Below are 57,671 nucleotides of genomic sequence, written 5' to 3' on the forward strand. Positions count from 1 at the left end.
TAAACAAGGGAAGAAAGGAACATGATTGTCGCGGTGTAATTGATGTAATGTGTCAAAAAAATCAGGACCAAGTGCCATCTTGAGGTCGCCAGATAAAGACAACCACAGAGCTTTGTAGTCTTCAGGGCTCAAAGGCTTAAACTCTATTTTGTAACCGAGTCGACGCAAGAAGGCTGGATCGGCCAACTGGCTCGGTGCAAAGTTAGAAGAGAAGGCTAATGTCAGCATGAAAGGAACAGTGACTTGTTGACCATTGGGAAGTGCTAGGTGGTCGAATAAATATTCCATCGGAACAATCCAACGGTTTAACAACGCGTCAACTGGCATCGCTTGGCGACCTAAATCATCAATGACGAGAATTCCGTTGTTAGCCATCATCTGCAGAGGGGCATTCCAGACCCGATAATGCTCACTATGGTTAACTTCCAGCATGTCCATGGTGAGCTCGCCACCAACTTGAATATTTGGTCGCTCACATAAAACCCAACGCTTGTCGTAATGGGTTTCAAGCTTTACAAACACTTTGGAATGAGAGTTATCCAGTCGGCGATGGTGTTGCTCAGAGAAGACTTTAATGATGTTGCCGTCTGCATAAACTGCATAAGGGATGAACACGGATGTACTCATTGCATTGAGAACTCTCGCAGCGACAAAACTTTTGCCCGTACCAGCATGCCCATATAACAACATTGCTCGACCTGAATTGATGGCAGGACCTAGAATGGGGATTAGACGCTCAGAGCCAAAAACATCTGAAAGTGCGCGCTCAACATCGACACGAGTAATGGGATGCTTGCGAAGATCTTGCCCTTCTACCACCTCCCAATATTCTTCCAAGGAAACGGGTATCGGACCAACATAGGCATCTTTTCTAAACGCAATATCGGCTTCCGCCAGACCAAGCTCTGTCAGGCTGTATCGAACGTTTGTGTAGGTGTTGCTGAGCTTGTCACTGGTCGGTTGATAGACCTCAACCCAACTGCGCTTTCTCAGTTGTGCTAGCGCTAAATCTACAATCGTGGAGACCACTCCCAACCGTTGAGTCAACTCGACTAAATCGATTTTAGGATATGCAGACAAGTGTTTTAACACTAAATTTTCGACAACCGAAACTGGTATGCCAAGCCCTTCAATATTTGATGGGACTTTCGGCGGCGTTATTTGCGGCACAAGTTTTTCCCAATACACAGACCCCATTACAATTCCCCTCTGTACGTTGCCTAGTCAACTGAATATCTAACGCCAGTCTTTGTAATTTTTGTTGTTTTAATGTGTGTAGGAGAAATACGCTAATCCAATAACGATTACAGGTGCGAAAGGAATAACCAGCGGTTGTGCCGATTTCAATCCGGGAGTCACTTTGTATAAGCAATATCCCTTCACTTGATCTGAAAACTTCACGTAGGAGGATGAAACATGGAGAGCTAAGTAAAATAAGCTCACCACTCCTCCAGCAAGAATGATTCCGATAGATGCGTCCCCTAAATTACTCAACCCTATCCAAGCCCCTAATACGGCGAGTAACTTAACATCTCCTCCAGCCATTACTTTAAACAGATAAAGAACAAAGCAGACTGCAAACGCAACCAACCCGCCATAGAAATGATCTAGACCATTAGTACTAGGACTGAGTAATGCGCTTGCAGCAACAACGATTAACAGCAATAAAACGGCTTTGTTTGGTATCCGATGCTTTTGCGCATCAGACACGCCTATCGCAAAAAGTAATGACCAAATGACAATCTCTAGCGTCATTACGAATTGTTGATTTGAGATGCCACTGATGTGAACTTACCAGACAGCGTAGTCCAGAAGCCTGATGTCAAAAATGCAGTCACAATAAGTGCAGCACCTAGGATGTACTCAAGTAGAGTTAGACCTTCTTCATCTTCCATGAAGTCCTTGATTAGGTTGCGAAAGTTTTCCATAAGATATCCCCTTTTTAATGATTCTCGCTCGTTGATGACTCGGCTTACATGTGCGCCTAAATCATGTCTAAACCTTAGTCATCGAAAATTTGGGGAGTTAGGACTTTCTTGCCAAGCACTAGCACTTTCTTGCTAGAGAGGGCAACAAAATGCATCTGTAGCAAATGTGAGACACTCACCACATCAATATGTGACACCTTTCACACTTGCAGGATATCTATATAAGCCTAAGCTTAATAAACGAAAGGTTTAGTTTTTAGCCTCACGGATCGAGGTTAGTTAAAGCCTTTTACGATCGACCTTCGGCAAAGTTCAAAATAAATGGAAGCAACATGACAGAACTTATAAAGGCCTACTGGATTGGAGACGCTCCTCAATCCCTGCCCAACACCTTTCGCTCAGTATTAGAGAGTACCTTCACCCTGATTAAGAGTGGTGATGACGTCTCGGTATTGAGTGACAGAGCATTCACTTATTTCTTTTACTGCCAATCATCAGAACACCATAGACCTCAGAAAAGCCTCCTTACTCTTTGCAAGAACCTTGATAAAAAGCTTATCGTGATCCATCAAGGTCAGCAGGAAAGCAATTTGCCACCAGAGCATATTGTGGCTGAATATCATCACGTAGAAATGGACTCGACGTACGAGTGGATATCTCAAATCAAACTCAAATACTTTTCTCCTGAAAATTTCGATGAACAATTTCTTTCGTCGGTGAGCGCTTTAACTAAAAACGGTAAGTCTAATTTTGTCGATGTTGTCCACTATATCGCGAACAATGTACACAAAGATCTAAGAGAGGAAGAAGCCGCAGCACTTTGCCATTATTCCCCGAATTACTTTTCTAAACTCTTTCACCGAAAAGTTGGAATGTGTTTTCGCGATTACATCACGGAAAAGCGCATCTCTCTTGCCAAGAAAATGCTTACAGAAGAAGACTCAATGAAAATTGCCTATATTGCGTATCAATGCGGCTACCGTGACGTCTCGTATTTTTCTCGCATCTTCAAAAAGAAAACCGGACTTTCACCCGCAAGCTATCGACAACAGTTTTAAAGAATGACGACTTGGGCAACTTTGCCTTCTCTAACGTAACCTTTCCCACAGATTTCATCAAAATGCATTCCCGTATAATGATTTAACATGCTAAAGTTAACAATGTTTTAACAACTATAAATACAAACGAGAGAAGACATGGAGTCATCTACAATGAATCAGCCTAACCTAGAACAGACCGCTGGTTGCGCTCTCCCGCCGCCAAATGAAATGATCCTTAAATGGGCAGAGGAACGCCCAAATGAGGTTTACTTAAAACAAATCATTAATCGACAGTTTGTTGAATTTACTTATGCCGAGGTCGCCGATAAGGCGCTTAAACTGGTTACCGCTCTGCGCAACTTGGGTGTTCAACCCGGTGAAAAAGTCGCATTGGTTTCGAAGAACTGTGCCGAATGGTTTATCTGCGATTTAGCCATGATGCTTGGCGACTACGTGAGTGTGCCAATTTTCCCGACAGCTGGCGCTGACACCATTGAGTACTGTGTTACCCACAGCGAAAGTAAAGCACTGATTGGCGGTAAGTTAGATGATCCAGCGGCAACGCAACAAGTGATCGATTCAATGCCAGATTTAATTAGCATTGCACTTCCTTACGATACTGCGCCGAAATGCCAATATCAGTTTACTGAGATTATTGCCGACGTAGAGCCAAGCGCAGAGCGTCCACAACACCATGATGACAAGCTTATGTCTCTCGTGTACACCTCAGGTACGTCAGGGCTGCCGAAAGGTGCAATGCTGACATACGGCGCGTTCAGTTGGTCCGTTCAACAACTGATCAATCACATTGGCATCCAAGAAAACGATCGATTGTTCTCTTATTTACCACTCGCTCATATCACAGAACGAGTTTACATCTTCGGTTCATCGATTATGGGTGGCGTAACGACGGCTTTCCCTGAGTCACTCGATACTTTCATTGAAGATGTCAAAATGCATCGCCCGACACTCTTCATCTCTGTACCGCGATTGTGGACACTGTTCCAGCAACGTATTCAAGACAAACTTCCTCAGAAAAAGCTCAATATTCTGCTGAAGATCCCATTCGTTAATTCACTGATTAAGAAGAAATTGGCGGATGGTCTCGGCTTAGATCAAGCCCGCGTCCTTGGTTGTGGTTCTGCCCCAGTGTCACCAGCACTACTTGAGTGGTACCGCAGTGTTGGTCTAAACATCACTGAAGCTTGGGGGATGACAGAGTCTTTCGCCTACAGCACACTAAACTACCCATTCCGCGCCGATAAGATTGGCTCTGTGGGCAATGCCGGACCAGGTATTGAACTTAAGATCGCTGACGATGATGAGATCATGGTTCGCGGCAAAGGGCTGTTCTCTGGCTACTACAAAAATGACATCGCGACACAAGAGTCGTTTGACTCAGAAGGATGGCTTCATACTGGTGACATCGGTTCAATAGATGCGGATGGTTACCTCACCATTCAAGGTCGTAAAAAAGACACCTTCAAAACTGCCAAAGGTAAGTTTGTTGCTCCGGTTCCTATCGAGAAGAAACTGTTTGAGTATAGCCGCGTCGAAATGATGTGTTTGATCGGCTTAGGCTTGCCAGCACCCATTTTATTAGTTGTGCCACATGACTTCCCGAACTTTGATAAAGAACGTTACGCCCGCACCACACGCAAGGTTGTCGCTCGCATGAACCAAGAACTTGAATCGCACGAGCAAATCAAAGGGGTATTGATGATCCAAGACCCGTGGAGTATTGAAAACGGCATTCTAACACCGACCTTGAAGATCAAACGCCACGTTCTTGAGCAAAAATATCATGAAATCGGACACAACTGGCCAAAAGGCGAACTGGTTGTATGGGAAGAAGATTTATAATCTCTTACTCACACTCCGAGAACCAACAATTCAAACGCTCCCATAAAGGGAGCGTTTTTCATTTTGGACGATGATCAATCACGCCAAAATGGTTTCTGAATTTCCTTTTGGACTTCAGTTTCGTTGTAGCCGATATCATCCAAAAGGTGGGGAGGTAACTCAGACAAATGACGGCGTGTACGGTAGTTTTTTCTCCATACGGCTAATTTAGAAAAGATATACTGAACTAAACCCTTGCGTGGCTTCGATGCTAAGTGACCACAGGTTTGCGTTGCATTGTTCATATACCCTCCTTGATTCATTCACATTGACCACTTAATAATCAGTGACTACCCTGTTATTCTCAAACGATAGAATCTGACATTGAGTTAAGGAAAACTAATGTGAAAGAACGCATGCCTCCGCTACAAGGGCTGTATTATTTCTACATCGCGGCAAAGGAAGGCAGTTTTAAAGCGGCTGCCAAATACTTATTTGTCACACCAGCAGCGATTAGCCAACAGATACGTCAATTGGAAGAGTTTCTGGGTACCGACTTGTTTGTGCGCCAACATCGAAAGATACTGCTCACCGCAGAAGGCGACTTGCTGTTTGCCCAAGCCGAACGAGGTTTCAATCACCTCCAACAGGGTGTGCGATTAATTAACCAAGATCCCAACCCGAATCATCTCTCCATCTCAACACTGCCTTCTTTTGCTCATCATTGGTTAGTACCAAGGATTGCTGCATTTCGACAACGACATCCAGATATCTCGCTACTCATGGAGCCAACGAATGAACTGGTTTCATTTCAAGATAGCCAGATAGATCTCTGTGTTCGTTATGGTCATGGAGACTACCCGAATCTCGAATCACAATGGCTGATGGATGAAGTCTTCTACCCTGCCTGCCATCCCATCTACCAAAAAGAGCATGGTATCTACAGCGTCCAAGATTTAAATAAAGCAGAGTTGATCGAAGATTTATGGCCGGACTTAGACTGGAACATGTGGCTCAACACATTAGGTCATAAAGCGGCAAAACCAACGCTCAAGTACAGTGGCTCGCATTTGGTTTTAGAAGGTGCTCTTTCGTTGCAAGGCGTAGCGTTGGTCAAGCACAGCTTGGCTTATCGATACATCCAAGAAGGAAAACTGGTAAGAATCGGTGACATAGGCATTCAGCCTAAGTATGCCTATTACCTTTGTGCGCCGACAGGGTATTTAAAGCGTCAAAAAACACAGTTATTTAGTCAATGGATAAAAGAAGAGATTGCTGAATTTGAACGCAGTACCGTTCGAGACTTTGAAACGATTCAATTAAAAGAAGAATGAAGTAAGCAATAAATTTTGGACAACACCAGCTCCGTTCAGATAGACAAGTAAACAGATGTTAGATAGTAAAAAGCCCCGCACTAGGCGGGGCTTTGATGTCTTACAGAGTTAACTTAAGAATTACTTCTTAGCGTTACGCTCTTTAACGTCAGCAATTACTTGCTCAGCAACGTTGTTTGGACATGGCGAGTAGTGTGAGAACTCCATAGAGAACTGACCACGGCCAGAAGTCATAGTACGTAGAGTACCGATGTAACCGAACATTTCTGATAGAGGTACATCACCCTTGATACGTACGCCAGTAGTACCAGCTTGTTGGTCTTTGATCATACCACGACGACGGTTAAGGTCACCGATTACGTCACCAACGTGATCTTCTGGAGTGAACACGTCAACTTTCATGATTGGCTCAAGAAGTTGCGCGCCAGCTTTAGGCATAGACTGACGGAATGCGCCTTTAGCAGCGATTTCGTAAGCGATAGCTGAAGAGTCAACTGCGTGGAAGCCACCGTCGAATAGTTCAACTTCTACGTCTAGAGTTGGGAAGCCAGCTAGAACACCGTGTTCCATCATGCTAGCGAAGCCTTTCTCTACTGCAGGCCAGAATTCTTTAGGTACGTTACCACCAACAACTGTTGATTTGAACGTGAAGCCTGAACCAGTTTCGCCTGGTTTGATACGGTAGTCGATCTTACCGAACTGACCAGAACCACCAGACTGCTTCTTGTGCGTGTAGCTGTCTTCGATTGCTTGAGTGATTGTTTCACGGTAAGCAACTTGAGGAGCACCTACTTCTAGCTCAACGCCGTAAGTACGTTTTAGGATATCTACTTTGATATCTAGGTGAAGTTCACCCATACCACGTAGGATAGTTTCGCCAGATTCTTCATCAGTCTCTACTTGGAATGATGGGTCTTCTGCAACCATCTTACCGATCGCGATACCCATCTTCTCGCTGCCGCCTTTATCTTTAGGCTTAACTGCGATAGAGATTACTGGATCTGGGAAGATCATTGGTTCTAGAGTACATTCGTGCTTAGGATCACATAGAGTGTGACCAGTTTGAACGTTCTTCATACCAACTACAGCGATGATGTCACCAGCTTGAGCTGAATCGATTTCGTTACGCTCGTCTGCGTGCATCTCAACCATACGGCCGATACGCTCAGTTTTACCAGTTGCAGAGTTAAGGATTGTGTCACCCTTCTTCATGCGGCCTGAGTAAACGCGGATAAACGTTAGAGCACCGAAGCGGTCGTCCATGATCTTGAACGCAAGCGCTTTTAGTGGCTCGTCTGCAGATACTTTTGCTACTTCGCCAGTTGGCTCACCAGTTTCTGAATCTGTTAGAGGCTGTGGATCAACTTCTGTTGGTGATGGTAGGTAATCTACTACCGCGTCAAGAATAAGTTGGATACCTTTGTTCTTGTACGCTGAACCACAGTAAGTTGGGAAGAATGCTAGGTCACGTGTACCTTTACGGATACAACGTTTGATGTCTTCTAGAGATGGCTCTTCGCCTTCTTCTAGGTAAGCCATCATTAGATCTTCGTCTTGCTCTAGAGCAGTTTCGATTAGCATTTCACGGTATTCAGCCGCTTTCTCAACTAGATCAGCAGGGATGTCTTGAACTTCGTAGTTCTCTGGCTGGCCAGACTCGTCCCATACGTAAGCTTGTTGGCTTAGTACGTCAACAACACCTACGAAATCTTCTTCGATACCGATAGGTAGAGTCATTACTAGTGGAGTAGCACCTAGAACGTTTTGTACTTGGTCAACAACTTTGTAGAAGTCTGCGCCCATACGGTCTAGTTTGTTAACGAAGATCAGACGAGATACGTGTGATTCGTCAGCGTAACGCCAGTTAGTTTCTGACTGAGGCTCAACACCACCAGAACCACAGAATACACCGATACCACCGTCAAGTACTTTTAGAGAACGGTAAACTTCGATAGTGAAGTCAACGTGTCCAGGAGTATCGATGATGTTTAGACGGTGATCGTTCCAGAAACAAGTTGTTGCTGCAGACTGGATTGTGATACCACGCTCAGCTTCCTGCTCCATGAAGTCAGTAGTAGTTGAACCGTCGTGAGTGTCACCGATCTTATGGATCTTACCAGTTAGCTTTAGGATACGCTCTGTAGAGGTAGTTTTACCCGCGTCTACGTGAGCAAAAATACCAATGTTTCTGTATTTTGATAAATCAGTCATTGTCTTACTCTGTTAATAAGGTATAAAGTGCGCGCAGAGTATATCACATTCTGTCAATACTGATACCCTTGCGTGCGGATGGAAGAAAAAAAATTTTAACGTCGATTTTCCGTCCTCAAATAATAGTCAAACTTCGCAATATGTGTGCTTAATTCGACAATAATGAGGACAGATTCAACATTATTGTTACCCCTAGAATTGGGGCACAAGATAGCGTTTACAACTCATCAAATGCTTCGATAGCTTCCGATAGTTTTTTCACGCCGTGGATTTGCATGCCAGGAATACCGCCCTTGGGCATATTCGCTGCAGGAACGATTGCTTTCTTAAAGCCGTGCTTAAACGCTTCATTCAAACGCTCTTGCCCACTTGGTACAGGTCGAATCTCACCCGCCAAGCCCACTTCCCCAAACACCACCACATCTTTTGGTAGTGGACGGTCGCGGAAACTCGATAAAAGCGCCATAACTAACGCAAGGTCAGCACTGGTCTCTGTGACTTTGACGCCACCAACGACATTCACAAATACATCTTGGTCTGCCATTTGTAGACCACCATGCTTATGCAGTACCGCTAGTAATAAAGAGAGACGGTTTTGTTCTAAGCCAACCGCGACACGACGTGGGTTTGCCAGTTGTGAATAGTCTACTAGCGCTTGAATCTCTACTAATAGAGGGCGCGTACCTTCCCAAACAACCATCACGGAGGAACCCGACGTCTCCTCTTCACCACGAGAAAGGAAGATCGCTGATGGGTTGTTCACTTCTTTTAACCCTTGCCCTGTCATGGCAAAAACACCGAGCTCGTTCACTGCACCAAAACGGTTTTTGTGACTACGAAGCGTACGGAAACGGCTATCAGTCCCACCATCTAGCAAGACGGAGCAGTCAATAATGTGCTCAAGTACTTTAGGTCCCGCAAGGGTACCATCTTTTGTTACGTGACCAACAATAAAGACAGCAACATTGTTTTGCTTTGCGTAACGCGTCAAGGCGGTTGCCGATTCACGTACTTGAGCGACACTCCCCGGTGAGGATTGAACATCAGAAACGTGCATAACCTGTATCGAGTCGATAACCATAATGCGTGGTTGCTCTTTCTCTGCAATTTGGCAGATCTTATCGACATTCGTTTCTGACAGCATCTTTAAATGCTCTTTTGGCAAACCAAGACGGGAAGCACGCATCGCAACTTGCTGAAGTGATTCCTCACCCGTTACATACAGCGTAGGCATTTGCGCCGACAACAAACACATGGTTTGTAGAAGTAACGTTGACTTACCTGCCCCTGGGTTACCACCAATCAAAATCGCCGCACCAGGAACCACACCACCGCCAAGCACACGATCGAGTTCTTTAAACCCACTGGTGAAACGCGGCACTTCTTGCAGATCAATCTCGGAAAGCGTCTGAACTTTTGATTCCGTCGCTGAGCCTGCATAACCAGATAAGCGTTCATTGCGCGCTACCGTTGGCGATGCAGCAATACGAACTTCAGTAATCGTGTTCCATGCACCACACGCATTACACTGCCCCTGCCAACGTGGGAAATCTGCGCCACAATCATTACAAACATACGCTCGTTTTGCTTTCGCCATGATGCCTCGATTTTTTCAACACTCGGTTTTTTCAACAAATGTGACCAAGCACTGCCATGTCTGACCTTATTGGACATGAACTCTTGATATACTCAAGTTTTGCTTTGCTTAGCCGATATAATTCGAATAACGACATACTTTAACAGAAATAATGCAGCAATCTGAAATTCTCTCGCTCGCAGAACGACTCATCCCAGTTTATGGCTCTGATGACTTTGACTTCGTCCTTGGTCAATTGACCGAGGGGGAACCGCCATCGGCCAAAATTCTTGTAAAGATGGAACTCAACCGTGTCATGGCACCTTGCAAGAAAAGCATTGATTTGCGAGGTCGAGTGAAAGGTGAATGTCGTGAATACTTATTAGATGGCATCCCTCATTGGTTGGATGACGTCGCTTTCAACGCTTACCACAAAAACTTAAAAAAATTCGGTGCTTACACTGAAGGCATGTGGGAAGCCTTGGTCAATACACGTAACAACTTTCGTGTAATGAGTAAAAACAACGGTAAGAATGAAGAACAATCGCTGACCGACCCTAAAAGTCCATTCCTTGCCGAACCGGTTCATCTTGGTTACGACTTAAAGCGCCAAGAAAAGCGCTTAAAAGTACAGTCTCAGGTAGAAATCATTCGCTCAAAAAGCCAAGTGATCCACGGTCTGAGTATTGACCTTTCTAGCTCTGGAGCAAAATTCAAAGTCCCAAGTGCATTCAAATACAGCTTGGGCGAAGTCATTCAAGTTACCTTTACCGAGTTTGCCAGCAAATCTCAGGTTGCCGGCGTTGAAAAGCCAATCACTTATCGTGTGCTCGCAGTGGATGATTGCTACGAGAACGATGCTGTTCGTTATCTAAGAACCATTCGCTTGACCGAGACCAATATCGTTGCTCGCTTGATTGATGAAGCTCTCAACAGCGCTGCAAAACGTGCTCGTCATGATAACCAAGATAAAATCATTCGCGCTCGCACGCGTGGTTACGAACATATAGCCCTGAAGCACACCAGCAACCTCCCTCTGTTTTTTGAAGGCAGCGAACTCAAGCTCGCAATGCTGACACCAAATAACCAAAAGATGTGGCAATACTGGCATGATGAGCGTAACCAGCAAGTATTTGGTTCGTTGTTCAATCCGAAAAGGATGGCTTCGTTAATTGCGCCAGGGGTCAAAGGGGCTACCAACGTGCTCTATTCCTTTACTCATGAGCATGACAACAAAACGTACTTCTATTCAATGCTGCGCCCAGAAGCGACCAGAGAGCAGCGTCAATTGTTCTGGCACCTGGGAGCCAAACGCGCCAGTTGGCGTGCTTTCCGCATTTCGATTTTTGAACTGTCTCAACAAGAAAAAGAAGACCTTGCTGCGTTTTCTTCTGAGTTAGCCGAAAGTTCGCAAAAACTGACCCACGTAGGCATTTTGCAAGAAATTGCCGATGAGAAGTCTGGACAGGATTATTTGCTTACTGAAAAACCTCGCGTGCCTGCGAATACACTTAATGCTTTTCGCCATCCACGTAAGATCATCGGCAATCCAAAAGGTATTTACTTTGACGCCCAATCTCGTCGAAAAGAGCCCCGTTATCGCTTCAAAACCCCTTTAGTGCTTAATACCGGAAGTGCGAAAGCTGCAGGCTTTACCATGGATATCTCTAAGCGAGGCTTGGGCTTACGCTTGGATGAGCCGACGGAATTACGTTCAGGGCAAGAAGTACGCATCAACTTCCGAGAGCTACAGTTATACGATAAGAAATTGCCTCTTTCAGAAGTCCCTTATCGGATTATTCGGGTGAGTCCCGATGGTCGTAGCGTGCAACTGGTCATAGATGAAGACAGCAAAACCATGCGTGTTATTGCTTTCTTCAATAGCATTATCGAGCACAACCAAGACAAACTCATCCCACAAAAAGAGATGCTGCCAAGTAACGCATTGTTGGAAAGGCTGCACAGTGTCCTACTCTCACGTATTTTGAGTACGCCAATCTTTATTAGTAAAAGCGCAGCCTCTTCGGTGAAAACTCCCGTTATTGGTGTCAACTTCCCATTAGCGAAGCACATCGAGTTATATGCACGCCTTGGTCACAATCAGCAGTTCTCTCTCGAACCATTATTTAAGGGACGATCTAGCACTCTGATCGCCGAACCAATTAAACGTATTGATGGCGCTCAGGCGAGACATCAAGATGTTTACATCAGCGTGGCGAAAGTTGGTAGCAAAATCACTGGGCTAGAGTCGAAGCTGCAACAAGATTTTACCAGTGTCAAAGAACGTATTCAGTTCATAAAGAAAGCCCGCATGATGGGTGAGTTTTACGCAACCCGTATTTCTACCGCGCCAATCTTTGATCCGATGACTTCTTTGCTGCGCCAAGATTTGAGTGATTTAACCCAATTTGGGGTTCATCAAGCCAGTAAACTAGAAAAAGAGCTGACCGCACTAGTTGGCTACAGCGAATTTGAAGACATTACTGAAGAAGTGATCGTGCGATTAGAACTGACTGAATAACAAAACACCGCCAAACTGGCGGTGTTTTTCTATCGTGTTTCGTCGTGAAAACCCAGATTATGGTTTCGCTTTCCAACTGATTTTCTGCTGCTTAACTAAAGCGCCAGAAAGAATACACAGCACACCACCTAGACCTGCGAATCGAACGGCAGTTTGCGCTTGCTCTTCAACTTTAGGTTTAGCGTGATAAGCCACACCCAGCCCTGCAGCAGACATCATCACCAGATCATTTGCACCGTCACCGACTGCGACGGTATTGTGTTGCTCAATCTCGTACTCTTCTGCAAGCTCTACCAAAATGTCAGCTTTGGTTTGGGCAGATACAACATCGCCAAGCACTTCACCCGTCAATTTGCCATCAACAATTTCTAGTTGGTTGGATTGCGCAAAATCCAATCCCACTTTGTCTTTAATAAAGTCGGAGAAGTAAGTGAATCCACCAGAGGCAATCGCAGTCTTCCACCCCAATGCATTGAAGGTTGTAATCAACGCTTCGAAGTCTGGCATGAATGGCAGTTGGCTTCGTACCTGCTCAAGAATGGCTTCATCAGCCCCTTTCAGCTTACCAACGCGCTGACGTAAACTTTGTTCAAAGTCCAGCTCACCTTGCATGGCTCGTTCGGTGACTTCGGCGACTTCTTCGCCTACACCGGCAAGTTTAGCAATCTCGTCGATACACTCGATTTGAATCGCAGTTGAATCCATATCAAACACAACCAAACCCGGCGCAGAAAGATCCGGTACTTCGTTTAAAGAAGCGTAATCCAGATTTAAGCTTTTCAGAATGGTTTCATGCTCTGGCGTAAGGTTGCCCGCCATCAATGCCACTTCATACTGACCTACCTTCCAAGTATCTAAAATTGGGTTGTAGAAGCCGGTAAAAAAATCGATGTCTTCAAAATTGCGAGGCTCAAGGTGCTCACCAAATACAATCCAGTTAGCCTTGGCTTTATCGAGCTGAGTAGCAAAGCGAGTTTCGGGTAGTCGTTTTAAAAGAGTCGTATGCCTTCTGATAGGCAAGCTTTTTGACGCGTCCATGTATATAATCCCTTGTGACTTTGTTAAAACGTTACCTCAACAAGCTAAAAAGGCAAGTCTTTGTTTTGTTTTGAATGGACGAGTAAAGAGCATGAGTGAATCCTTATTCTCAGTAAGGAATGCCCTACGAATTCTGGCGCTGATACTGCTGTGTGTGATGCTATTTGTCACCATCAAAAACAGTGTCGTGATCAGTAAGGGCAATGAGAAGATACAAGCGCAGCAGCTTGAAACCCTGACCAAAGTTTTGATTTCACAGGCGTCGTTATCTGCCAGTGAAATGATCATAAATAAAGACCAAGAACGTCTGCTTAAACTGACGAATCAGTTAGCACAAGACCGTCTGGTATTCGATGCGACCATCTATGACGCGCAAGGTGTGCGTCTTGCATCCAGCAAAGAAGCGCTGTCTGTACGAGAGGTACTTGGATTAGATACGCCACTTGCGACAGCGTCGATTGGACGTCAGCAGCTCGTTGAACCGGTACTGGCAGATGGCGCAGTGATTGGCTTTGTACGAGTGACCTTTGAAACCGGCCGTGTAACGGCAATCTCTGATCATCACTACCGTAAAAGTGATCGTTACATGTACATGATGGTACTGATGAGCTTTGCATGTGGCATGCTGTTCATCATGATTTTACGCAGACAGCCGATCCGCCGTAAAAAAGGTGAAAACCTATTGCTAACCAAGTAATTCAAAAACCAATTTATCAAAATAAAACAGCCCGCATGATGCGGGCTGTTTTTTATGCTGATAAGCAAAAGAATAGAAGGCTGTTCGCCCTTACTCTTCATCACCTAGCAATACTGAATCAAGTGCGATTAGCATCATGTCGTTGAACGTAGTTTGACGTTCGTCAGATGTGGTTTGCTCGCCAGTTTTGATGTGGTCAGAAACAGTACAGATAGTCAGAGCTTTCGCGCCGTACTCAGCAGCAACGCCGTAGATACCAGCCGCTTCCATTTCAACACCTACGATACCGTACTTGTCCATTACGTCGAACATTTCTGGATCTGGCGTGTAGAACAGTTCTGCTGAGAACAGGTTACCTACTTTTACGTCTACACCACGAGCTTTCGCTGCTTCTTCTGCTGCGCGAACCATTTTGTAGTCAGCAATAGCGGCAAAGTCATGACCTTTAAAGCGGATGCGGTTAACTTTAGAATCAGTACAAGCGCCCATGCCAATAACAACATCACGTACTTTGATATCTTCGTTCACTGCGCCACAGCTACCTACACGAATCACTTTCTTCACACCGAAGTCTTTGATTAGCTCAGTCACGTAGATTGAACATGATGGAATACCCATACCGTGACCCATTACTGAGATCTTACGACCTTTGTAAGTGCCGGTGTAACCGAACATATTACGAACGTCACATACTTGAACTACATCTTCAAGGAAAGTATCTGCAATGTATTTAGCACGTAGCGGGTCACCCGGCATTAGAACGACGTCTGCGAATGCACCCATTTCTGCGTTGATATGTGGAGTTGCCATGTTTCTTTTCCTTAACCTGTCTCTAGCGATCCGCACTGCTACTGGCGGTTTTGGCTAGAATATTCTCATTTCCGACAAGCAACATTTTCATGCTGCCAACATAAAACTAGGAGCAATCAAGCTCCTAGTTTTCAAAACCTACATAATTATAGGAAGTTCTTACCGTAGTCCATTGGTGATGTACCGAAGTAACTTGCCAATGTTTGACCGATATCTGCAAAGCTATCACGACGACCTAGTGAGCCCGCTGGTACTTTCTTACCATAAACAATCACTGGGATGTGCTCACGAGTATGGTCAGTACCAGGCCATGTTGGATCACAACCGTGGTCTGCCGTTAGGATAAGAACATCGTCTTCTTCCATTAGCTCTAGCACTTCGTTGATACGACCATCGAAATACTCAAGTGCCGCAGCATAACCCGCTACGTCACGACGGTGACCGTACGCTGAGTCGAAGTCTACAAAGTTAGTGAATACGATAGTGTTGTCACCCGCTTCTTTGATTTGCTCTAGTGTTGCTTCGAACAATGCAGGGATACCTGTCGCTTTCACTTTCTTAGTGATGCCGCAGTTCGCGTAAATATCAGCGATCTTACCGATAGAAACCACATCACCTTGCTTCTCATCAACTAGCTTCTGAAGAACAGTTGCTGATGGTGGCTCAACAGAAAGGTCACGACGGTTACCTGTACGTTCAAATTGACCTTTACCAGGACCAATGAAAGGACGCGCAATAACACGACCGATGTTGTAATCTTCTAGCTCTTCACGTGCGATTTGGCAAAGCTCTAGTAGACGGTCTAGACCGAAAGTCTCTTCGTGACATGCGATTTGGAATACAGAGTCAGCAGACGTGTAGAAGATTGGTTTGCCAGTCTTCATGTGCTCTTCACCAAGGTCATCCAATACTTGAGTACCAGATGCGTGGCAGTTACCTAGGAAACCGTCTAAACCCGCACGCTCAAGAATGCGGTCAGTCAGTTCTTTCGGGAAGCTGTTTGCTTTGTCAGTGAAGTAACCCCAATCAAACAGAACAGGCACACCAGCGATTTCCCAGTGACCAGATGGAGTATCTTTACCTGAAGAAAGCTCTGCTGCGTGACCGTACGCACCAATGATTTCTGCATCTGCGTCTAGGCCAGGTGCGAAGCGACCTGTTGACTCTTTGTGTGCCATTGCCAAACCTAACTTAGATAGGTTTGGAAGACGAAGTGCGCCTTTACGTTGATCGTTATCTGCTAAGCCTTGCTCACACTGGTCTGCAATATGACCTAATGTGTCTGAACCTACATCACCAAATTGTTCTGCATCTGCAGCTGCGCCGATGCCGAATGAGTCTAGTACTAAAATAAATGCTCTTTTCATTGCTCGTTCCTTAGGCCCACTCGGCTTCTTATTATGGTTGAGTAGGCCTTGTGTAATTACTTATTCGATTAAAGATCTTCTGCACGGATTTGACGGTAAACCTCTGGAGTTGGTGTGTACTCACCACCTACAGTGATTGCACTGCGAAGTGCTTTAGCGGCTTCTTCCCATTGCTCTTCAGTACGAGCATGAATAACCGCAAGAGGTTTATCGCTATCTGCTACTTCACCTAGACGGATGAAGTTATCGAAACCAACTGCGTAGTCGATTTCATCTGTCGCAACGCGACGACCGCCGCCCATTGAAACAACAGCCATGCCGATAGCACGAGTGTCCATCGCAGATACAACGCCAGTTTCTGTTGCGTATACAGGTTTAATAATTTCTGCTTTTTCTAGGTAGTTATCGTAGTTTTCTACGAAGTCCGCAGGACCACCTAGACCAGCAACCATCTTACCGAAGCACTCAGCAGCTTTGCCGTTGTCTAGCGCTTCCATCAGTTTTGCACGTGCGTCTTCTGTGTTCTCAGCAAGTTTGCCAAGTACCAGCATTTCTGCACATGACGCCATTGTTACTTCAAGTAGACGTGGGTTACGGTATTCACCTGTTAGGAAGCGAACCGCTTCACGTACTTCCACTGCGTTACCCGCAGAAGACGCCAAGACTTGGTTCATGTCCGTTAGGATAGCGGTTGTCTTAGTGCCTGCACCGTTTGCTACCGCAACGATTGATTTTGCTAGCTCTTCAGACGCTTCATAAGTTGGCATGAATGCACCAGAGCCAACTTTTACGTCCATCACTAGAGATTCAAGACCAGCAGCAAGCTTCTTCGATAAAATCGACGCCGTGATTAGTGAAATGTTGTCTACAGTAGCCGTGATATCGCGAGTCGCGTAAACACGCTTATCCGCAGGAGCAAGATCACCCGTTTGACCGATGATAGCCACACCAGCATCTTTGGTCACTTGGCCGAATACATCGTTTGTTGGCGTGATGTTGTAGCCAGGGATAGACTCAAGCTTATCCAACGTACCGCCAGTATGGCCAAGACCACGACCAGAGATCATTGGTACGAAACCACCACATGCAGCCACCATTGGACCAAGCATTAGAGAAGTTACGTCACCCACACCACCGGTAGAGTGCTTATCGACAATTGGACCACCAAAGTTCATGTGGCTCCAATCGATAACCATACCTGAATCACGCATTGCACACGTTAGTGCGATACGTTCTGGCATCGTCATTTCATTGAAGAAGATTGTCATAGCAAATGCAGCGATCTGACCTTCAGATACACTGTTGTTCGCTACGCCTTGAATGAAGAAGTTGATTTCGTCGGCTGTTAGAACTTCGCCGTCACGTTTTTTACGGATAATTTCTTGTGGTAAATACATTAGTGCCTCCCAAGCTCATTTTGAGCCATGGTATAAGTAGGATAGAAGAGGTTTGGTAGCACCAAAGTTGGTGCTACCGTTCAGACGTATTGTTGGAATTAGTACGCTGTTGGATCAGCGACTTCGTCCGATACTTCTAATGTATTTAGTAGGTTTGTAAGCAGGCTAGACGCACCGAAACGGTAATGACGAGCATCAACCCAGTTATCACCTAGGATTTCGTCAGCCATTGCTAGGTATGCCGCTGCATCTTCAGCAGTACGCACACCACCTGCTGGTTTGAAACCAACAGTTTCTGCAACACCCATGTCACGAATAACTTCAAGCATCATGCGAGCGTATTCAGGCGTTGCGTTTACTGGCACTTTACCAGTTGAAGTTTTAATGAAGTCAGCACCTGCTTCAATACAGATTTGAGATGCTTTCTTGATTAGCGCTTCTTCTTTAAGTTCACCAGTTTCGATGATCACTTTAAGAAGGATGTCACCACAAGCTTCTTTACATTGCTTAACTAGCTCGAAGCCCACTTTCTCATCACCCGCCATTAGAGCGCGGTATGGGAAAACTACGTCAACTTCGTCTGCACCGTAAGCGACAGCCGCTTTTGTTTCAGCAACAGCGATTTCAATATCGTCGTTACCGTGTGGGAAGTTCGTTACTGTTGCGATACGAACTTCTGGCGAGCCTTGCTCACGAAGTGTCTTCTTAGCAATAGGAATAAAGCGAGGGTAAATACAAATTGCAGCTGTGTTGCCTACTGCAGATTTCGCGTCATGACATAGTGAGATCACTTTTGCATCAGTGTCATCATCATTTAGCGTAGTAAGGTCCATAAGTTTCAGTGCACGTAGCGCTGCTGCTTTTAAATCGCTCATTTCTATCTCCGATCAATATTCAAAAAATTCACTACTCAGCCTCACATCACTTCTCTAACTATAATCAACAAGTCGAGACAGTGTGAGAAATTGGCTAAACAGTCTATTTATGAACGGACTTGGTTCCCTGAAGACTCGGCATATACTGCGAAAAAGTCATATGCCAATTGCTATCCTTGTCACCGCACAGTACCAGTTTGGCCTATGGCACAACAATCTATGATTGCGGTGTCTTTAATATCACATCAAACAATAAAACGCTTGTTTGATTTGATATTGAGGGCAATTCATTTGCCCATCGAGTATGTAATATTCACTCTATGATTAAGTGGTTATCATAACCACGATCTCGTGATTACTACATTATAGATATTCACCGCAAAACTGTAGCACCAAATAGAGCGCAAACGGTTTGTATCTCAAAATTTTCCAGCCCCTATTCCACCGACTGCGTAAGCCACTCACGTAGACCTACGTGCGGTTAAGTTTTCAGGTCCAAAAAACGAAAAATGCCCCGCAGCAATCTCTTGCTACAGGGCATGGTTTAAAACGGCGTCTATATATTAAGAACCGATTCTAATTAAAATGCTGCAAGGCTAAGGCAGAAGCCTGCGATAGTCGCTGCCATTAGGTTAGACAACGTACCAGCAAGAACTGCTTTAATACCCATGCGAGCGATATCTGAACGACGGTTTGGTGCAAGGCTACCTAGACCACCAAGTAGAATCGCGATAGAAGAAAGGTTCGCGAAGCCACATAGTGCGAATGAGATGATAGCTGTAGTCTTCTCAGACATTACTTCACCAGTTGCCGCAACTACTTGAGCGCTGTCACCTAGGTAAGGTGTGAAGTTCAAGTAAGCAACGAATTCGTTAATAACTAGTTTCTGACCGATGAATGAACCAGCAACAACTGCTTCGTCCCAAGGAACACCGATTAGGAATGCTAGTGGAGAAAACGCGTAACCTAGGATTAGTTCTAGAGTCAGTTCAGGCATACCGAACCAACCGCCGATGCCACCTAGCATACCGTTAACAAGCGCAATCAGACCTACGAACGCGATTAGCATTGCACCAACGTTTAGTGCTAGTTGTAGACCAGAAGCCGCACCGCCCGCTGCTGCGTCGATTACGTTAGCTGGTTTGTCGTCGCCACCGTCCATTGCTTCTTCGATGTCTTCGTGAGGCTGATCAGTCTCTGGGTGAAGAATCTTAGCGAATAGTAGACCACCTGGTGCTGCCATGAATGATGCTGCTACTAGGTACTCTAGAGGTACACCCATTGAAGCGTAACCTGCTAGTACACCACCAGCTACAGATGCTAGACCACCACACATTACCGCAAATAGCTCAGATTGAGTCATTTTTGGAACGAAAGGACGAACAACAAGAGGTGCTTCAGTTTGACCTACGAAAATGTTAGCTGCTGCAGACATTGATTCCGCACGAGAAGTGCCAAGCGCTTTTTGTAGTGCACCACCAAGAATCTTGATAACCCACTGCATTACGCCAATGTAGTAAAGAACTGAAATCAGTGCTGAGAAGAAGATCAGTGTAGGAAGAACGCGGAATGCGAAGATGAAGCCGCCGCCGCCGAATACTTCGAACATCTTGTCAGAAACAAGACCACCGAATAGGAATGATGAACCGTTGTTACCGTAGTTGATAACGTTAGAAACACCAGTAGAGAAACCGTTTAGTAGATCACGGCCCCAAGGTACGTAAAGAACGAATGCACCTAGGATGAATTGGATAGCAAATGCGCCACCCACAGTTCTTAGATTGATAGCTTTACGGTTATTGGAAAATGCAAATGCGATAGCAAGAAGCACTACCATACCGACTAGGCTCATAAACAGGCTCATAGTTTATGACTTCCTTATAAGTTATTTGTTGGCGTGTTACAAAATGGAGCTATAAAGCGGGGGCAATTATACTCATGCAGAATCAATTAAAGTAATGCCACCCTCACACTTTCTTATAAGATTCATCATTGATTCACTCTCGTTTGTGAGTCAACTCACAATAAGCAGGAAAACGTTTTCGCTTTTAAACAGCTTCTTTAGATTTTATTCACATATAAAGAAAGCAGAATTGCTATTTTCCCACAGCTGAGAAGCAATCGATTGCTTGCTTTTGCTATGTAAAGAAGTCAATTCATTGAGAACATGAATAAGTTGTGAGGGATGATTCGGCTCACCCTGATAGCCAAGTATAGGCATATCTGGGGCATCCGTTTCTAAGACGAGATGTTCAAGGGGTAATCTTTGAATTGCGTCGCGAGTTTTGTTAGCTCTCGGATACGTAATGGTGCCTCCGACGCCAATCGAAAAGCCTAATCGAACCCATTCCATCGCCTGTTGGTAGCTGCCTGAGAACGCATGCAACACCCCACCTTTTGGTAAATGTGCCGCTTTAACCATCTGAATAAGTCGATTGTGCGCTTTGCGGCTGTGCAGGATCACCGGTAAATCAAACCGCTTTGCTAACTCAAATTGCAACTCAAGCGCGCGCTCTTGTCGCTCAACTGGCACTTCGATAGCGAAGTCCAAACCGCACTCTCCTATTGCAACGCATTGCCGGTTGGAAGAAGAAAGCAGTGATTCCAACTCTGGAGCAAATTGCTCAAACTCTTGTTGGAGAAAATAGGGATGAAAACCCAGTGCATAATAGAGATGAGAATATTGATTGGCGAGGTCTTGAATGCGAGTCCAATTACTTGGCCCGACAGACGGAATAAGGATGCGCTCTACTCCTTGCTCACGCGCAAGCTCAACTTGATATGCAAAGTCATCTTGGAAGACATCGAAGTCAAAGTGGCAATGAGTATCAAATAGTTTCATTACTTGGCTTCTCTTGCTCTTCTTTCTTTGTTGAAGATGGCTCATTAGCTGGGTCTTGTTTGTACGGCACGCAACTGCGCTTTTGATCGGGTGTTAGTCCCATCTCTTTGCACCAATCATCGTAGCGTTTAAGTCCTTTTTTAAACCAGTTCATTGCACACCCTTTTTTAGCTCATAGAGTTCTTTCCAAACCAAATAAAAAAACCGCCGTTAACTAAGTGTATAGCTAACGGCGGCTTATAATCTAGTACGCGATGTAAAGCGAGTTAGATTCGATTAGTGCTCACGTGTCGCACGGAAATCGATATCAGGGAAACGCTCTTGCGCTAGGTTTAGGTTAACCATGGTCGGTGCAATGTAAGTTAGGTTATCGCCACCGTCCAATGCTAGGTTCGTTTGGTTCTTACGCTGGAACTCATCCAGTTTCTTCGCATCGCCACACTCAACCCAACGAGCAGTTGCCACGTTAACGCCTTCATAGATCGCTTCAACGTTGTATTCTGACTTCAAACGAGCTACAACCACGTCAAACTGAAGTACACCAACCGCACCTACGATAAGGTCGTTGTTTTGCAATGGACGGAATACCTGTACCGCACCTTCTTCAGACAGCTGAACCAGACCTTTTAGTAGCTGCTTCTGCTTCAATGGATCTTTTAGACGAATACGACGGAACAATTCCGGAGCAAAGTTTGGAATACCAGAGAACTTCAGCGCTTCACCTTGAGTGAAAGTGTCACCAATTTGGATAGTGCCGTGGTTGTGTAGACCAATGATGTCACCCGCGTAAGCGTGCTCTGCACGAGAACGGTCACCCGCCATAAAGGTTACCGCATCTGAAATACTCACTTGCTTGCCAAGACGAACGTGGTTCATCTTCATGCCTTGCGTGTAAGTGCCCGATACGATACGCATGAAGGCAATACGGTCACGGTGTTTTGGATCCATGTTTGCTTGGATCTTAAATACGAAACCAGAGAACTTGTCTTCTGTTGCTTCAACATCACGCTCAACTGCTTGACGCGTTTTCGGTGCAGGAGCCCACTCCGTCAGACCGTCTAGCATGTGGTCAACACCAAAGTTACCCAGTGCCGTACCAAAGTAAACTGGCGTTAGTTCACCCGTTAGGAATAGCTCTAAGTCAAACTCAGGGCATGCGCCCATGACAAGTTCAAGCTCTTCACGAACGCTTTCTGCTAGGCTTTCACCTACTTTTTCGTCTAGCTCTGGATTGTCTAGACCTTTGATGATGCGAACTTCTTGGATCTCATGACCATGACCTGATTCGTACAGAATCGTTTCGTCACGGTGAATGTGGTAAACACCTTTAAACTCTTTACCACAGCCGATTGGCCATGTGATTGGCGCACACATCATGCCCAATTCGTTTTCTACTTCATCCAATACTTCCATTGGATCACGAACGTCACGGTCAAGTTTGTTCATGAAGGTTACGATTGGCGTATCACGTAGACGTGTAACTTCCATTAGTTTACGAGTACGGTCCTCAACACCTTTCGCTGCATCGATAACCATCAGACATGAGTCAACTGCCGTTAGAGTACGGTAAGTATCTTCCGAGAAGTCTTCGTGTCCAGGAGTATCAAGTAGGTTTACCAGACAATCGTTGTAAGGGAACTGCATTACAGAAGTAGTAACCGAGATACCACGTTCCTTTTCCATTTCCATCCAGTCTGATTTTGCGTGCTGTGCGTTACCACGACCTTTAACCGTACCTGCTTTTTGGATCGCGTTTCCGAATAACAGTACTTTTTCAGTAATGGTGGTTTTACCCGCATCCGGGTGAGAAATAATAGCGAACGTTCTACGCTTAGAAACTTCGCCTAGAAAAGGTGTATTTGACATGAAACTGGTCTTCTTTGATGTCTGATGACTTGCTCGAAATTCAAACAAGCTTTATTCGATTCAATATTGCGCGGTATTCTCGCTTATTATTGCTTTAGGGGCAACTTTCCTCGTGAGTTTGTCCTCGCGAGTTTATAGATAACTACGTTGTTGAGCTTCGTCCTGCCAGTCGAGCAATTCGACTTCAGCAGCAATGGTAGAAGCCACTACAATTTGGTCCCGCCCATTTTGCTTTGCATCGTACAAAGCAATGTCAGCACGCTTTAGCCAAAGATCTGGTGTGTCATCATCAAGCAAGCACTCAGAAATGCCCACACTCAAAGACACTTTTGCATGACGAGGATAATGTTTGGCGCGCACCTTATCGCTGATGCTACTCATCATAAATTGCGCGGTTTGATCGGAAAGTCCTTCAAACAAGATCAAGAACTCATCTCCCCCCAATCGAAACAGCAAATCGTACTCTCTTGAATAGTCATTGAGCGTTGTAACGATCTGACTGATCACCTCATCCCCAACATCATGACCGTACAAATCATTTACCTGTTTAAAATGGTCAATATCAATGACTGCTATTGAAGAGGTGGTACCGCTTCTTTTTTCATCTAAGGCTCGTAGAAGAAAAGCTTCTAACTGCCCTCGATTAAGAGCACCTGTCATCGAGTCTCTAGTAGAAAGAAACTTCAACCTATCCTGCAACTCAACAATTTTATGCACTGCCACATGCGCAACTATGGCGCAGCAAATTACCGCAACAACAAAACGTAAAGTGATGCTCCATTCAAGTTGATACCAAGCAGAGAATGTACAGCCAGCTATGATCCACCCATTGGTAACCAACGCATCTTTACTCGGGATGATAAATACCAAAGCCACAATGACCGGAAATACCCAATACGTCGCGATGATGCCAAAGATATGCACACTTAAAACCACTGATAACCAAAGCAAAAACAGTGGAATACGATATCCAATTTTACTTTCACCAAGGATAAACAATGCAGCAAACTCAATAATGAAACTCAGTTGGAAAGCCAGTAAAACACACCCAAGGAATGTCTCCCCAATCAGGAGATTTTTAATACCAAGTGGCACAAATGTCGCCAAGGTCACCAACATTAAGACTGTTAGAACAGTTCCCCTACTCTGCTCATCAAACAACTGAGCAACAGGAGTATCGAATTTTTGCGGATACGGCATCGTAAATTCTTCCTCCCGACAAGATCTTGTTTCATATAATTTATAAACTTATAACCTACATGGTAATAAAGCGAACAAAAATAAGCTTGGCAAATCGGTCAAAAGGATGAAGTAAAATGCCAGAAAGTAAAAAGCCTCGGGAATTCCGAGGCTTATTAATGTGACGATGAACTTAAGGTGTGTGCAATTTATTTGCTATCCACAGACCTTACTCATTAAAAAACAGGTAGCTCATGATGATGGCATCTTCTTTCCCATTACCCGTTTTAGCTGGGTAATAGTTATAACGACGATCCACTTCATTAAAACCCGCTTGCTCATAAATATGGATTGCCGGGTGGTTGCTTTCACGTACCTCCAACCAAGCGCTTTCTGCTTTGGCTTGCTCGCAGTATTCGATAAACGCATCTAGTAATTTTTGCCCAAGCCCTTTGCCTTGATGAGATGGCGCTACGGCAATATTCAATAACGTCACTTCCCCAACAATATTCTGCCCATAGAAGTAACCCACCACCTGAGTACCTTCCAGCATCACATGATGACAAGCACCGCGACTGGATAAATCACGAACCAAAGATTCTGCCCAAGGGTGAGAATGCGCTTGCTGTTCGATTTGCCAAACTTGGTCAAGGTGCTCCGCACCCATCGGCGTAATTTCAATTGTCACGCGTTAGCTCCGTTAAGAGTACGAACAGATTTGTTGCCACAATGCACGGCGTTGTTCGTTGTTGCCATCAATATCTTGTAATAGCGGTGAAGTCAGTTGCTTGGCATTGATGCTGGCATCTGCCTCACAGCCTGCGAACCACACCCACTCTAGTTGATGCTCACCCAGCATGGATAAGCGTTCAGGCTCTAGGTGCAGTGCGTCGTCAAGCGTGAGCTTAATGCTTTTTAAAACACGCTCAAACATCAAAGCTGTCTCGTTTTCTGGACACATTGGCGATACCAATAGGAGTTTACAAGAACTTTGCAAATCCAATAATGGCGATTGATAGCCTTCCAGCCTGTCTGGGTGACTCAGCTCCCAAGTGCTGATCCCCATTTCATGTAAATATTGTTTCTCGTTAATTGACATCTTTTGTCACCTATTTGAACGAGGCAATCCTATCAAAATTTCGCATTTAAAGTCAGAGGTGTTATGAAGCTTTTCCAATCAATCGCTATTACGTTACTTATCGCCACCACCAGCTTTACCGCATTCGCTAAGGATAGCAACGATGGTTGGGAGCTGATCGCAGAGAAAACCGTGAACTTCCAAACAGAAACCGACACAGTAGAGCCAAACGGTCTGTTTCAAAACCGTAAATTCAGCAAGATCAAAATTAAGTGCACTCAAGGCACCATGAGTATTAAGAACATGAAAGTGACCATGACCGATGGCAGCGAGAAAAAACTCAAAACCATGGTTGGCACTCTGACCAAAGGCATGTCGACACGCGCTTGGACACTGCCGGGTTCTGAAGATGCGAAATTCAAACGTTTAGAGATGGAATACAAAAGCTGGGGTAACATGACATTGAATGCTGCTGGCATGAGTAAAAAGGCAAAAATCGAAGTTTGGGGTAAAAAACGCGTCCAAGAACAGGATTAATCCACCTTTCCTCTTTTGCCAGTCAAAAAATCGGCTCAAAAACAAAGCCCGCTTTTTTCAGCGGGCTTTGTCATTCAATATTGGCGATTATAGCTCAGAAAACTCTGGCGAATAATCGATACGACCAGAGCGTCCGTCACACTGACCTTCGACCAATTCTGCTACACGGAACGCACCTTGCGGTACTTCCCACGCACAGTCGAAGCCCATCTCTTCGCTGGCTGTAAAGCCTTGGCGCGCATAGTAATCCGGCTCACCCAATACCACACACACTGGGTAACCAAAATCACGCAGTGAATCAAAGCCTTCTTTGATTAACTCAGCGGCAATGCCTTGGCGGCGGTAATCTTCATGTACAGCCAAAGGCGCAAGACCTTGCCATGACAAATCTTCACCATTCAACGTCACAGGGCTAAACAACGCGTGACCAACCACTTCACCTTCATCGGTACATGCCACCAAAGACAGAGTGAGCTTACCGTTTTCACGTAAACGCATCACTAGGTTGGCTTCCGCATCCGTTGGGAAAGCGTGTTTTAATAAGCGGTCAATGGTGAGAATGTCCGCAGGGGCTTCAGTTCGAATAAGCATTCGCTACTCCGGTTTCTTGTGCAGGTGCTTGAACCCCTTTCTGAACAAAGTCAGCCAATTGGTTCAGTGCTACTTGCATCGCTTTTGGTAACTGCTCTAAGTCGACACTGTCCATCAGGTTTTTCACTTCTAAGCCAAGCTCAGTGTCGCCCTCGATAGAAAGACGACGTTGGAAGAACAGCGTATCAGGGTCTTCTTTGCGACCAGCAATAAGTACTAGGTCGTTAAGGTTACCACTAAAGCTTACATCTTCCTGAACCGGTTTCTCTGCTACCACTAATTTTTCATCTTGGTAGCTGATGTACCATGCTAAGTTCAAGTCTTTAATCGCAACTTTTAACCACTTGTCTTCAAGGAACTCAAAATCGCCATCTTCTAGGGCTTCTTTGAACACCATTTTCAAACCTTCCAATAAGGCTTTTTTCTGAACAGTTTGTGGCAATAACTGGACTGGAGATCGCAAAATTGATGCTGCGTTCTTTACTAGTTGACTGCGAATCTTGTTTAACACGCTAATTATCCGTTACTTTGTCATAAGGTTGTCTATCTTACGCAATAGAGTAATACCAGTACCTGTTATGTATCAATAAATCTGTTTGTTTTAGAAATAGGCAGTTTTACTCACCCAAGCGTCGTTTTTTTGACCTTACGTGTATTATTGACGCGAAGACGTGGATAAACGCTTTAATAACGGTATGTTCAAAGTTATAGTTATCAAAATAGCGTTTTTATTACACGGACGAATAATCAGGCTCATTGGAGATCGGTAACACCTTAATGCCTTCCCAGCAATTACAACATTGGTTTGCAACGCTTACCTCAAATAGCCCATTCTTTTTTGCCATTCTTGATAAGAAACACAATTATCGAATGGTAAGTGATCGCTATTGTGACATTGCAGGCTTAGGACACGACGACATCGTTGGTCTGAACGACAGCCAAGTACTGGGAGAGCAGTTCTATAAGAAGCTCGCGCCCTACTACCAACGCGCGTTCAAAGGCGATCATGTTGAAGCGGAAATCACGCTTGACGAAACGGACCTTGAAACCAGCCTTCACTTTAGCCTTTCTCCAGTTCATGAAGAAAATGAAATCCGCTTCGTGGTCTTCCACGCCATCGATACGTCTGAGAAACAAATTCTGGTTCGTTCTTTAGAAGAGTCAGAAAGTAAGTTCGCCAAATTAACCCAATTACTGCCTGACGGGTTGTTATTGGTAGAAGATGACATCATCATCTCTGCCAACCCAGCCTCCGCACGTTTACTCGGGTTGAACTCGCCTCATGAGCTACTTGGTGAAGAGCTGACTCGCTTGTTTATCGATGAAAACAGCAAAAAAGTCTTCACCCATCGCATCAGCACATTACTTTCTGAAAAACCTTTTGTGTGTCTGACCAGCGCCCGCTGTGGCTTCGAACGGAAAGTTCAGTTGCATGCTGATACCACGGCAATTCTTGGGAGTGAATCTCAAATCATTTTGATCCAAGATGCCGATGACGCGCCCAAGCTGCTCTCTTCTAATTCCAATGAAGATGCACACATCGATTCACTGACCAAGCTGTATAACCGCTTTGGCTTTACGAAACGATTAGAGCAACTTATAAAGAGCCAGACACCGTTGCTGGTTTTCTACCTCGACATCGATAACTTTAAGAACATTAACGACTCACTTGGTCACCACATCGGTGACAAAGTGATTCAAGAAGTCTCCGCCCGCTTAAAACGATCTTTACCTAATCAAGCCATCATTGGGCACTTGGGCGGCGATGAGTTTGGCATCATTCTGCCTGAGCCAGAAAACACTCGCATGGCGGAGATTCTCTCTGAGCGCATTATTTCTCTGATTAACCAACCTTTCGATCTCCATCACTTCAGTAAACGCCTTGCATGCTCTATCGGTAGTGTGCGTTACCCAGAAGATGGGCAAGATGCACGCATTCTGCTGCAAAATGCTGACACAGCAATGTATGAAGCGAAAGATCGCGGTCGGAACCGTCTGATTAAATTCAACGATCAGATGAACAAAGAAGCGCGCATGCGTTTATGGCTAGAAATTGAACTGCAGAAAGCCTTGCAGCAAAACGGGTTGGAAGTCTGGTACCAGCCGAAGGTTAACGCGCGTGACTTCAGCATTAACGGCGCCGAAGCGCTTGTACGTTGGAAGCACCCAGTCGAAGGCTACATCAGCCCGGGCGCATTTATCCCTGTCGCCGAGCGTGCAGGCTTAATTGAACACCTTGGTCGCGTGGTCATGCGCGATGTGTTTAACACAGTAAAACGTTGGAAACTGCAAGGCATTCTACCGGGACGCGTGGCGATCAACCTTTCTCCAGAGCAGTTCGGTAACCCACAACTGATCGACTATATGGAGAAGTTACTGCGCACTACTGAACTTGACCCAAGCTGCATTACCTTTGAGCTCACCGAAAGTGCGGTAATGAGCGATAGCGAACACACTTTGCAAATGCTTAATGCGATCAAGAAGCTTGGTTTTGCGCTGTCTATCGATGATTTCGGTACTGGTTACTCTTCCCTTTCCTACTTAGCACGCTTCCCTATCGATGAATTAAAAATCGACCGTGCGTTTATCAACGACATCGATACACTACCGAAACAGGTGACGGTGATTGAGAACATCATCAATCTTGGTAAATCATTAGATTTGACCGTTGTTGCCGAAGGTGTAGAAACCCACCAGCAAGCAACACTGCTATCGAACCTGCAATGTAACTCGATTCAGGGCTTCCATTTCTACCGTCCTCAACCTAAACACGAAGTAGAAGAGTTGTTTGCGCAAAACCGCCGTCATAAGAACTGATCTCAACTGCAACAAAATCTGAGTGTTACCCCTTACTCTCAAGGGGTAAATCTCAACTTTATTGAGCTAAACCTAACTTAGGTCAATTTCGCTATTCATAATTCTTCATAAAATGCGGGCACCTTTTTATTCTCTATGATTGTGAGCATATGGAACTCTTGTGTCCTGCGGGTAACCTGCCTGCGTTAAAAACTGCGATTGATTGCGGTGCAGATGCCGTATACATCGGCTTTAAAGACGATACCAACGCTCGTCACTTTGCTGGTCTGAACTTCAACGGCAAGAAGCTAGAAAAAGCGGTGCAATACGTTCATGACCGCAACAAAAAGATCCACGTTGCACTCAACACCTTTGCCCATCCAAATGGTTTCGAACGTTGGACAAACGCTGTCGACAATGCAGCAGCACTGGGTGTCGATGCACTGATCGTGGCTGACATTGCGGTACTTGAGTACGCTGCTCGCAAATACCCAGAGCTCGAGCTGCACCTTTCTGTGCAAGCTTCAGCAACCAACGTTGCAGCCGTTGATTTCTACAAACAAAACTTCAACGTAAAACGCGTAGTACTGCCTCGCGTACTGTCTATCCATCAGGTAAAACAGCTTTCTCGCAATATCACCAGTGATGTCGAGCTAGAAGTCTTTGCTTTTGGTAGCCTGTGTATTATGTCAGAAGGTCGTTGCTACCTATCGTCATACATGACAGGTGAATCACCAAACACCGTTGGTGCATGTTCTCCAGCAAAATACGTCCGCTGGCAAGAGACTGAGAATGGTCTGGAGTCTCGTCTTAACGACATTCTGATCGATCGCTACAGCGCAGGTGAAAACGCGGGCTACCCAACCTTATGTAAAGGTCGTTTTGAAGCTGAAATTGAAGGCGAGAAAAAACGTTATCACGCACTGGAAGAACCAACCAGTTTGAACACCCTGTCGATGCTGCCAGAGCTATTTGCCGCTAATGTCGCTTCAGTAAAAATTGAAGGTCGCCAACGGAGTCCTGCGTACGTAGAACAAGTAACGCGCACGTGGCGTGCAGCGATTGATCGCTACCAAGCAAACCCAGAAGCTTACCAAGTAGAAGCTGCTTGGGATGCAGCGTTGGCAAACGTGTCTGAAGGCACGCAAACCACCCTTGGTGCTTACCACCGTAAATGGCAGTAGAGGTTAAGATGGATAACTCAATGAAATACGCGCTTGGTCCACTGTTGTACTTCTGGCCAAAGCAAGATGTTGAAGCGTTTTATGAACAAGCAAAATCAAGCTCTGCGGACATCATCTACCTTGGTGAAACCGTATGTTCGAAACGTCGTGAAATGAAGCCTGCACATTGGTTCGATATCGCGAAAGAACTCTCTGCATCTGGCAAACAAGTCGTGCTATCAACGATGGCACTATTAGAAGCGCCAAGTGAAGTGAACATCATGAAGAAGTACATCGACAACGGTGACTTCGCGATTGAAGCCAATGACGTGTCCGCGGTTCAACTGGCTTCTGAGCATAAAGTGCCTTTCGTCGTTGGTCCTGCGGTTAATACTTACAACGCTCACACGCTTAACTTGTTTCTAAAACAAGGCATGATCCGCTGGTGCATGCCAGTAGAACTATCACGCGAATGGCTCAGCAACACTCTGGTTCAATGTGATGAACTTGGTATTCGTAATAAGTTTGAAGTAGAAGTCTTCAGCCATGGTTATCTGCCTCTGGCTTACTCGGCGCGCTGCTTTACAGCTCGTGCAGAAAACAAAGCCAAAGATGACTGCGAAACCTGCTGTATTAAGTACCCAACGGGCATTAAAGTAAGCAGCCAAGAGGGTCAGGAAGTATTTAACCTAAACGGTATCCAAACTCAGTCTGGTTACTGCTACAACCTGATCAACGATCTGCCAAGCATGGAAGGTCTGGTTGACGTGGTACGTTTGAGCCCACTTGGTCTTAGCACCTTCTCTGAACTGGATCAGTTCCGTTCCAATGAGAAAGGTACTAACCCAGGCAAGATCCAAGACCGCCAATGTAACGGTTATTGGCATCAGCTTGCGGGTCTGGAAGTGAAGAACATCTAACTCTTTCTCACGGGCTTCAAAGCAATAAAAAAGCGAGGTTATAACCTCGCTTTTTTATTTTTATTCGTCGTTAAGACGCTTGAATACTTGGCTCTACAGAGCTCTCGTTCATTAGCTTCTTAATATCGCGCCACAGCATTGTCATCACCACTAAGCTCAAAGCTATGTTAGATAATGGGAACGCAATCCAGATACCAGTAACACCGAATAGCTTTGGCATAATGAATAAGAACGGCAATTGAATCACCATATTACCAATGGTCACGAACATCGCTTTGCTGCCTTTGTTCACCGATTGGTAGTACGCTGCGGCAACCACCAAGAAGCCATCTAAGAACAGCGCAAACATATGGAGACGAATCCCCACCACCGTCGCATCAATAAGATGTTGGTCGGCGTTGTTAAACACGGACACAAACTCGTATGGGAAAATGTTCATCAGAATAACAAACGCAACCCCACCTAGCACCGAAGTCCCCATTGCAACCTTCAACAGCTTACGAATATTGTCTTGATTACGCGCACCATGGTTGTAGCTCACTAGAGGTTGCATACCATTGGCAATGCCTTCCGCAATCAAATAGTAAACCGTCACTATGTAGCCCAAGATAGCGTAAGCGCCAATAAGCAATGCACTGCCGTATTGGGCAAATAGCGCATTGTGCAGTGCCACCATCATTGAGCCATAGGCATACATAAAGAAGCTCGATGTGCCGATCATGACAATCTTAGGGATGACATCAAACTGCATTTTCAGATCGCCAGTCGACAGGCGCATCTTCGCTCTTGCAGTAAAGAAGTAACCAACACCAAGAATCGTCACCACCATCTGCGCTAACGCAGTTGCGATTGCCGCTCCTTTAAGCTCCCAGCCAAGCCAAGCGATAAAGATATAATCGAGCACGATATTGATGACAGCACCAATCACCATCAAAATGGTGGCTAAATTCGGGCTATCGTCATTGCGCAACAAGAACGGCACCGCAATTGACCCAAGCGAGAACACACACGCGACGCTTAAGATGTGCAGATACTGCAAACCAAGCTCATAAACACGACCTTCCGCACCTTGCCAGCGAATAAAATCATCGGCGAAGAAGAACAATGTTGTTGCAACAACTGGCATCAAAGCAACTAAAAGCAATAAACCAGTAGAAAGGATGCGTTTCGCGCCCTCACGGTCTTTTTCCCCCTGCTTGATAGAGGCTAGAGCGCCCGTACCCACGCCCACCATCATACCGATACCGAGTATCGAGCCAATGATCGGCCACGCAACGTTGATCCCCGCTAATCCATCAGCACCTACATAACGACCAATAAAGATACCATCAACGACTTGGTATAAACCGTTGACCAGCATGGCTGCGACGGTCGGAATTGTGTATTTCCAAAACTGTTTATAAATAGAGTTTTGCATGACTACCACCAATAGTTAGCAAGGCTAACTAAATAGATAAAAGAATAAAAAATAGGTTTAGTTTCCGAGCGCTTTATCTAATAGCGCTTTCAATTGCTGTGCTTCTTTCGCATCCAACTTACACATAAGCTGCTGTGAAATGTCTTTATATACCACCTGTTCCAATGACATTTCTTCGATCACTTCTTCTGTTAGCAGCACGCGCTTAGAACGAGCATCTTCATTACAAGCAATACGCTTCACCAAGCCCTTTCTCTCCAAACGAACCACCATGTTTGAAGCCGAAGGCTTGGTAACTTGAAGCTCTTCCGCCAAGTCAGTAATGCGTATACCTTCTGGGTGAAGCTGGATCACTCGCAAGTAATCAAACTCATTAAAGCTCAGGTGCGAAAGCGGATCTTCTTTGGCATACACTCGCCACGCCTTTGCACAAAAGCGTTCTAAATCGATCAGGCTCTTTTCTAATGCCATTACGTTTCGCCCATTTAGTTAGCAAGGCTAACTATTTTAGAGAAGCTCACCAAATTCTTCAAGCACAAAAAAGCCGCTCTAGTTGAGCGGCTAATGGCTATTTTTCTTCTTGCTTCTGTTGCTCAGCTTTGAGCTTAGCAAGTTGTTCTTGCTGCAACTGATCGTAGATTTGCGCCAGTTCCAAGAAGGAGTAACGGTGCTCTACGTATTCATAAACGTTGAAAGAGATTGCTAGCTTGTACAATGAAATCGCGTCAGCAATATCACCTTCTAGTTGGTAACGCTTACCAAGGTAGAAGTAAGTTTCTGTTAGACGCTCAGCAAGACGGTAGTTTTCACGCGTACCATCCATGATGGCTTTTAACGCTGCGTCATCAGATACATCACGCAACATGATGGCAACTAGAACCCAGCCCCACTCTTCACTGCGATCGCGTTGGTAACGCTTTTCTAGGTTCGCTTTCGCTTGCTCTGGATTTTGTTCTGCTTCGATGATGTACAACCATAACGCGCGGAATGGGTCGCTCGGCATTTCTTGGTAATGCTTGGTCATGTCTTCTAAAGCCAGATCGATACGACCACCATAGTAAAGCGCAATCGCGCGGTTACGCTCTGCGTATGAATTCTCTGGTGCAAGCTCTAATGTCGAATCAAATGCTTCGTAAGCCGCATCAAACTCACCAACTTGAGTGAAATACACCCCTAGTAGGTTAAAGATATCTGGTTGAGCAGGGTTAAGTTGCAAAGACTGATTAAAATCCAAACGGGCAAGATCACGCAAACCAACGCTGTCGTAGTAGTTACCGCGCTCGTAATGCATCTTAGCGCGAACTTCGTCACTCAAATCTGGACGTTGTAATAACTGAGAAAGACGAGCAATCTGGACTTCTTGTTGCACGCTTGGTTGTAGCGGTACCGCCATCGGAGGATAGATCCACTTTTGTGCCGATTGTTGAGAGGTGTTAGCACAACCGGTCAGCGCGATAGCGACACATAAACTTGCGGTTTGAAACCATTTCACTAATTGGTACTCCTGTTTGGACCGCTCTGGGTCTGTTTCTCTTTATGCACTATAGGATATTTAACTTCACTTGAGGCTAAACTTGACGAAACAGGCCAAAAAAAAGGGGAGCGAAAATGCTCCCCTTTTATAGCATGCTTTCAGGCTCTTAAGCTAATAAAAGACCAAAAGTCGAATCTTAGATTACTCGCCTTTAGCTTCAGATGCGTCAGACGCTTCTTCTGCTGGCTTCTCTACTGCTTCTTTCATGCTTAGACGTACGCGACCTTGACGGTCGATTTCAAGAACTTTAACTTGAACTTCTTGACCTTCAGTTAGGTAGTCAGACACTTTCTCAACGCGTTTTTCAGCGATTTGAGAGATGTGTACTAGACCATCTTTACCAGGAAGAACCGTTACGAATGCACCAAAGTCAGCTAGACGTGCAACTTTACCAGTGTAGATACGGCCTACTTCAACTTCAGCAGTGATCTCTTCGATGCGGCGGATAGCTTCTTTCGCTGCTGCACCTTCAGTTGCTGCAATCTTGATCGTACCGTCGTCTTCGATTTCGATAGTAGTACCAGTCTCTTCAGTTAGAGCACGGATAACTGCACCACCTTTACCGATAACGTCTTTGATCTTCTCTGCGCTGATCTTCATTGTGTGAATGCGAGGAGCGAATTCAGAGATGTCTTCACGAGCACCAGAGATAGCTTCATCCATTACAGATAGGATGTGCTTACGTGCGCCTTGAGCTTGGTTAAGCGCAATTTGCATGATCTCTTTAGTGATACCTTCGATCTTGATGTCCATTTGAAGTGCAGTGATACCAGTGTTAGTACCCGCTACTTTAAAGTCCATGTCACCTAGGTGGTCTTCGTCACCAAGGATGTCTGAAAGAACAACGAAGTCGTCGCCTTCTTTAACAAGACCCATTGCGATACCCGCAACAGAAGACTTGATTGGCACACCTGCATCCATAAGAGCAAGAGAAGTACCACATACAGAAGCCATTGATGATGAACCGTTAGATTCAGTGATTTCCGATACAACACGTACTGTGTATGGGAACTCATCAACAGAAGGCATTACTGCTGCGATACCGCGTTTAGCCAGTTTACCGTGACCGATTTCACGACGCTTAGGAGAACCTACAAAACCAGTTTCGCCTACACAGTACGGAGGGAAGTTGTAGTGTAGTAGGAAGTGATCTTTACGCTCACCCGTTAGTTCGTCGATGATTTGAGCATCACGCTGCGTGCCTAGAGTCGCAGTTACTAGCGCCTGAGTTTCACCACGAGTAAATAGTGAAGAACCGTGTGTACGTGGAAGAACACCAGTACGTACGTCTAGCGCACGAACCATGTCTTTTTCACGACCATCAATACGTGGGTTACCAGCGATGATGCTACGACGTACAACTGTCTTCTCTAGATCGTGGAAGATAGTGTGGATTTCTTTTGTGTTTGCTTCTGGATCTTCAGCAAGAAGAACTTCGTTAACTTCACCAGCAATCTCGTGGATGCGGTCGTAACGAGCCATTTTCTCAGTGATTTGGTAAGCTTCAACCAGTTTAGCTTCAGCAAGTTCAGCAATCTTAGTTACAAGCGCTGTGTTTTCTTCTGGTGCAACCCAATCCCAAGCAGGAGTAGCGACTTCAGCTTTGAATTCGTTGATTGCTTTGATTACCGCTTGTTGTTGATCGTGACCGAATACAACAGCAGATAGCATTTCTTCTTCAGTTAGGTTGTCAGCTTCTGATTCAACCATTAGTACTGCAGATTCAGTACCCGCAACAACTAGGTCTAGCTTAGATGCTTCTAGCTCAGTGTTGCTTGGGTTAAGTACTAGCTGACCGTCGATGTGACCAACACGTGCAGCACCGATAGGACCGTTGAACGGGATACCAGAGATAGCTAGCGCAGCAGACGTACCAATCATCGTTGGAATGTCTGGTTGAACGTCTGGGTTCACAGATACTACTGTCGCGATAACTTGAACTTCGTTTTTGAATGCATCTGGGAATAGAGGACGGATTGGACGGTCGATTAGACGAGCCGTTAGCGTTTCGCCTTCAGAAGGACGACCTTCACGCTTGAAGAAACCACCAGGGATTTTACCTGCTGCGTAAGTACGCTCTTGGTAGTTAACTGTTAGAGGGAAGAAGTCTTGACCTTCAACCGCTTCTTTTTTACCAACTACAGAAACGAATACTGCTGTATCGTCCATAGTAACCATTACTGCAGCCGTAGCTTGACGTGCGATAACGCCAGTTTCTAGAGTAACTGTGTGGTTACCGTACTGGAACGTTTTAACAACTGGTTTTTCGAACATTGTTATTCCTTGTTTCCAAGCGCATCGATTGATTTGCTTAGAGAGTATTGATTGATACCCAAGGCATTACGAATCGCGACTAGTAAAAACAAACTAACTTAGTATTCAGTTCACTTTTAATAGTCGCGACCTTTTGGTCGACGAGGTTGACTGTAATGCAATGAGCTTAGTGAAAATCTCTAAACGAGATTAAGCCGCGTGTAGTATAACGGCATAAGTCTGATTTGGCTAAGCTATAGCAGTCAAAATAAGTAACAGGCAACAAAAAAGGGGCATAAAGCCCCTTTTAGACAAACTGCTATGCAGTCGCTTATTAGCGACGTAGGCCTAGACGCTTGATTAGGTCTTGGTAGCGAGCTAGATCTTTACCTTTTAGGTAATCTAGAAGCTTACGACGACGAGAAACCATACGTAGAAGACCACGACGGCTGTGGTGATCGCCTTTGTGTGCTTTGAAGTGACCTTGTAGGTGGTTGATAGAAGCTGTAAGTAGAGCTACTTGAACTTCTGGTGAACCAGTGTCGCCTTCGCCTTGTGCGTATTCTGCAACGATTGCTGCTTTAGTTTCTGCATTCAGAGACATAATTCTCTCCTAATAAGAGTAGGTTAATATTTGTGCCAGCCAATCTCTGATTCAGCCGACACGAGGAGCGCGAATTATAAGGAAGTTTCCTCACTCGCGCAATATAAAAATACCGGCAATGATGCCGGTATTTTTTAAGCTTTGCGAAGTTACTCTTCGTCGCGGAAAACCACTAAACGTTTTGGTGCTACTTTTCCATCGTCGTTAACTTCTGCTACACCGATAAACAGCTTCTCTTCACCAGAAGTCATACGAATTGGCGTACCCTCTGGCGCACCCAACACCTGCACGGGCATACCGTGTTGTACTAGGTTAGTCAGCTCTGCGTTTAGGTTTACCTCGGGTAAATCTTCAACGGCAGTGTCCATTGGCAGTAGCAGTGGATCAAGCAACTCTTTTGGTGCCACTTCATCACGATGCGCTTGCTCAAGCAGCTCATTAAGTTGCTCTAGCGTCACCATTTTTTCGTACGGGTATTTAGCAACACCAGTACGACGAAGCATAGTCACGTGTGCGCCACAACCAAGCATCTCACCTAGGTCATCAACAATTGTACGGATGTAAGTACCTTTTGAGCAGTGCACTTCCATCTCAACTTCATCACCTTCAAAACGGTGAAGTACGATTTCATATACCGTGATCTTGCGAGATTCACGTGGTACTTCAATGCCTTTGCGAGCGTACTCGTACAACGGCTTGCCTTGGTATTTCAATGCTGAGAACATTGAAGGTACTTGGTCTGATTCACCACGGAACGTATCAATGCACGCTTCTAGCTTCTCCAGATTCACATCAATAGGACGTGTCTCTACCACTTCGCCATCAGAGTCAGACGTATCAGTGCGCTCACCCAGTTTTGCGATTACACGGTAGCGCTTGTCTGAATCCAACAAGAACTGAGAAAACTTGGTTGCTTCGCCTAAGCAGATTGGCAACATGCCCGTCGCTAATGGGTCCAATGCACCCGTATGACCCGCTTTCTCAGCAAAGTAGATACGCTTTACTTTTTGCAGTGCATCATTTGAAGAAATACCTGTTGGTTTATCCAACAAGATAACGCCATTAATTGGACGACCTTTACGACGACGAGCCATTACTCTTCCCCTGCCTGATCTTCTTCGCGACCAGAATCTTGTTGTTTGCGTTTATCTTCGCTCACAACTTCAGAAACTAGGTTCGACATGCGCATACCTTCTACTAGCGTGTTATCGTAGTAGAAACGGATTTCAGGCGTTAGACGTAGGCGAATACGCTTACCTAGCATCATTCGGATGTGCACTTCGTGCTCACGTAGCGCTGCTAGGCATGATTCTGGCGTCTGCTCACCCACGCATAGGAAAGTAACGAATACTTTTGCGTAAGCAAGATCTCGTGATACTTCTACATCTGAAATCGTAACCATGCCTAGGCGAGAGTCACGAACTTCGCGTTGAAGGATCATCGCTAGTTCTTTTTGCAGCTGCTGTGATACGCGCTGCGTGCGGCTAAATTCTTTTGACATATTCATTCTCTTAGATAGAAAGAATGGGGGGATGGTCAAGCCAGCCCCCCATGGTGTATTCAACAACCAATTACTATTTGTCTTTCAGACGGTTAGTAATTTTAGTCAATTAGTCTAGAGTACGTTTTACTTCAACGATTTCGAATACTTCGATCTGGTCGCCCACGCGAACGTCGTTGTAGTTCTTAACGCCGATACCACACTCGTAGCCATTCTTAACTTCTTGAACGTCATCTTTAAAGCGACGAAGTGATTCTAGCTCACCTTCGTAGATAACAACGTTGTCGCGTAGAACGCGGATTGGGTTGTTACGCTTAATTAGACCTTCAGTAACCATACAACCAGCGATTGCGCCCAGTTTCGGTGACTTAAATACGTCACGTACTTCAGCAAGACCAATGATTTCTTGCTTGAATTCTGGAGCAAGCATACCGCCCATTGCTTGTTTAACTTCGTCAATCAATTGGTAAATGATTGAGTAGTAACGTAGATCAACGCTTGCTGCTTCAATCGCACGACGAGCAGATGCGTCAGCACGTACGTTAAAGCCAAGGATGATTGCGTTAGAAGCTTCTGCAAGAACTGCATCAGTTTCTGTAATACCACCAACACCAGAACCAACGATGTTTACTTTCACTTCGTCAGTAGACAGTTTCAGTAGTGAGTCAGCAATCGCTTCCACAGAACCTTGTACGTCTGCTTTAAGAACTACGTTTAGCTCAGCAACTTCACCAGCAGTCATGTTAGAGAACATGTTCTCTAGTTTAGATTTCTGCTGACGAGCAAGTTTCACTTCACGGAACTTACCAGCACGGTAGTTCGCTACTTCACGTGCTTTACGCTCGTCACGTACTACTGTTGCTTCGTCACCTGAAGATGGTACGCCTGAAAGACCTAGGATCTCTACAGGGATAGATGGACCAGCTTCTGTGATTTCTTTACCTAGTTCGTCACGCATTGCACGAACACGGCCGTATTCTTGACCACAAAGAACGATGTCGCCTTTGTTTAGCGTACCTGATTGAACAAGTACAGTTGCTACTGGACCACGACCTTTATCTAGACGAGATTCAACAACAACACCAGACGCCATGCCTTCTGCTACAGCTGTAAGCTCTAGAACTTCAGACTGAAGAAGGATTGCTTCTAGAAGACCGTCGATATTTGTACCCTGTTTAGCAGAGATGTGAACGAACATGTTCTCACCACCCCATTCCTCAGGGATTACGTCGTATTGAGCTAGCTCATTCTTAACGTTGTCTGGGTTCGCGTCTTCTTTATCGATCTTGTTCACAGCAACAATCAGAGGAACGCCTGCCGCTTTCGCGTGCTGGATCGCTTCAACTGTTTGTGGCATCACGCCATCGTCTGCTGCTACTACAAGAACAACGATATCTGTCGCTTGAGCACCACGAGCACGCATAGCGGTAAACGCCGCGTGTCCAGGAGTATCAAGGAACGTGATCATGCCGTTATCAGTTTCAACGTGGTAAGCACCGATGTGCTGCGTGATACCGCCCGCTTCGCCTGAAGCAACGTGAGTACGACGGATGTAGTCAAGTGTTGACGTTTTTCCGTGGTCAACGTGACCCATGATTGTTACAACTGGAGCACGAGGTACTGCTTCTGCGTTTGTATCACGATCAGATAGTACTGCTTCTTCCAGTTCGTTCTCTTTACGAAGAACTACCTTGTGACCCATTTCTTCAGCAACAAGTTGTGCTGTTTCTTGGTCGATCACTTGGTTGATAGTCGCCATAGCGCCCATCTTCATCATTACTTTGATAACTTCTGTCGCTTTAACCGACATCTTGTTAGCAAGTTCAGAAAGAACGATTGTCTCACCAATTACTACATCTTGTTTCGCTACAGTCGCAGACTTGTCGAAACCGTGTTGCATAGAAGTTGGTTTAGCAAGTTTGCCTTTGTTACGGCCCTTGCCACCACGTTGGTTACGACCACCGCGTGATTGTTCTTCTTTGCCAGCTGGTTTCTTCTTCTTACGACGTGCACCGCCTTCTTGTTGACGGTCAGCTGCATCTTCAGCTTCACGTGCGTAACGAGAAGTAGTTACGTGGTAGTCAGAGTTCTCTAGCTCTTTCTTCTTAGTCTCTTCTTCAGACCAACGAGCTTCGTTCTCTTCTGCAAGCTTACGAGCTTCTTCAACGAGTTTTGCAGCTTCTTGCTCTGCTTTACGTTGAGCCTCTTGTTCCTGACGTGCTTTTAGCTCATCAGCTTCTTTCTTAGCTTGCGCATTAGCATCCGCATTTTTTGCATTCATTTCTTTCTTAGCCTTATCAGCTTGTGCGCGTTTTGCCTTTTCTTCAGCTTCACGTTTTGCATCCGCTTCACGTTTCGCTTTCTCATCGGCTTCGCGCTGTGCTTTCTCTGCAGCTTCACGTTTGGCTTGTTCTTCAGCCTCACGCTTCGCAAGCTCTTCAGCTTCACGTTTTGCTGCTTCCTCAGCCTCACGTTTTGCGTCGTCTTCGATAGTGCTGCGCTTCACATATGTGCGCTTCTTACGCACTTCTACTTGAACATCCTTACTTTTGCCGCCACCTGCTGCAACACTTAGCGTGCTACGAGTCTTACGTTGAAGCGTCAGTCTAGTAGGTTCAGATTCGCCCGACTTATCGCCGTGCTCTTTCTTCAGGTGAGAGAGAAGCTTCTGCTTCTCCTCATCCGATACATGGTCAGAACTCGCTTTGTTCATGCCAGCGTCAGCAAGTTGTTCCATTAAGCGGTCGACTGGAGTACCAATCTCTTCACTCAGAGCTTTAACTGTTAATTGTGTCATGCCGCTTCCTCCTTGCTGATATTATGCTTCTTCGCCGAACCAACAGATGTTACGTGCAGCCATGATAAGCTCGCCTGCACGCTCTTCTGTCAGGCCTTCAATACCTTCTAAATCGTCGATACCTTGGTCAGCTAGGTCTTCTAGTGTTGCCACGCCTTTAGCTGCCAGTTTAAACGCCATTTCGCGCTCTAGACCTTCAAGACCTAGCAGATCTTCAGCAGGCTCTAGACCTTCGAATGACTCTTCTTGTGCTAGAGCGATTGTCGTTAGTGCGTCTTTCGCACGGCTACGAAGCTCTTCTACAAGCTCTTCGTTCAGACCATCAACTTCTAGTAGTTCGTTAACAGGAACGTACGCAACTTCTTCTAGTGTTGAGAAACCTTCTTCAACAAGCAATTGAGCGAAGTCTTCTTCAATGTCTAGGTACTTCATGAAGTTTTCGATAGACGCTTGAGACTCTTCAGCGTGTTTCTTCTGAAGATCTGCCACAGTCATTACGTTCAGTTCCCAACCAGTTAGTTGAGACGCTAGACGTACGTTCTGACCGTTACGACCGATAGCTTGCGCTAGGTTGTCCGCTTCAACAGCGATGTCCATTGAGTGAGCATCTTCATCAACGATGATAGAAGCAACGTCAGCAGGAGCCATTGCGTTGATAACGAATTGAGCTGGGTTATCGTCCCAAAGAACGATATCAATACGCTCACCACCAAGTTCGCCAGATACTGCTTGAACACGAGCACCGCGCATACCAACACACGCACCTACAGGGTCGATACGTTTGTCATTTGTTTTAACAGCGATCTTAGCGCGAGAACCTGGATCACGTGCAGCGCCTTTCAGTTCGATGATTTCTTCAGCGATTTCTGGCACTTCTACGCGGAATAGCTCAGCCAACATTTCTGGCTTAGAGCGAGTGATGAACAGTTGGAAACCACGCGCTTCAGGAGCAACTTTGTACAGAAGACCACGAACACGGTCACCTGGACGGAAGTTTTCACGAGGAAGTTGGTCATCACGTAGGATTACCGCTTCAGCGTTGTTACCTAGATCAAGTACAACTGTATCGCGGTTCACTTTTTTAACAACACCAGTGATCAGATCACCTTCGTTGTCGATGAACTGTTCTACGATTTGTGCACGCTCTGCTTCACGTACTTTTTGTACGATAACTTGCTTAGCAGTTTGAGTCGTAATACGGTCGAATGTAACTGACGGGATATCGTCTTCTACGAAATCACCTAGTTGAATGTCTGCATCTTCGTATTGTGCAGCTTCTAGAGAGATTTCTTTTGTTGGGTTTTCAACGTCTTCTACAACCAACCAACGGCGGAATGTTTCAAACTCACCTGTTTTACGGTCGATAGCTACACGTACATCGATTTCGATTTCGTATTTTTTCTTTGTAGAAGTCGCTAGAGCAATCTCAAGAGCTTCAAAGATACGCTCACGAGGTACCGCTTTTTCGTTCGATACCGCTTCTGCTACCGCTAAAATTTCTTTACTCATTGTATTTAGCCTCTAAGCTTCAAATTTTTTAGGGAACTAAAATTTAGGGATCAGGTTAGCTTTTGAAATATTACTTAGAGCAAACTCTTCTTGTTGCCCTTCACAAGTAACTGCGATTGTCTCACCATCTACGCTGTGGATAGTACCTTTCCACTTACGACGGTTTGCAACAGCCATTTTCAATACGATGCTGACCTCGTGACCAATAAATTGCTCGTAATGTGCTGCTTTGAAAAGTGGTCTTTCTAAGCCTGGAGAAGAAACTTCTAGGCTGTAAGCAACAGAAATTGGATCTTCAACGTCTAGTACTGCGCTAACCTGATGGCTTACTTCTGCACAAGCATCTACGTTGATACCATTTTCATGGTCGATGTAGATGCGTAACGTTGAGTGCGCACCCGCACGAATAAATTCTAATCCAACCAACTCGTAGCCTGATGCCTCTACTGGAGCTTCAAGCATTTCAGTAAGTTGTCTTTCTAAACCAGTCATTTGAACCACTCCAGAAACAAAAAAAGGGCTCAGAGCCCAATCAAAAAACCAAGCAGTATCTGAGTTCATTTACAAAAACTCAGATAACAAAAAACCCCGAAAGTCGGGGTTTTATGCTGCTGGACCCTGATACGTTAAGAATAGCCAAGAAATGCTTTTCTTAACTCACAGTGTGGTTAGCACTGTGCAAACTTGCCAATCGAATCATCCTTTCCAACTGAAAGAAGAGATTGGTTGCGGGGGCCGGATTTGAACCGACGACCTTCGGGTTATGAGCCCGACGAGCTACCAAGCTGCTCCACCCCGCGTCCGACTTGATGAGCATTATACGCTCACACAAGTGATTTACAAGTTTGTAAATTCATGGTGCCGAGAGAGGGACTCGAACCCTCACACCTAAGGCACTAGCACCTCATGCTAGCGTGTCTACCAATTTCACCATCTCGGCTACATAAACCTTTACAGCTTATTGTGGAATCTCATCACCTGCTGGTGCTGGAACTTCACTTGCTGCATCTTTAACTTGTTCTACAACTGGTTGACCTAGTGTTGGGTCTACCCATTGTGACTCAGTCTTGTGCGTAGACATACGACCAAGTAGCAAGCTAACGATAAAAAATACGGTTGCTAAAATAGCAGTTGTTCGGGTTAAGAAATTACCTGAGCCGCTTGCACCAAACACTGTGTTTGAAGCACCTGCACCGAACGAGGCTCCCATATCTGCGCCTTTACCTTGTTGAATCAACACAAGGCCAATCACACCAAGCGCCGCCAACAGGTAAATCACAAGTAGAACTGAAAACATTTTTTTCCACCTATGTTCCAAATTGTTGAGCCAGCGCCGTTCAAAAACAATCGTGTTTATTTATGAACAAGGCTAGCGACCTCCTAACGGGAGGCGGAGCAATACTAGCGAAAGCCAGTAACGCTGACAAGGGAAAATTAGTAAAAAGTCACCACTAACGCATTAAGCGCTCAAAAAAAGGGCAAAAGATGCCCTTTTCTCTCGCAAAACAGGTTAAAGCAATGATTAACAACTTGCTTTTACAGCTTCTGCAATCTTAAGCGCAGAGCTTTGTACAAGTTCAGCATCTTCACCTTCTACCATGACTCGGATTAGAGGCTCTGTACCAGATTTACGTAGTAATACGCGACCTTTGTCACCAAGCTCAGCTTCCACTTCCGCTACTGAGTCTAGTACAACCTGCGCTTCAAGTGGGTTGCTTTGACCTGCAAAACGCACGTTTTCTAGTACCTGAGGATAAAGCGTCATGCCTTGTGACAAGTCGTGTAGTGTCATATCACTGCCAACTACAGAAGCAAGAACTTGCAGTGCAGCAACAATTGCATCACCCGTAGTGACTTTGTCTAGTAAGATAACGTGACCTGAGTTTTCAGCGCCAATCTTCCAGCCTTTAGCAAGTAGTTGCTCCATCACGTAACGGTCACCAACTGCGGCACGAACAAATGGGATACCCAGTTGTTTTAGACCATTTTCCATACCTAGGTTGGTCATTAGCGTACCAACAACACCGCCTTTTAGTTCGCCACGACGCAGAGCATCACGAGCGATAATGTAGGCAATTTGGTCGCCGTCAATCTTGTTGCCCAAATGGTCAACCATCATGATGCGGTCGCCATCACCATCGAATGCAAGACCAAGGTGAGCTTGCTCTTCCACAACACGCTTTTGTAGGGCACGAACGTCTGTCGCACCGACTTCTGCATTGATGTTAGTGCCGTTTGGCTCAACACCCATAGCAATCACTTCTGCACCTAACTCTTTGAATACGTTAGGAGCGATGTGGTAAGTCGCACCATGTGCACAGTCAACAACGATCTTAAGGTTTGCTAGGCTAAGTTCTGACGGGAAGGTGCTCTTACAAAATTCAATATAACGACCCGCGGCGTCATTAAGGCGAGTTGCTTTACCAAGTTCAGCAGACTCTACACATTCGATATCTTTATCTAGCTCAGCTTCAATAGCCAGTTCGATGTCATCAGGAAGTTTAGTACCCTCAGATGAGAAGAACTTAATGCCATTATCGTAGTATGGGTTATGTGACGCTGAAATAACGATACCAGCTTCCGCTCGGAAAGTTTGTGTTAGGTATGCAACTGCTGGCGTTGGCATCGGACCAGTAAAGGTAGCCTTTAGACCTGCCGCAGCAAGACCAGCTTCAAGTGCAGACTCAAGCATGTAACCTGAAATACGGGTATCTTTACCGATGATAACTTTCTTAGTGCCTTGTTTTGCTAGTACACGACCAGCCGCCCAGCCAAGCTTTAGTACAAAGTCCGGAGTAATTGGGTATTGTCCTACTTTCCCGCGTACACCGTCAGTACCAAAATAACGTCTTTTATCAGACATAAAATTTCCTTAATTCTTTTAGATATTATTGTTCGTCATCTCAACAACTTTCATTGCCTCAATGGTTTCTTCAAAGTCATGTACTCGAATGATCTGCGCACCTTTCATCGCAGCAATTGTCGCGCAGACAACGCTAGCATTTGCGCATTCTGCTGCTGGTTTTTCCAACAATTTAAAGATCATTGATTTACGTGACATACCGGCCAAAATTGGCAGACCGAATTCATGAAACTTATCGAGGTGTGCCAGCATATGATAATTGTGTTCAATGGTTTTGCCAAAGCCAAAACCTGGATCAAGAATAAGTTGAGACTTATCGATGCCCACAGACTCACAGGCAGCAATGCGTTCTTGAAGAAATGCAGAGACATCATCCATCAGATCATCGTATTGAGGATTAGTCTGCATAGTGCGCGGTTGACCTTTCATATGCATCAAGCAAATAGGAAGGTTTGCTTTCGCGGCAACTTCTAACGCCCCCGGCTCTTGGAGAGCACGCACATCGTTAATCAAGTCTGCCCCAGCTTCAATAGCTTGACGCATGACTTCCGCTTTACTGGTATCAATAGAAATCCACACATCATGTTTTGCGCGAATCGCTTTGATTACAGGGACCACACGCTGCAACTCATCTTCTAATGCAACATCTGGAGCCCCTGGACGCGTAGACTCCCCGCCAACATCAATAATGCTAACGCCAGCAGCAATCATTTTTTCGACTTGAGCAAGTGCACGCTCTAACGAGTTGAATTTACCACCATCAGAAAACGAGTCTGGAGTGACATTGAGGATCGCCATAACATGCGGGTGGGAAAGGTCGAGAGATTTGTTGTTTGCTTTAATAATCATAGCTTTAATAATCACAACAGAAACAAAAACCCCGAGCCTAACTCGGGGTTTTTTATTAACGCTACTCTTTATTCAGAGTCTTTCTTTTCTGGAGCTTCACTTGAAGTCGCTTCTTGAGACGTTGGTTGCTCTACCGGTTTAGTCGGTTCAACTGGTTTCTCTTTCTCTTCCGCTTTCACTTCAGGTTTAGCCTGAGGCTTATCATTATCTTCTGGTTTGTTTGCAGGCTTATCACCCCAACCAGCAGGTTCACGAATCTCAGTCTTACGCTCCATCAGGTCATCAATCTGGCCAGCATCAATGGTTTCATACTTCATTAGCGCATCTTTCATCGCATGCATGATGTCCATGTTGTCTTCCAGAATTTGCTTCGCACGGTCGTAGTTGCGGTCGATGATCTTACGAACTTCATCATCGATTAGCTTCGCTGTGTCATCAGACATATGTTTAGTCTGTGTCACGCTACGTCCTAGGAACACTTCACCTTCTTCTTCCGCATATAGAAGCGGACCAAGTTTTTCAGAGAAGCCCCATTGCGTCACCATCTTACGAGCAATATCAGTTGCACGCTCGATATCGTTCGATGCACCCGTCGATACTTTATCAGCACCGTAGATTAGCTCTTCAGCAAGACGACCACCGTACAAACTAGAAACCATAGATTCTAGGTGTTGGCGAGACATGCTCACACGGTCTTGCTCTGGTAGGTACATAGTCACACCAAGCGCACGACCACGTGGAATGATAGAGACTTTATACACAGGGTCATGTTCTGGTACTAGGCGACCAACAATCGCGTGACCTGCTTCGTGGTAAGCTGTTGACTCTTTTACTTCTTCAGACATCACCATTGAACGGCGCTCTGCACCCATCATGATTTTGTCTTTCGCTAGTTCAAATTCAACCATAGAAACGTTGCGCTTGTTACCACGCGCAGCAAATAGGGCTGCTTCGTTTACTAGGTTTGCTAAGTCAGCACCAGAGAAGCCAGGTGTACCACGTGCGATTAGAGAAGGCTCTACGTCACCTGCTAGAGGTACTTTGCGCATGTGTACTTTAAGAATCTGTTCACGACCACGTACGTCTGGAAGACCAACAACAACTTGACGGTCAAAGCGACCAGGACGCAGTAGTGCTGGGTCCAACACGTCTGGACGGTTAGTCGCTGCGATAACAATGATACCTTCGTTACCTTCGAAACCATCCATTTCAACGAGCATTTGGTTTAGGGTTTGTTCACGTTCATCGTGACCACCACCTACACCAGCACCACGCTGACGACCTACTGCATCAATCTCATCGATAAAGATGATACAAGGTGCCGCTTTCTTCGCTTGTTCGAACATGTCACGCACACGAGACGCACCAACACCAACAAACATTTCTACGAAGTCAGAACCAGAGATAGTAAAGAAAGGCACTTTTGCTTCACCAGCAATGGCTTTCGCTAGAAGCGTTTTACCAGTACCTGGAGGACCAACCATAAGTACACCTGTCGGGATCTTACCGCCCAATTTTTGGAATCGGCTTGGATCGCGTAGGTAGTCAACCAGTTCTTTAACGTCTTCTTTTGCTTCATCACAACCTGCGACATCCGCAAAAGTCGTCTTGATCTGCTCTTCGCTCATCATACGAGCTTTGCTCTTACCGAAAGACATGGCGCCTTTACCGCCGCCGCCTTGCATTTGACGCATGAAGAAAATCCACACACCAATCAGTAAGATCATAGGGAACCAAGAAATGAAGATTGTGCCAAGTAAGCTTTGCTCTTCAGGAGGCGTACCTTGCACTTTCACGTTTTGGTTAATTAGGTCATCTAGAAGCTTTTGATCGTACACAGGCATGTAAGTGACCATTTTGGCACCGCCGCCACGACGAACAAAACTAATTTCACCGTCTTTAAAAGTTGCTTCTTGAATCTGGCCTTGGCCAACTTCCTGTACAAACGTGGTGTAATCCACGGTTCTGCCATTGCTCTCTCCAGGGCCAAAGCTCTGGAATACCGACATCAACACGACAGCGATAACAAGCCACAGAATTAAATTTTTTGCCATGTCACTCAAGGTGTCAGCCTCTCGATAACTAATTGTAATTAAAGGTAGGGTACTACAGTTTATTAGCTGTAGCTATAGTGTTAACCATGCTCTAAACGAGCGAAATAGTTAACCTTTGTAACCAGTGGCTACAACAAAGACTTCTCGTGAGCGAGCTCGCGATGAGTCTGGTTTTCTGATTTTTACGACTTTAAACATGTCTCGGACTTCTTTCACAAATTGATCGAAGCCTTCACCCTGGAAAACCTTTACGACAAAGCTACCATTAGGTGCTAGAACTTGTCGACACATATCTAAAGCCAATTCAACTAAATACATAGCTCGTGGCTGATCTACGGAATTGTTACCAGCGATGTTTGGAGCCATATCAGACATTACTACGTCCACCATCGAAGGTTGGATTCTTTCCAATAGAGCGTCTAAAACCGCCTCGTCACGAAAGTCACCTTGCAAAAAGCTTACACCAGCGATTGGATCCATAGGTAATAAGTCACATGCGATGATTTGACCTTCTTCACCTATTATCTTAGCAGCATATTGAGACCATCCACCTGGAGCGGCGCCTAAATCGACGACTGTCATCCCAGATTTCAACAATTTATCTTTTGTTTGGATCTCTTCAATTTTGAAGTAAGCACGAGAACGATAGCCTTTTTTACGAGCTTCGTTCGCATATTTATCGTCAAAGTGTTCTTTCAACCAACGACCAGAACTAGCCGAATGTTTTTGTTTACTCATCTTAATCCCAACAAGGCGTAATTAGGAGCTATTGTTTTAATAGGCTCAACCTATTACTCAATAAATTATAGTCTTCAGCAATAGATGGCGTTAAAATAGCTTTTTTCAACCCTTATTTTAAAGAAAATTGGCCGCGTAATGAACCTAAGCACCAAACAAAAGCAGCACCTAAAAGGCCTGGCTCACAGTTTAAAACCTGTTGTGCTAATGGGCGCAAATGGACTTACAGAAGCCGTGCTAGCAGAAATTGAAATCGCTCTTGACCACCACGAACTGATCAAAATTAAAGTTGCATCAGAAGACCGTGAGACAAAACAGCTGATCATCGACGCTATCGTACGTGAGACGGGCGCTGAAAAAGTTCAGACAATCGGTAAGGTACTTGTGCTATACCGCCAGTCTGAAGAGCGTAAAATCGAAATCCCACGTAAGTAATATCTGCTTGCGCAGCGGAAGAAGAAAAGGTCGCCATGGGCGACCTTTTTTGCATCTAGAGTTTATTTCAACTAACCGTTAGAACACGAAGTTAGATGTACTCAACGCTGTCGATTTCGAAGTCTTTCGCTCCGCCAGGAGTTTGAATAACAACTTCGTCACCTTCCATTTTACCGATCAAGCCACGAGCAATTGGCGAGCTAATCGAAATACGACCCGCTTTAATATCTGCTTCGTCATCACCCACGATTTGGTAGGTTTTCTCTTCTTCTGTATCACAGTCAATCAGAGTAACGGTTGAACCAAAAATCACCTTACCAGTGTTGTCCATCGTTGTTACGTCAATGACTTGAGCAACAGATAGCTTGTATTCAATGTCACGAATTTGTGCTTCACAGATCCCCTGCTCTTCACGAGCGGCGTGGTATTCTGCGTTTTCCTTCAAGTCGCCTAGTTCACGCGCTTCTGCGATTGCTTCTGAAATTTGCGGGCGAAGCTTTAGTAGACGATCGAGTTCTGTACGTAGCAACTGTTCGCCACGTAGTGTCATTGGAACTTTTTCCATTATATAACCTCAAGGCCAAAGGTGTCTTTGGACAAAAAAATCCCACCCAATCATAGGGACTGGGTAGTACGTTCAAAGATTCTGTTTTGGTTAGTTTAAACAAACTAGGGTGTGAAATCACCTTAATTCGATTTCGCGACTCAGTTGTGTGGTTAATACCACGCCATCAATCGTTTTTAGATTTACGCATCATCGCAATTTATTGAAAAACAACACTGTTCATTACACTAAAAACATCAAAAAAGATAAAAACAAATCAATGTCAGACCAATGTTAGGCAAGATATAATCATTTAAAAACAAAACTTTAAGATGAAATAACAACCAATTGAACAGTGTTCATTAGTTGGATTTATATCATTTTACTAACTCATAAGGAAACTTTAGCAGTAAAACATGTCCGGCAAGTTATTTCGTTATGGCTTTTTCGAGTGTGGGCATTTGCCGCGAATGAAACTATACGAACAACAATAGCTTGTGAGAGATAACCTCTCCCCCATAAAACAATGATTATGGACAGCTAACTAGGACAAATAAGATGAAAAAGACTCTAATTGCTCTTTCTGTATCTGCAGCAGCTATGGCAACTGGCGTTAACGCAGCTGAACTTTACAACCAAGACGGCACTTCTCTAGAAATGGGCGGTCGTGCTGAAGCACGTCTATCTATGAAAGATGGCGACGTAGCGGACAACTCTCGTATCCGTCTAAACTTCCTTGGCACACAAGCAATCAACGACAACCTATACGGTGTTGGTTTCTGGGAAGGTGAATTCACTACTAACGAACAAGGTGGTGTTGATAGCGACGTAAATAAAGACAGCAGTAACCTTGACACTCGTTACGCATACGCTGGTCTAGGCGGTGCATTCGGTGAAGTTACTTACGGTAAAAACGACGGTGCGCTAGGCGTTATCACTGACTTCACAGATATCATGGCGTACGCTGGTAACTCTGCTGCTGACAAACTAGCTGCAGCTGACCGTTCAGACAACATGCTGTCTTACAAAGGTCAATTCGAAAACCTAGCAGTTAAAGCTAGCTACCGTTTCGCTGACCGCGTAGAAAACAAAGCTGGTACTGAATACACTGACAACGGCGAAGATGGCTACTCTCTATCTGCTATCTACACTCTAGGCGACACTGGTCTTGACCTAGGTGCTGGTTACGCGGATCAATCTGACGCTAACGAATACATGCTTGCTGCTTCTTACACAATGAACGACCTATACTTTGCAGGTCTATTCACTGACGGTGAAAAAGAAGCAACATTCAAGAAAACTGTAGATTACACTGGTTACGAACTAGCAGGTGCTTACACTCTAGGTCAAACAGTGTTCACAACGACGTACAACAACGCAGAAACTAACAACGAAACTTCTGCAAACAACTTCGCAGTTGACGCGTCTTACTACTTCAAGCCTAACTTCCGTGGTTACGTATCGTACAACTTCAACCTAATTGATGCTGGCGATGCTATGGGCTCAACGACTTCTGCTAACTACAAAGCAACGAAGATCGATTCTGAAGACGAGCTAGCTCTAGGTCTACGTTACGACTTCTAATTCAGTCTTACGACTTGAAGATAAAATGCTCGCTTATGCGGGCATTTTTTATATCCAGAATTCTGCGATTTTTCGGTATATACTCAATTGCATAACTAACCTCACGAACTATTACTATGCGCTTACGTTGGTCATTGTTACTACTCTCTAGCCTTACTCCACTTCTTTCTTTTGCTTATCCCCACCAAGAGGTGCTGCCAGACGGAGCACGTATCAGTTTGGTTGCTGAAAAACTTAATGGGCAAAGTGAGCTAAAAGGCATTCATCCTACTGAGCAGTATTTCCCCCCAGCAAGTACATTAAAAGTTGTCACAGCCTTGGCAGCAAAGCTTGAGCTGGGCAATGGCTTTACTTTTCGTACAACGTTAGAAAGCTCAAACTCTGATGCCGTCTTCACTTTTTCCGGCGATCCTACGCTTGTAACGCAAGATCTTAAAACCATGCTGACACGAGCGAAAAAAAACGGTCTAAACCGAATCAATGGGGATCTTTGGTTAGATAACAGCGCTTTTACTGGCTACAACCGTGCCGTTGGATGGCCATGGGATATTCTAGGCGTTTGCTATAGCGCACCAGCATCTGCTGTGACACTGAATGAAAATTGCGTTCAAGCATCGATATACACACAAAAAAACGGTACAACTCGTGTTTATGTTCCTGAGCATCAACCAATTAATGTCACCACCAGCGCTCAAACCGTGTCAAAAAGCGTCCAGAAGAGCCGTCATTGTGATTTGGAGCTCATCGCTAACCCAAACAACCAATATCAACTAACCGGCTGCTTAGTAGATCGTGGCGATAAACCACTCCCCCTCAAGTTTGCAGTGCAAGACCCTGAAGGTTACACAAGCCAAAAAGTAGAGAAATTGCTCAAGCAAGTCGGCATTTCATTAAAAGGAAAAATTCGAGTCGGCAAAGCACCTGAAAAGTCACGCAAGTTATTGGCAGTACACAAATCAAAACCATTACCACAGTTGCTTGATGAGATGTTAAAACGCTCAGATAACTTAATTGCCGATACTCTTACTAAAACACTTGGCGCTAAGTTCTTTGTGCAACCTGGCAGTTTTACTAACGGCACTGAAGCAATCAAACAAATCATTTTCTCCAATACGGGGATCGACATTCGCAATGCCCGATTAGAAGATGGGTCAGGTTTATCACGCAATAACCGCATTTCAGCGAAGTCGATGGCTGCTATCTTGCGCTACATTTGGCAACACGAACAAGAACTCAACTTGATAGCAATTATGCCAAAGTCCGGTGAATCAGGAACATTGCAGTACCGCCAGAGTATGCGTAAAGCTCCTATTAAAGGACAGTTGATTGCAAAAAGCGGGTCCTTGTACGGCACGTACAATATGGCGGGGTATGGGCTTGATAAAAACGGCAAACCAAACACGCTATTTGTTCAGTTTGTGTCGGACTATTTCCCAGAAAAAAGGGACGATAACAAGCCTGTCGTCGCCCCGATTACTCATTTTGAGAAATTGTTTTACCAAGACATTGTGAGTTTTAGTCAGGCAATGCCTAAGAAGTAGTTCACCACGGTAAAGTAGATCCACATACCTGAGATATCGACGATCGATGCTAATACTGGGCTCACCAATACGGCGGGGTCCAGTTTACATGCACGCGCTATGATAGGAAGTAATCCTCCAAGTGTGGTTGAGATAGTCACCTGAATAAATAACGCAACCGCAATGGCTAATGCGATATCTTCCAGTGCAAAGCCCCCTGTTGATTGCCCACCACTAAATAGCATGATTCGACCAATCATCACGATCGCAATCGCCAAGGCAATAAACAGCGCTACGCGACTTTCTTTCCACAAAACTTCTAACCATTGGCGTTTCTTTAACTCTCCAGTGGCGAGTGCGCGAATGACTAAGGTCGCAGCCTGAGTTCCGGTATTACCACCAGCAGCAGCGATTACGGGCATATACACGGCAAGCAATACAAGTTGACTTAAAGTGTCCTCATACTGAGCAATGATCAAACCCGACACTATCCCTAAAAGGGCAAGAGCAATGATCCAACCAATACGCTGCTTCACATGTTCCAACACACTAGTCGATAAGTAGCCATCTGGTGTATCGACTTCCGACATATGCAAACCTAATTGGTGAGCATAGTGACGAGCACGTTTATCATATCCAGCTTGTTCAAGTTGAGCGATAAGGCTATTCACATAGCCAACCGAGCAGTGCTGCAAAATACCAACCGCCTCATCAATAGGCATGATCGTTAGTAGGTGCAATTGTTGCTCTTGTTCGTATTGCAAAAAGGCATTACGAGCGGCACCAATCTCCACTTCTGAGAAGTTTGGTGTTGTTTCAATAAAAGTGTTGTTCATTACCGTCATGGCGAATCTCCCGATTGGCATTGGTAACGACCATCGACAACGCACGCAAAAAGCTTTCTGCACACCCGACTTGTATAAATACAAATGCAGGACGCGCGAAAACATCAATGCCAAAGCACTGTCTATTCAGAATTTATGAAAGGAAATAATAAAAGGAAAACTAGAAGAAAAGATGCCTCACCACTAAGGTAAGGCGGAGATCGCCAATACCGAAGCGGGTTATTTCGCTCCCTTAATCTTACTCACCCAACAACTGGGAGGATGGTCGGTATTGTTCATGTAAATCTCCGATAAAGCTGCTCACGTAGCAGCGCGCGTATAGTAACAAAGTTCGACCATTTTTACAGTCAATCTCGCGTGTATTCACCAAATTTTAATACAAAAAAAGCGCCTATAAGGCGCTTTCATTTTGAACAGTTATTGATTACTTAATAGTAATACGTGCGAATTTACGTTTACCTACTTGGAATACGTAAGTGCCTGCTCCAGGAACAAACTTCGCATCAGCAACTTTCTCGCCTTCGATCTTAGCTGCGCCTTGCTTAACCATGCGCATAGCTTCAGAAGTTGAAGCACATAGACCCGCTTCTTTCAATAGGTTTGCTACTGGCGTGCCAGTCTCAAAATCAAACTCTGGCATTTCGTCAGGAATTTGGTTTTTCGCGAAACGGTTAACGAACTCTTGCTCTGCCGCATCTGCATCTGCTTCACTGTGGAAGCGTGCAATGATTTCTTTTGCTAGCAGTACTTTGATATCACGAGGGTTCTTGCCTGCTTCTACATCCGCTTTAAATTGTGCAATTTCTTCTAGAGGACGGAAAGACAACAGCTCGTAGTAGCTCCACATTAGATCATCAGAGATGGACATGATCTTACCAAACATTTCGCTTGGTGCTTCGCTGATACCAATGTAGTTACCAGAAGATTTAGACATCTTCTTCTCACCATCTAGACCGACTAGAAGTGGCATCATAAGAACAACTTGTGGTTTTTGACCGTGAGATTTTTGCAACTCGCGACCCATCAGTAGGTTGAACTTCTGGTCAGTACCACCCAGTTCAACGTCAGTTTCCATTGCTACTGAGTCCCAACCTTGAAGTAGTGGGTACATGAACTCATGGATAGCAATTGGCTGACCACCAGCGTAACGCTTTTTAAAATCATCACGCTCTAGCATACGAGCAACAGTTTGGTTTGCAGCAAGACGGATCATGCCTTCTGCACCAAGCTCAGATAGCCACTCAGAGTTGAACTGAATTTTTGTCTTAGCTGGGTCTAGGATTTTGAACACTTGTTCTTTGTACGTTTCTGCGTTACGTAGCACGTCTTCACGGCTTAACGGTGGACGAGTTGTGTTCTTACCTGTTGGGTCACCAACCATTGCAGTGAAATCACCGATAAGGAATGTCACTTCATGACCTAGTTCTTGGAACAAGCGAAGCTTATTGAAAATAACCGTATGGCCTAGGTGAATGTCAGGTGCTGTTGGATCGGCGCCCAATTTAATACGTAGAGGACGACCTTCTTTAAGTTTTGCGATCAGCTCTTCTTCTGGAATCAGCTCTTCAACACCGCGCTTAATCTCGGCTAGTGCAGCTTCAATGCTCGCCATTCTTGTTCACTCCCACAGATTTGGCAAAAATATAATAGCTGAACATCTTACTTGAATAGCGATGCATTTTGAAACACGTTAGACTAGGTAGTTGTCAATTTTTACGTTTAATTTAGTAATCAAGTACCTCATGCATTCGATTTTTGTCCGACTCCCACTCTTGCACAAAGTACTGATCGGCTTTTTTAGTGCGCTTATCATCGTCGCGCTATTTTTCTTACCCGATCCGCAAGACCTCGATCCGCAGCAAAGCCGCCTTAAAGTTGGCGAGCATTATCCAGTGTCGATATCTGTCGAATCACCAGAGCGCAGCGCTTCTTCTAATCTTCCTTCTGTCTTGCGTTGGGAAACATATAAGGTCAAAAATGGGGAAAGTGCAGCGGTACTTTTTAACCGCGTCGGCTTATCCCCTCGTCTTTTGCATGAACTGATCACTTCAGATAAAGAAATCAAACAGCAGCTCTCTCGTCTTCGTCCAGGAGATAAGCTGAAATTTGGGTTTGATGAAAACAACGACTTTGTTCAACTTCAACGCACGCTGAATGCGTTTGAAACTTTCCGCATTAAGCTGCAAGGCAACAAATACGTCTCAGAGATCGATAAAAAAGAAGTCGATTATCAGTACAACTACGCTGAAGCGACGATTAAATCTAACTTCTGGAATGCCGGTATTTCATCTGGGTTGAATGCAAACCAAATTATGGAGCTGGCAGGCATTTTTGGTTGGGACATCGACTTTGCATTGGATATTCGTAAAAACGATACTTTCCGTGTGCTTTACCAAGAAGAAGTCGTCGAAGGTGAAGTCATTGGGCGAGGAAAAATTATTGCTGCAGTGTTTAAGAACCAAGGTGATACCTTTACTGCAATTTTGGATGAAAAGAGCGGCAAGTATTACGATGAAAATGGTCGAGCCATGAAGAAAGCCTTTTTGCGTGCGCCATTGGACTTCCGTCGCGTAACGTCTAATTTCAACCCTCGTCGTTTACACCCTGTCACTGGTAAGGTTCGTCCTCACCGAGGCACCGACTACGCTGCGCCTGTTGGCACACCGATCTGGGCTGCTGGTGATGGTGTGGTACAAAAGTCTGCCTACAATAAGTTTAACGGCAACTATGTGTTCATCAAACACAGCAACACTTACATTACCAAATACCTGCATTTAACTAAACGCATGGTTAAGACAGGACAGCGAGTGAAACAAGGACAAACCATTGGTACGCTCGGCGGCACTGGGCGGGTTACGGGACCTCACTTGCACTACGAATTCTTGGTAAACGGCGTACACAAGAACGCTAGAACAGTTAAGCTTCCGCAGTCAAAATCTTTAACGGGTAAAGCAAAACAAACCTTCATGGCGAACGCAAAAGTGAGCATGGCAAAACTAGAACGCTACAGTAAGTT

General features: G+C 45.1%; 51 protein-coding genes and 2 tRNA genes (2 of these 53 running past the window's edge). 13 read left to right on the plus strand and 40 right to left on the minus strand.

Annotated features, from left to right (window positions below; translation table 11 throughout):
- The 3 genes from MHO32_RS03870 to MHO32_RS03880 form a co-directional block, all read right to left on the minus strand.
- Positions 1-1,197, minus strand: partial view of an AAA family ATPase gene (locus tag MHO32_RS03870; protein ID WP_239210684.1) — the 5' portion only. It extends 117 nt beyond the left edge of the window; the window shows 1,197 of its 1,314 coding nt (coding positions 1-1,197); it begins with the start codon at positions 1,195-1,197; its stop codon lies beyond the left edge, outside the window.
- Between the two features lie 69 nt (positions 1,198-1,266).
- Complete coding sequence (locus MHO32_RS03875; protein ID WP_009698707.1) at positions 1,267-1,755, minus strand: A24 family peptidase; 489 nt, start codon at positions 1,753-1,755, stop codon at positions 1,267-1,269.
- On the minus strand, positions 1,755-1,928 hold the full coding sequence (locus MHO32_RS03880) for a Flp family type IVb pilin (protein WP_005449099.1): 174 nt from the start codon (positions 1,926-1,928) through the stop codon (positions 1,755-1,757). Before MHO32_RS03880 ends, MHO32_RS03875 begins: the two co-directional genes overlap by 1 nt.
- A 332-nt stretch (positions 1,929-2,260) precedes the next feature.
- Here MHO32_RS03880 and MHO32_RS03885 point away from each other — a divergent pair, with 332 nt between their 5' ends.
- Positions 2,261-2,986, plus strand: a complete 726-nt coding sequence (locus MHO32_RS03885) for a helix-turn-helix domain-containing protein (protein WP_239210685.1) — start codon at positions 2,261-2,263, stop codon at positions 2,984-2,986.
- Positions 2,987-3,139: 153 nt separating this feature from the next.
- Complete coding sequence (locus MHO32_RS03890) at positions 3,140-4,831, plus strand: AMP-binding protein (protein WP_005449101.1); 1,692 nt, start codon at positions 3,140-3,142, stop codon at positions 4,829-4,831.
- Positions 4,832-4,905: 74 nt separating this feature from the next.
- Here MHO32_RS03890 and MHO32_RS03895 read toward each other — a convergent pair whose 3' ends face one another.
- A complete protein-coding gene (locus tag MHO32_RS03895) occupies positions 4,906-5,115 on the minus strand; it encodes a DUF1127 domain-containing protein (protein ID WP_239210686.1) in 210 nt (69 codons plus the stop codon).
- 99 nt (positions 5,116-5,214) lie between these two features.
- Between MHO32_RS03895 and MHO32_RS03900 the strand changes: the two genes are divergently transcribed.
- Entirely contained in the window at positions 5,215-6,144 is a 930-nt protein-coding gene (locus tag MHO32_RS03900) for a LysR substrate-binding domain-containing protein (protein WP_017189169.1), read from the plus strand.
- A gap of 120 nt (positions 6,145-6,264) precedes the next feature.
- Here the strand turns inward: MHO32_RS03900 and fusA are convergent, their stop codons facing one another.
- Positions 6,265-8,355 carry an elongation factor G gene (fusA, locus tag MHO32_RS03905; protein ID WP_005449112.1) on the minus strand — a complete coding sequence of 697 codons (2,091 nt, stop codon included), beginning with the start codon at positions 8,353-8,355 and terminating at the stop codon, positions 6,265-6,267.
- Between the two features lie 217 nt (positions 8,356-8,572).
- A complete protein-coding gene (gene radA / locus MHO32_RS03910) occupies positions 8,573-9,952 on the minus strand; it encodes a DNA repair protein RadA (protein ID WP_005439523.1) in 1,380 nt (459 codons plus the stop codon).
- A gap of 151 nt (positions 9,953-10,103) precedes the next feature.
- Between radA and MHO32_RS03915 the strand changes: the two genes are divergently transcribed.
- On the plus strand, positions 10,104-12,452 hold the full coding sequence (locus MHO32_RS03915) for a PilZ domain-containing protein (RefSeq protein WP_239210688.1): 2,349 nt from the start codon (positions 10,104-10,106) through the stop codon (positions 12,450-12,452).
- Between the two features lie 57 nt (positions 12,453-12,509).
- On the opposite strand, the gene serB is transcribed toward MHO32_RS03915, so the two are convergent.
- Entirely contained in the window at positions 12,510-13,490 is a 981-nt protein-coding gene (gene serB / locus MHO32_RS03920) for a phosphoserine phosphatase (RefSeq protein WP_005449114.1), read from the minus strand.
- A gap of 91 nt (positions 13,491-13,581) precedes the next feature.
- On the opposite strand from serB, the gene MHO32_RS03925 reads away from it, so the two are divergent.
- Positions 13,582-14,187: a YtjB family periplasmic protein gene (locus tag MHO32_RS03925; protein ID WP_009698713.1), complete on the plus strand. Its 606-nt coding sequence runs from the start codon at positions 13,582-13,584 to the stop codon at positions 14,185-14,187.
- 90 nt (positions 14,188-14,277) lie between these two features.
- Here MHO32_RS03925 and deoD read toward each other — a convergent pair whose 3' ends face one another.
- The 11 genes from deoD to MHO32_RS03980 form a co-directional block, all read right to left on the minus strand.
- Positions 14,278-14,997, minus strand: coding sequence for a purine-nucleoside phosphorylase (gene deoD / locus MHO32_RS03930; RefSeq protein ID WP_239210690.1), 720 nt, complete (start codon positions 14,995-14,997; stop codon positions 14,278-14,280).
- Between the two features lie 146 nt (positions 14,998-15,143).
- Positions 15,144-16,364, minus strand: coding sequence for a phosphopentomutase (locus tag MHO32_RS03935; RefSeq protein ID WP_239210691.1), 1,221 nt, complete (start codon positions 16,362-16,364; stop codon positions 15,144-15,146).
- Between the two features lie 68 nt (positions 16,365-16,432).
- The gene (gene deoA, locus MHO32_RS03940) at positions 16,433-17,761 is read right to left on the minus strand and encodes a thymidine phosphorylase (protein WP_005449121.1); all 1,329 of its coding nucleotides are present in this window, start codon (positions 17,759-17,761) and stop codon (positions 16,433-16,435) included.
- 98 nt (positions 17,762-17,859) lie between these two features.
- A complete protein-coding gene (gene deoC / locus MHO32_RS03945; RefSeq protein ID WP_239210698.1) occupies positions 17,860-18,636 on the minus strand; it encodes a deoxyribose-phosphate aldolase in 777 nt (258 codons plus the stop codon).
- Positions 18,637-19,216: 580 nt separating this feature from the next.
- Positions 19,217-20,500 carry a NupC/NupG family nucleoside CNT transporter gene (locus tag MHO32_RS03950; protein WP_005449124.1) on the minus strand — a complete coding sequence of 428 codons (1,284 nt, stop codon included), beginning with the start codon at positions 20,498-20,500 and terminating at the stop codon, positions 19,217-19,219.
- A gap of 204 nt (positions 20,501-20,704) precedes the next feature.
- A complete protein-coding gene (locus MHO32_RS03955) occupies positions 20,705-21,478 on the minus strand; it encodes a TatD family hydrolase (protein WP_017817703.1) in 774 nt (257 codons plus the stop codon).
- Positions 21,465-21,632: a DUF5363 family protein gene (locus tag MHO32_RS03960; protein WP_005449128.1), complete on the minus strand. Its 168-nt coding sequence runs from the start codon at positions 21,630-21,632 to the stop codon at positions 21,465-21,467. Before MHO32_RS03960 ends, MHO32_RS03955 begins: the two co-directional genes overlap by 14 nt.
- 122 nt (positions 21,633-21,754) lie before the next feature.
- Positions 21,755-23,344 carry a peptide chain release factor 3 gene (gene prfC / locus MHO32_RS03965; RefSeq protein WP_005449129.1) on the minus strand — a complete coding sequence of 530 codons (1,590 nt, stop codon included), beginning with the start codon at positions 23,342-23,344 and terminating at the stop codon, positions 21,755-21,757.
- Between the two features lie 132 nt (positions 23,345-23,476).
- A complete protein-coding gene (locus MHO32_RS03970) occupies positions 23,477-24,544 on the minus strand; it encodes a GGDEF domain-containing protein (protein ID WP_009698716.1) in 1,068 nt (355 codons plus the stop codon).
- A 208-nt stretch (positions 24,545-24,752) separates the two neighbouring features.
- The gene (gene rimI, locus MHO32_RS03975; RefSeq protein WP_017189163.1) at positions 24,753-25,211 is read right to left on the minus strand and encodes a ribosomal protein S18-alanine N-acetyltransferase; all 459 of its coding nucleotides are present in this window, start codon (positions 25,209-25,211) and stop codon (positions 24,753-24,755) included.
- A 12-nt stretch (positions 25,212-25,223) separates the two neighbouring features.
- Positions 25,224-25,622, minus strand: a complete 399-nt coding sequence (locus MHO32_RS03980) for a DNA polymerase III subunit psi (RefSeq protein ID WP_239210700.1) — start codon at positions 25,620-25,622, stop codon at positions 25,224-25,226.
- A 63-nt stretch (positions 25,623-25,685) separates the two neighbouring features.
- Here MHO32_RS03980 and MHO32_RS03985 point away from each other — a divergent pair, with 63 nt between their 5' ends.
- A complete protein-coding gene (locus MHO32_RS03985; protein ID WP_005449133.1) occupies positions 25,686-26,138 on the plus strand; it encodes a hypothetical protein in 453 nt (150 codons plus the stop codon).
- 87 nt (positions 26,139-26,225) lie between these two features.
- Here MHO32_RS03985 and MHO32_RS03990 read toward each other — a convergent pair whose 3' ends face one another.
- Positions 26,226-26,729, minus strand: a complete 504-nt coding sequence (locus MHO32_RS03990) for a GNAT family N-acetyltransferase (protein WP_038898002.1) — start codon at positions 26,727-26,729, stop codon at positions 26,226-26,228.
- Complete coding sequence (ubiT, locus tag MHO32_RS03995) at positions 26,713-27,240, minus strand: ubiquinone anaerobic biosynthesis accessory factor UbiT (protein WP_005431915.1); 528 nt, start codon at positions 27,238-27,240, stop codon at positions 26,713-26,715. The genes MHO32_RS03990 and ubiT overlap by 17 nt, the downstream gene beginning before the upstream one ends.
- Before the next feature lie 266 nt (positions 27,241-27,506).
- On the opposite strand from ubiT, the gene MHO32_RS04000 reads away from it, so the two are divergent.
- The 3 genes from MHO32_RS04000 (at position 27,507) to MHO32_RS04010 (ending at position 31,608) form a co-directional block, all read left to right on the plus strand.
- The gene (locus MHO32_RS04000; RefSeq protein ID WP_005449136.1) at positions 27,507-29,546 is read left to right on the plus strand and encodes a sensor domain-containing protein; all 2,040 of its coding nucleotides are present in this window, start codon (positions 27,507-27,509) and stop codon (positions 29,544-29,546) included.
- 149 nt (positions 29,547-29,695) lie between these two features.
- Complete coding sequence (gene ubiU, locus MHO32_RS04005) at positions 29,696-30,709, plus strand: ubiquinone anaerobic biosynthesis protein UbiU (protein WP_005431919.1); 1,014 nt, start codon at positions 29,696-29,698, stop codon at positions 30,707-30,709.
- A 20-nt stretch (positions 30,710-30,729) separates the two neighbouring features.
- On the plus strand, positions 30,730-31,608 hold the full coding sequence (locus tag MHO32_RS04010; RefSeq protein ID WP_005449138.1) for a U32 family peptidase: 879 nt from the start codon (positions 30,730-30,732) through the stop codon (positions 31,606-31,608).
- Between the two features lie 70 nt (positions 31,609-31,678).
- Here the strand turns inward: MHO32_RS04010 and vmrA are convergent, their stop codons facing one another.
- The 17 genes from vmrA to rlmE form a co-directional block, all read right to left on the minus strand.
- Positions 31,679-33,025: a sodium-coupled multidrug efflux MATE transporter VmrA gene (gene vmrA / locus MHO32_RS04015; RefSeq protein ID WP_009698720.1), complete on the minus strand. Its 1,347-nt coding sequence runs from the start codon at positions 33,023-33,025 to the stop codon at positions 31,679-31,681.
- Between the two features lie 57 nt (positions 33,026-33,082).
- Positions 33,083-33,496, minus strand: a complete 414-nt coding sequence (locus tag MHO32_RS04020) for a MarR family winged helix-turn-helix transcriptional regulator (RefSeq protein WP_017817698.1) — start codon at positions 33,494-33,496, stop codon at positions 33,083-33,085.
- 97 nt (positions 33,497-33,593) lie between these two features.
- The gene (gene nlpI / locus MHO32_RS04025) at positions 33,594-34,517 is read right to left on the minus strand and encodes a lipoprotein NlpI (protein WP_005449143.1); all 924 of its coding nucleotides are present in this window, start codon (positions 34,515-34,517) and stop codon (positions 33,594-33,596) included.
- Between the two features lie 183 nt (positions 34,518-34,700).
- Positions 34,701-36,833, minus strand: coding sequence for a polyribonucleotide nucleotidyltransferase (gene pnp / locus MHO32_RS04030; RefSeq protein ID WP_005449145.1), 2,133 nt, complete (start codon positions 36,831-36,833; stop codon positions 34,701-34,703).
- Positions 36,834-37,146: 313 nt separating this feature from the next.
- On the minus strand, positions 37,147-37,416 hold the full coding sequence (rpsO, locus tag MHO32_RS04035; protein WP_005449146.1) for a 30S ribosomal protein S15: 270 nt from the start codon (positions 37,414-37,416) through the stop codon (positions 37,147-37,149).
- Positions 37,417-37,565: 149 nt separating this feature from the next.
- The gene (gene truB / locus MHO32_RS04040) at positions 37,566-38,510 is read right to left on the minus strand and encodes a tRNA pseudouridine(55) synthase TruB (protein WP_005449147.1); all 945 of its coding nucleotides are present in this window, start codon (positions 38,508-38,510) and stop codon (positions 37,566-37,568) included.
- On the minus strand, positions 38,510-38,917 hold the full coding sequence (rbfA, locus tag MHO32_RS04045; RefSeq protein ID WP_005449148.1) for a 30S ribosome-binding factor RbfA: 408 nt from the start codon (positions 38,915-38,917) through the stop codon (positions 38,510-38,512). The genes truB and rbfA overlap by 1 nt, the downstream gene beginning before the upstream one ends.
- A 109-nt stretch (positions 38,918-39,026) precedes the next feature.
- A complete protein-coding gene (infB, locus tag MHO32_RS04050) occupies positions 39,027-41,714 on the minus strand; it encodes a translation initiation factor IF-2 (protein ID WP_005449149.1) in 2,688 nt (895 codons plus the stop codon).
- A 21-nt stretch (positions 41,715-41,735) separates the two neighbouring features.
- Positions 41,736-43,223: a transcription termination factor NusA gene (nusA, locus tag MHO32_RS04055; RefSeq protein WP_005449151.1), complete on the minus strand. Its 1,488-nt coding sequence runs from the start codon at positions 43,221-43,223 to the stop codon at positions 41,736-41,738.
- Positions 43,224-43,259: 36 nt separating this feature from the next.
- On the minus strand, positions 43,260-43,715 hold the full coding sequence (gene rimP / locus MHO32_RS04060) for a ribosome maturation factor RimP (RefSeq protein WP_029790374.1): 456 nt from the start codon (positions 43,713-43,715) through the stop codon (positions 43,260-43,262).
- Between the two features lie 231 nt (positions 43,716-43,946).
- A tRNA-Met gene (locus MHO32_RS04065) sits at positions 43,947-44,023 on the minus strand.
- Between the two features lie 56 nt (positions 44,024-44,079).
- A tRNA-Leu gene (locus MHO32_RS04070) sits at positions 44,080-44,163 on the minus strand.
- An 18-nt stretch (positions 44,164-44,181) separates the two neighbouring features.
- A complete protein-coding gene (gene secG, locus MHO32_RS04075; protein WP_005449155.1) occupies positions 44,182-44,520 on the minus strand; it encodes a preprotein translocase subunit SecG in 339 nt (112 codons plus the stop codon).
- Positions 44,521-44,745: 225 nt separating this feature from the next.
- Complete coding sequence (gene glmM / locus MHO32_RS04080; RefSeq protein ID WP_005449157.1) at positions 44,746-46,086, minus strand: phosphoglucosamine mutase; 1,341 nt, start codon at positions 46,084-46,086, stop codon at positions 44,746-44,748.
- An 18-nt stretch (positions 46,087-46,104) separates the two neighbouring features.
- Positions 46,105-46,935, minus strand: coding sequence for a dihydropteroate synthase (gene folP / locus MHO32_RS04085; protein ID WP_029790371.1), 831 nt, complete (start codon positions 46,933-46,935; stop codon positions 46,105-46,107).
- Positions 46,936-47,003: 68 nt separating this feature from the next.
- Positions 47,004-48,989 (minus strand): ATP-dependent zinc metalloprotease FtsH, encoded by a 1,986-nt coding sequence (gene ftsH, locus MHO32_RS04090; protein ID WP_239210707.1) that lies wholly within the window; start codon positions 48,987-48,989, stop codon positions 47,004-47,006.
- A 108-nt stretch (positions 48,990-49,097) separates the two neighbouring features.
- Positions 49,098-49,727: a 23S rRNA (uridine(2552)-2'-O)-methyltransferase RlmE gene (rlmE, locus tag MHO32_RS04095; protein ID WP_005439450.1), complete on the minus strand. Its 630-nt coding sequence runs from the start codon at positions 49,725-49,727 to the stop codon at positions 49,098-49,100.
- A 138-nt stretch (positions 49,728-49,865) separates the two neighbouring features.
- Here rlmE and yhbY point away from each other — a divergent pair, with 138 nt between their 5' ends.
- Complete coding sequence (yhbY, locus tag MHO32_RS04100) at positions 49,866-50,162, plus strand: ribosome assembly RNA-binding protein YhbY (RefSeq protein WP_005425257.1); 297 nt, start codon at positions 49,866-49,868, stop codon at positions 50,160-50,162.
- 91 nt (positions 50,163-50,253) lie between these two features.
- On the opposite strand, the gene greA is transcribed toward yhbY, so the two are convergent.
- Positions 50,254-50,727, minus strand: coding sequence for a transcription elongation factor GreA (gene greA, locus MHO32_RS04105; RefSeq protein WP_005439449.1), 474 nt, complete (start codon positions 50,725-50,727; stop codon positions 50,254-50,256).
- A gap of 537 nt (positions 50,728-51,264) precedes the next feature.
- Here greA and MHO32_RS04110 point away from each other — a divergent pair.
- Both MHO32_RS04110 and dacB read left to right on the plus strand, forming a co-directional pair.
- Positions 51,265-52,290, plus strand: coding sequence for a porin (locus MHO32_RS04110; protein WP_017189156.1), 1,026 nt, complete (start codon positions 51,265-51,267; stop codon positions 52,288-52,290).
- Positions 52,291-52,406: 116 nt separating this feature from the next.
- Positions 52,407-53,831, plus strand: a complete 1,425-nt coding sequence (gene dacB, locus MHO32_RS04115) for a serine-type D-Ala-D-Ala carboxypeptidase (protein WP_239210709.1) — start codon at positions 52,407-52,409, stop codon at positions 53,829-53,831.
- Here dacB and MHO32_RS04120 read toward each other — a convergent pair.
- The gene (locus MHO32_RS04120; protein ID WP_005449167.1) at positions 53,810-54,655 is read right to left on the minus strand and encodes a magnesium transporter; all 846 of its coding nucleotides are present in this window, start codon (positions 54,653-54,655) and stop codon (positions 53,810-53,812) included. The genes dacB and MHO32_RS04120 overlap by 22 nt on opposite strands.
- Positions 54,656-55,079: 424 nt before the next feature.
- Positions 55,080-56,267, minus strand: coding sequence for a tyrosine--tRNA ligase (gene tyrS, locus MHO32_RS04125; RefSeq protein WP_017817694.1), 1,188 nt, complete (start codon positions 56,265-56,267; stop codon positions 55,080-55,082).
- Between the two features lie 130 nt (positions 56,268-56,397).
- On the opposite strand from tyrS, the gene MHO32_RS04130 reads away from it, so the two are divergent.
- A protein-coding gene (locus tag MHO32_RS04130; RefSeq protein ID WP_005449171.1) for a peptidoglycan DD-metalloendopeptidase family protein crosses the window boundary here: on the plus strand, positions 56,398-57,671 show its 5' portion. The gene runs 16 nt beyond the window's last position; only the first 1,274 of its 1,290 coding nucleotides appear in the window; its start codon is at positions 56,398-56,400; its stop codon lies beyond the right edge, outside the window.

Source organism: Vibrio sp. MMH1-50 (assembly GCF_022347645.1).
Classification (GTDB): Bacteria; Pseudomonadota; Gammaproteobacteria; order Enterobacterales; family Vibrionaceae; genus Vibrio; species Vibrio harveyi.

Excerpts from the sequence above, each read along its gene's own strand:
- ubiU (WP_005431919.1), top strand. The coding sequence starts at position 29,696 with ATGGAACTCTTGTGTCCTGCGGGTAACCTGCCTGCGTTAAAAACTGCG.
- MHO32_RS03925 (WP_009698713.1), top strand. The coding sequence starts at position 13,582 with ATGAGTGAATCCTTATTCTCAGTAAGGAATGCCCTACGAATTCTGGCG.
- MHO32_RS03935 (WP_239210691.1), bottom strand. The coding sequence starts at position 16,364 with ATGAAAAGAGCATTTATTTTAGTACTAGACTCATTCGGCATCGGCGCA.
- rbfA (WP_005449148.1), bottom strand. The coding sequence starts at position 38,917 with ATGTCAAAAGAATTTAGCCGCACGCAGCGCGTATCACAGCAGCTGCAA.
- dacB (WP_239210709.1), top strand. The coding sequence starts at position 52,407 with ATGCGCTTACGTTGGTCATTGTTACTACTCTCTAGCCTTACTCCACTT.
- rpsO (WP_005449146.1), bottom strand. The coding sequence starts at position 37,416 with ATGTCTCTGAATGCAGAAACTAAAGCAGCAATCGTTGCAGAATACGCA.
- radA (WP_005439523.1), bottom strand. The coding sequence starts at position 9,952 with ATGGCGAAAGCAAAACGAGCGTATGTTTGTAATGATTGTGGCGCAGAT.
- MHO32_RS03980 (WP_239210700.1), bottom strand. The coding sequence starts at position 25,622 with ATGTCAATTAACGAGAAACAATATTTACATGAAATGGGGATCAGCACT.
- MHO32_RS03880 (WP_005449099.1), bottom strand. The coding sequence starts at position 1,928 with ATGGAAAACTTTCGCAACCTAATCAAGGACTTCATGGAAGATGAAGAA.
- deoD (WP_239210690.1), bottom strand. The coding sequence starts at position 14,997 with ATGGCAACTCCACATATCAACGCAGAAATGGGTGCATTCGCAGACGTC.
- MHO32_RS03890 (WP_005449101.1), top strand. The coding sequence starts at position 3,140 with ATGAATCAGCCTAACCTAGAACAGACCGCTGGTTGCGCTCTCCCGCCG.
- MHO32_RS03955 (WP_017817703.1), bottom strand. The coding sequence starts at position 21,478 with ATGAAACTATTTGATACTCATTGCCACTTTGACTTCGATGTCTTCCAA.
- MHO32_RS03985 (WP_005449133.1), top strand. The coding sequence starts at position 25,686 with ATGAAGCTTTTCCAATCAATCGCTATTACGTTACTTATCGCCACCACC.
- tyrS (WP_017817694.1), bottom strand. The coding sequence starts at position 56,267 with ATGGCGAGCATTGAAGCTGCACTAGCCGAGATTAAGCGCGGTGTTGAA.
- MHO32_RS04010 (WP_005449138.1), top strand. The coding sequence starts at position 30,730 with ATGAAATACGCGCTTGGTCCACTGTTGTACTTCTGGCCAAAGCAAGAT.
- deoC (WP_239210698.1), bottom strand. The coding sequence starts at position 18,636 with ATGAGCGATTTAAAAGCAGCAGCGCTACGTGCACTGAAACTTATGGAC.
- MHO32_RS03915 (WP_239210688.1), top strand. The coding sequence starts at position 10,104 with ATGCAGCAATCTGAAATTCTCTCGCTCGCAGAACGACTCATCCCAGTT.
- MHO32_RS03875 (WP_009698707.1), bottom strand. The coding sequence starts at position 1,755 with ATGACGCTAGAGATTGTCATTTGGTCATTACTTTTTGCGATAGGCGTG.
- MHO32_RS03990 (WP_038898002.1), bottom strand. The coding sequence starts at position 26,729 with ATGCTTATTCGAACTGAAGCCCCTGCGGACATTCTCACCATTGACCGC.
- ftsH (WP_239210707.1), bottom strand. The coding sequence starts at position 48,989 with ATGGCAAAAAATTTAATTCTGTGGCTTGTTATCGCTGTCGTGTTGATG.
- vmrA (WP_009698720.1), bottom strand. The coding sequence starts at position 33,025 with ATGCAAAACTCTATTTATAAACAGTTTTGGAAATACACAATTCCGACC.
- glmM (WP_005449157.1), bottom strand. The coding sequence starts at position 46,086 with ATGTCTGATAAAAGACGTTATTTTGGTACTGACGGTGTACGCGGGAAA.
- folP (WP_029790371.1), bottom strand. The coding sequence starts at position 46,935 with ATGATTATTAAAGCAAACAACAAATCTCTCGACCTTTCCCACCCGCAT.
- truB (WP_005449147.1), bottom strand. The coding sequence starts at position 38,510 with ATGGCTCGTCGTCGTAAAGGTCGTCCAATTAATGGCGTTATCTTGTTG.
- MHO32_RS03970 (WP_009698716.1), bottom strand. The coding sequence starts at position 24,544 with ATGCCGTATCCGCAAAAATTCGATACTCCTGTTGCTCAGTTGTTTGAT.
- rlmE (WP_005439450.1), bottom strand. The coding sequence starts at position 49,727 with ATGAGTAAACAAAAACATTCGGCTAGTTCTGGTCGTTGGTTGAAAGAA.
- greA (WP_005439449.1), bottom strand. The coding sequence starts at position 50,727 with ATGGAAAAAGTTCCAATGACACTACGTGGCGAACAGTTGCTACGTACA.
- MHO32_RS04110 (WP_017189156.1), top strand. The coding sequence starts at position 51,265 with ATGAAAAAGACTCTAATTGCTCTTTCTGTATCTGCAGCAGCTATGGCA.
- deoA (WP_005449121.1), bottom strand. The coding sequence starts at position 17,761 with ATGTATTTACCACAAGAAATTATCCGTAAAAAACGTGACGGCGAAGTT.
- pnp (WP_005449145.1), bottom strand. The coding sequence starts at position 36,833 with ATGTTCGAAAAACCAGTTGTTAAAACGTTCCAGTACGGTAACCACACA.
- MHO32_RS04120 (WP_005449167.1), bottom strand. The coding sequence starts at position 54,655 with ATGACGGTAATGAACAACACTTTTATTGAAACAACACCAAACTTCTCA.
- secG (WP_005449155.1), bottom strand. The coding sequence starts at position 44,520 with ATGTTTTCAGTTCTACTTGTGATTTACCTGTTGGCGGCGCTTGGTGTG.
- rimP (WP_029790374.1), bottom strand. The coding sequence starts at position 43,715 with ATGACTGGTTTAGAAAGACAACTTACTGAAATGCTTGAAGCTCCAGTA.
- yhbY (WP_005425257.1), top strand. The coding sequence starts at position 49,866 with ATGAACCTAAGCACCAAACAAAAGCAGCACCTAAAAGGCCTGGCTCAC.
- MHO32_RS04000 (WP_005449136.1), top strand. The coding sequence starts at position 27,507 with ATGCCTTCCCAGCAATTACAACATTGGTTTGCAACGCTTACCTCAAAT.
- infB (WP_005449149.1), bottom strand. The coding sequence starts at position 41,714 with ATGACACAATTAACAGTTAAAGCTCTGAGTGAAGAGATTGGTACTCCA.
- prfC (WP_005449129.1), bottom strand. The coding sequence starts at position 23,344 with ATGTCAAATACACCTTTTCTAGGCGAAGTTTCTAAGCGTAGAACGTTC.
- MHO32_RS04020 (WP_017817698.1), bottom strand. The coding sequence starts at position 33,496 with ATGGCATTAGAAAAGAGCCTGATCGATTTAGAACGCTTTTGTGCAAAG.
- MHO32_RS03895 (WP_239210686.1), bottom strand. The coding sequence starts at position 5,115 with ATGAACAATGCAACGCAAACCTGTGGTCACTTAGCATCGAAGCCACGC.
- MHO32_RS03950 (WP_005449124.1), bottom strand. The coding sequence starts at position 20,500 with ATGAGCCTGTTTATGAGCCTAGTCGGTATGGTAGTGCTTCTTGCTATC.
- MHO32_RS03885 (WP_239210685.1), top strand. The coding sequence starts at position 2,261 with ATGACAGAACTTATAAAGGCCTACTGGATTGGAGACGCTCCTCAATCC.
- fusA (WP_005449112.1), bottom strand. The coding sequence starts at position 8,355 with ATGACTGATTTATCAAAATACAGAAACATTGGTATTTTTGCTCACGTA.
- serB (WP_005449114.1), bottom strand. The coding sequence starts at position 13,490 with ATGGACGCGTCAAAAAGCTTGCCTATCAGAAGGCATACGACTCTTTTA.
- MHO32_RS03960 (WP_005449128.1), bottom strand. The coding sequence starts at position 21,632 with ATGAACTGGTTTAAAAAAGGACTTAAACGCTACGATGATTGGTGCAAA.
- nusA (WP_005449151.1), bottom strand. The coding sequence starts at position 43,223 with ATGAGTAAAGAAATTTTAGCGGTAGCAGAAGCGGTATCGAACGAAAAA.